The organism is Pseudomonas inefficax (genome assembly GCF_900277125.1).
Lineage (GTDB): Bacteria > Pseudomonadota > Gammaproteobacteria > Pseudomonadales > Pseudomonadaceae > Aquipseudomonas > Aquipseudomonas inefficax.
Map to the genome: position 1 here is coordinate 1 of NZ_OPYN01000019.1, position 45,189 is coordinate 45,189.

The 45,189-nt window shown below is 63.7% G+C and carries 42 protein-coding genes and 1 tRNA gene; 23 read left to right on the forward strand and 20 right to left on the reverse strand.

All coding sequences use genetic code 11. The features are described 5' to 3' along the window. On the forward strand, positions 1 to 812 hold an 812-nt coding region (locus tag JV551A3_RS02090; RefSeq protein WP_133978291.1), incomplete at its 5' end, for a transcriptional regulator. On the opposite strand, the gene JV551A3_RS02095 is transcribed toward JV551A3_RS02090, so the two are convergent. Then, complete coding sequence (locus JV551A3_RS02095) at positions 788 to 1,270, reverse strand: TIGR02444 family protein (protein ID WP_133969894.1); 483 nt, start codon at positions 1,268 to 1,270, stop codon at positions 788 to 790. The genes JV551A3_RS02090 and JV551A3_RS02095 overlap by 25 nt on opposite strands. Positions 1,271 to 1,320: 50 nt before the next feature. Between JV551A3_RS02095 and JV551A3_RS02100 the strand changes: the two genes are divergently transcribed. From JV551A3_RS02100 to JV551A3_RS02110, 3 genes are all read left to right on the forward strand, one after another. Then, on the forward strand, positions 1,321 to 3,231 hold the full coding sequence (locus JV551A3_RS02100; RefSeq protein WP_133969895.1) for an ATP-binding cassette domain-containing protein: 1,911 nt from the start codon (positions 1,321 to 1,323) through the stop codon (positions 3,229 to 3,231). Beyond that, positions 3,231 to 3,818, forward strand: a complete 588-nt coding sequence (locus tag JV551A3_RS02105) for a mechanosensitive ion channel family protein (protein ID WP_133969896.1) — start codon at positions 3,231 to 3,233, stop codon at positions 3,816 to 3,818. The genes JV551A3_RS02100 and JV551A3_RS02105 overlap by 1 nt, the downstream gene beginning before the upstream one ends. Before the next feature lie 203 nt (positions 3,819 to 4,021). Continuing rightward, complete coding sequence (locus tag JV551A3_RS02110) at positions 4,022 to 4,654, forward strand: LysE family transporter (protein ID WP_133969897.1); 633 nt, start codon at positions 4,022 to 4,024, stop codon at positions 4,652 to 4,654. Positions 4,655 to 4,726: 72 nt separating this feature from the next. Here JV551A3_RS02110 and JV551A3_RS02115 read toward each other — a convergent pair whose 3' ends face one another. After that, positions 4,727 to 5,479, reverse strand: a complete 753-nt coding sequence (locus JV551A3_RS02115) for a slipin family protein (RefSeq protein ID WP_025337287.1) — start codon at positions 5,477 to 5,479, stop codon at positions 4,727 to 4,729. Positions 5,480 to 5,481: 2 nt separating this feature from the next. After that, entirely contained in the window at positions 5,482 to 6,828 is a 1,347-nt protein-coding gene (locus JV551A3_RS02120) for an NfeD family protein (protein ID WP_133969898.1), read from the reverse strand. A gap of 98 nt (positions 6,829 to 6,926) precedes the next feature. On the opposite strand from JV551A3_RS02120, the gene JV551A3_RS02125 reads away from it, so the two are divergent. From JV551A3_RS02125 to JV551A3_RS02135, 3 genes are all read left to right on the forward strand, one after another. Then, on the forward strand, positions 6,927 to 7,385 hold the full coding sequence (locus JV551A3_RS02125) for an aminoacyl-tRNA deacylase (RefSeq protein WP_003260230.1): 459 nt from the start codon (positions 6,927 to 6,929) through the stop codon (positions 7,383 to 7,385). Between the two features lie 60 nt (positions 7,386 to 7,445). Then, positions 7,446 to 7,688 carry a DUF2789 domain-containing protein gene (locus tag JV551A3_RS02130; RefSeq protein WP_112251210.1) on the forward strand — a complete coding sequence of 81 codons (243 nt, stop codon included), beginning with the start codon at positions 7,446 to 7,448 and terminating at the stop codon, positions 7,686 to 7,688. Between the two features lie 69 nt (positions 7,689 to 7,757). Next, a complete protein-coding gene (locus JV551A3_RS02135) occupies positions 7,758 to 8,396 on the forward strand; it encodes an NADH:ubiquinone oxidoreductase subunit N (protein WP_112251212.1) in 639 nt (212 codons plus the stop codon). 6 nt (positions 8,397 to 8,402) lie between these two features. On the opposite strand, the gene JV551A3_RS02140 is transcribed toward JV551A3_RS02135, so the two are convergent. The 6 genes from JV551A3_RS02140 to JV551A3_RS02165 all read right to left on the reverse strand — a co-directional run bounded on the left by JV551A3_RS02140 (position 8,403) and on the right by JV551A3_RS02165 (position 12,698). Beyond that, positions 8,403 to 8,840: a CBS domain-containing protein gene (locus JV551A3_RS02140; protein ID WP_112251214.1), complete on the reverse strand. Its 438-nt coding sequence runs from the start codon at positions 8,838 to 8,840 to the stop codon at positions 8,403 to 8,405. A 233-nt stretch (positions 8,841 to 9,073) separates the two neighbouring features. Then, entirely contained in the window at positions 9,074 to 10,804 is a 1,731-nt protein-coding gene (locus JV551A3_RS02145; RefSeq protein WP_133969899.1) for a dipeptidase, read from the reverse strand. Positions 10,805 to 10,978: 174 nt separating this feature from the next. Further along, on the reverse strand, positions 10,979 to 11,302 hold the full coding sequence (locus JV551A3_RS02150; protein WP_015268559.1) for a hypothetical protein: 324 nt from the start codon (positions 11,300 to 11,302) through the stop codon (positions 10,979 to 10,981). Between the two features lie 57 nt (positions 11,303 to 11,359). Continuing rightward, positions 11,360 to 11,890: a DUF5384 family protein gene (locus tag JV551A3_RS02155; RefSeq protein WP_133969900.1), complete on the reverse strand. Its 531-nt coding sequence runs from the start codon at positions 11,888 to 11,890 to the stop codon at positions 11,360 to 11,362. A gap of 11 nt (positions 11,891 to 11,901) precedes the next feature. After that, on the reverse strand, positions 11,902 to 12,411 hold the full coding sequence (locus JV551A3_RS02160; RefSeq protein ID WP_133969901.1) for a hypothetical protein: 510 nt from the start codon (positions 12,409 to 12,411) through the stop codon (positions 11,902 to 11,904). A 210-nt stretch (positions 12,412 to 12,621) separates the two neighbouring features. Further along, positions 12,622 to 12,698, reverse strand: a tRNA-Arg gene (locus JV551A3_RS02165). A 208-nt stretch (positions 12,699 to 12,906) separates the two neighbouring features. On the opposite strand from JV551A3_RS02165, the gene JV551A3_RS02170 reads away from it, so the two are divergent. The 8 genes from JV551A3_RS02170 to JV551A3_RS02205 all read left to right on the forward strand — a co-directional run bounded on the left by JV551A3_RS02170 (position 12,907) and on the right by JV551A3_RS02205 (position 20,200). Then, on the forward strand, positions 12,907 to 13,656 hold the full coding sequence (locus JV551A3_RS02170; protein ID WP_133969902.1) for a GntR family transcriptional regulator: 750 nt from the start codon (positions 12,907 to 12,909) through the stop codon (positions 13,654 to 13,656). After that, complete coding sequence (locus JV551A3_RS02175; RefSeq protein WP_133969903.1) at positions 13,653 to 15,377, forward strand: fumarate reductase/succinate dehydrogenase flavoprotein subunit; 1,725 nt, start codon at positions 13,653 to 13,655, stop codon at positions 15,375 to 15,377. Before JV551A3_RS02170 ends, JV551A3_RS02175 begins: the two co-directional genes overlap by 4 nt. A 159-nt stretch (positions 15,378 to 15,536) precedes the next feature. Further along, positions 15,537 to 15,782, forward strand: a complete 246-nt coding sequence (locus JV551A3_RS02180; protein WP_046616397.1) for a 4Fe-4S dicluster domain-containing protein — start codon at positions 15,537 to 15,539, stop codon at positions 15,780 to 15,782. A gap of 118 nt (positions 15,783 to 15,900) precedes the next feature. Next, on the forward strand, positions 15,901 to 17,307 hold the full coding sequence (locus JV551A3_RS02185; RefSeq protein ID WP_133969904.1) for an ABC transporter substrate-binding protein: 1,407 nt from the start codon (positions 15,901 to 15,903) through the stop codon (positions 17,305 to 17,307). Positions 17,308 to 17,323: 16 nt separating this feature from the next. Next, positions 17,324 to 18,106 (forward strand): ABC transporter permease, encoded by a 783-nt coding sequence (locus JV551A3_RS02190; protein WP_133969905.1) that lies wholly within the window; start codon positions 17,324 to 17,326, stop codon positions 18,104 to 18,106. Further along, a complete protein-coding gene (locus JV551A3_RS02195) occupies positions 18,106 to 18,957 on the forward strand; it encodes an ABC transporter ATP-binding protein (RefSeq protein WP_133969906.1) in 852 nt (283 codons plus the stop codon). Before JV551A3_RS02190 ends, JV551A3_RS02195 begins: the two co-directional genes overlap by 1 nt. Further along, positions 18,954 to 19,919, forward strand: coding sequence for a HEAT repeat domain-containing protein (locus JV551A3_RS02200; protein WP_133969907.1), 966 nt, complete (start codon positions 18,954 to 18,956; stop codon positions 19,917 to 19,919). The genes JV551A3_RS02195 and JV551A3_RS02200 overlap by 4 nt, the downstream gene beginning before the upstream one ends. Beyond that, positions 19,919 to 20,200 carry a DUF971 domain-containing protein gene (locus JV551A3_RS02205; protein WP_133969908.1) on the forward strand — a complete coding sequence of 94 codons (282 nt, stop codon included), beginning with the start codon at positions 19,919 to 19,921 and terminating at the stop codon, positions 20,198 to 20,200. The genes JV551A3_RS02200 and JV551A3_RS02205 overlap by 1 nt, the downstream gene beginning before the upstream one ends. A gap of 212 nt (positions 20,201 to 20,412) precedes the next feature. On the opposite strand, the gene JV551A3_RS02210 is transcribed toward JV551A3_RS02205, so the two are convergent. Further along, positions 20,413 to 21,276: an ABC transporter ATP-binding protein gene (locus tag JV551A3_RS02210; RefSeq protein WP_133969909.1), complete on the reverse strand. Its 864-nt coding sequence runs from the start codon at positions 21,274 to 21,276 to the stop codon at positions 20,413 to 20,415. Beyond that, a complete protein-coding gene (locus JV551A3_RS02215) occupies positions 21,273 to 22,874 on the reverse strand; it encodes an ABC transporter permease (RefSeq protein WP_256660760.1) in 1,602 nt (533 codons plus the stop codon). The genes JV551A3_RS02210 and JV551A3_RS02215 overlap by 4 nt, the downstream gene beginning before the upstream one ends. Positions 22,875 to 23,171: 297 nt before the next feature. Here JV551A3_RS02215 and JV551A3_RS02220 point away from each other — a divergent pair, with 297 nt between their 5' ends. Continuing rightward, positions 23,172 to 24,209, forward strand: coding sequence for an ABC transporter substrate-binding protein (locus JV551A3_RS02220; protein ID WP_133969911.1), 1,038 nt, complete (start codon positions 23,172 to 23,174; stop codon positions 24,207 to 24,209). 37 nt (positions 24,210 to 24,246) lie between these two features. Then, positions 24,247 to 25,152 (forward strand): TauD/TfdA dioxygenase family protein, encoded by a 906-nt coding sequence (locus JV551A3_RS02225; protein WP_133969912.1) that lies wholly within the window; start codon positions 24,247 to 24,249, stop codon positions 25,150 to 25,152. Positions 25,153 to 25,256: 104 nt separating this feature from the next. On the opposite strand, the gene JV551A3_RS02230 is transcribed toward JV551A3_RS02225, so the two are convergent. Beyond that, positions 25,257 to 26,171: a LysR family transcriptional regulator gene (locus JV551A3_RS02230; protein WP_133969913.1), complete on the reverse strand. Its 915-nt coding sequence runs from the start codon at positions 26,169 to 26,171 to the stop codon at positions 25,257 to 25,259. A 156-nt stretch (positions 26,172 to 26,327) separates the two neighbouring features. Between JV551A3_RS02230 and JV551A3_RS02235 the strand changes: the two genes are divergently transcribed. The 5 genes from JV551A3_RS02235 to JV551A3_RS02255 all read left to right on the forward strand — a co-directional run bounded on the left by JV551A3_RS02235 (position 26,328) and on the right by JV551A3_RS02255 (position 35,033). Continuing rightward, the gene (locus JV551A3_RS02235; protein WP_372239041.1) at positions 26,328 to 28,700 is read left to right on the forward strand and encodes a TonB-dependent receptor; all 2,373 of its coding nucleotides are present in this window, start codon (positions 26,328 to 26,330) and stop codon (positions 28,698 to 28,700) included. 17 nt (positions 28,701 to 28,717) lie between these two features. Further along, the gene (locus tag JV551A3_RS02240; RefSeq protein ID WP_133969915.1) at positions 28,718 to 30,394 is read left to right on the forward strand and encodes an aryl-sulfate sulfotransferase; all 1,677 of its coding nucleotides are present in this window, start codon (positions 28,718 to 28,720) and stop codon (positions 30,392 to 30,394) included. A 338-nt stretch (positions 30,395 to 30,732) separates the two neighbouring features. Further along, positions 30,733 to 32,175 (forward strand): NADP-dependent succinate-semialdehyde dehydrogenase, encoded by a 1,443-nt coding sequence (gene gabD / locus JV551A3_RS02245; RefSeq protein WP_015268576.1) that lies wholly within the window; start codon positions 30,733 to 30,735, stop codon positions 32,173 to 32,175. 183 nt (positions 32,176 to 32,358) lie between these two features. Continuing rightward, a complete protein-coding gene (gene gabT / locus JV551A3_RS02250) occupies positions 32,359 to 33,636 on the forward strand; it encodes a 4-aminobutyrate--2-oxoglutarate transaminase (protein WP_133969916.1) in 1,278 nt (425 codons plus the stop codon). A 137-nt stretch (positions 33,637 to 33,773) separates the two neighbouring features. Then, positions 33,774 to 35,033 (forward strand): response regulator, encoded by a 1,260-nt coding sequence (locus JV551A3_RS02255; protein WP_133969917.1) that lies wholly within the window; start codon positions 33,774 to 33,776, stop codon positions 35,031 to 35,033. Positions 35,034 to 35,221: 188 nt separating this feature from the next. On the opposite strand, the gene JV551A3_RS02260 is transcribed toward JV551A3_RS02255, so the two are convergent. Then, positions 35,222 to 36,250: a GGDEF domain-containing protein gene (locus JV551A3_RS02260; protein WP_133969918.1), complete on the reverse strand. Its 1,029-nt coding sequence runs from the start codon at positions 36,248 to 36,250 to the stop codon at positions 35,222 to 35,224. A gap of 100 nt (positions 36,251 to 36,350) precedes the next feature. After that, positions 36,351 to 37,535, reverse strand: a complete 1,185-nt coding sequence (desA, locus tag JV551A3_RS02265; RefSeq protein ID WP_133969919.1) for a delta-9 fatty acid desaturase DesA — start codon at positions 37,533 to 37,535, stop codon at positions 36,351 to 36,353. Between the two features lie 146 nt (positions 37,536 to 37,681). On the opposite strand from desA, the gene dibA reads away from it, so the two are divergent. Next, positions 37,682 to 39,577 carry a phosphodiesterase DibA gene (gene dibA, locus JV551A3_RS02270; protein WP_133969920.1) on the forward strand — a complete coding sequence of 632 codons (1,896 nt, stop codon included), beginning with the start codon at positions 37,682 to 37,684 and terminating at the stop codon, positions 39,575 to 39,577. A 93-nt stretch (positions 39,578 to 39,670) separates the two neighbouring features. On the opposite strand, the gene JV551A3_RS02275 is transcribed toward dibA, so the two are convergent. The 6 genes from JV551A3_RS02275 to JV551A3_RS02300 all read right to left on the reverse strand — a co-directional run. After that, positions 39,671 to 40,315 (reverse strand): methionine ABC transporter permease, encoded by a 645-nt coding sequence (locus tag JV551A3_RS02275; protein ID WP_008096606.1) that lies wholly within the window; start codon positions 40,313 to 40,315, stop codon positions 39,671 to 39,673. Continuing rightward, positions 40,305 to 41,414, reverse strand: coding sequence for a methionine ABC transporter ATP-binding protein (locus tag JV551A3_RS02280; protein ID WP_133969921.1), 1,110 nt, complete (start codon positions 41,412 to 41,414; stop codon positions 40,305 to 40,307). Before JV551A3_RS02280 ends, JV551A3_RS02275 begins: the two co-directional genes overlap by 11 nt. Position 41,415: 1 nt before the next feature. Next, the gene (locus tag JV551A3_RS02285; RefSeq protein WP_133969922.1) at positions 41,416 to 42,216 is read right to left on the reverse strand and encodes a MetQ/NlpA family ABC transporter substrate-binding protein; all 801 of its coding nucleotides are present in this window, start codon (positions 42,214 to 42,216) and stop codon (positions 41,416 to 41,418) included. Continuing rightward, entirely contained in the window at positions 42,209 to 43,600 is a 1,392-nt protein-coding gene (locus JV551A3_RS02290) for an LLM class flavin-dependent oxidoreductase (protein WP_133969923.1), read from the reverse strand. Before JV551A3_RS02290 ends, JV551A3_RS02285 begins: the two co-directional genes overlap by 8 nt. Further along, positions 43,600 to 44,781: an SfnB family sulfur acquisition oxidoreductase gene (locus JV551A3_RS02295; RefSeq protein ID WP_133978293.1), complete on the reverse strand. Its 1,182-nt coding sequence runs from the start codon at positions 44,779 to 44,781 to the stop codon at positions 43,600 to 43,602. The genes JV551A3_RS02290 and JV551A3_RS02295 overlap by 1 nt, the downstream gene beginning before the upstream one ends. A gap of 141 nt (positions 44,782 to 44,922) precedes the next feature. Further along, positions 44,923 to 45,189 (reverse strand): acyl-CoA dehydrogenase family protein (locus tag JV551A3_RS02300; RefSeq protein WP_268939124.1); only part of this gene is annotated, 267 nt, incomplete at its 5' end.

The window sequence follows — 45,189 nt, forward strand, 5'->3', positions numbered from 1 at the left end:
AACTCAAGCGCGATGCCCAGGACAGCCTCAAGCTGGCCCAAGGTGTAGGCAAGGTTCGCGAAGCTGCAGCCAAGGCGCTTGACCAGCGTGCTGCCAAGACCTCCAAACCGGCAGCCGCCAAACTCGTCACCAAGGCTGCTGCAGCCAAGCCAGTTGCCAAGGCCACTGCCGCTGCCAAACCTGCGGCCAAACCAGCTGCCAAAGCCACTGCTGCTGCCAAGCCTGCGGCCAAACCAGCTGCCAGAGCCACTGCTGCTGCCAAACCTGCGGCCAAGCCAGCTGCCAAGGCCACTGCTGCTGCCAAGCCTGCGGCCAAACCAGCTGCCAAAGCCACCGCTGCTGCCAAGCCTGCGGCCAAACCAGCTGCCAAAGCCACTGCTGCTAAACCTGCAGCCAAGCCAGCCGCCAAGGCCACTGCTGCTGCCAAGCCTGCAGCCAAGCCAGCTGCCAAAGCCACTGCTGCGGCTAAACCTGCAGCCAAGCCAGCTGCCAAGGCCAATGCTGCAGCCAAACCAGCCGCCGAGGCCACTGCCGCTGCCAAACCTGCAGCCAAGCCAGCCGCCAAGGCCACTACCGCTGCCAAGCCTGCAGCCAAACCAGCTGCCGCCAAGGCTCCAGCACGCGCGGCCGCCAAACCCGCCGCCAAGCCAGCAGCTGCCAAGCCTGTTGCCAGCAAGCCAGCCGAAGCCAAACCGGCTACGCCAGCCGCCAGCACTCCGGCCGCCGCGACCAACTCGGCCACCCCGGCAGCTTCGGTAGCATCATCGGCACCTGCCAGCACCCCGGCTCAGGCACCGTCTTCGGCGTCCTGAAGCGCTGCCGCCGCGACGCGCAACTCAACCAGCGCGTCGTGGTGGCGGGCCTGGTCCGGCGCCAGCCGGTCCAGCCAATCGTCCATGGGCTCATGGGCGCCCGCCGGCCACTGCCGCGAACGCTCCTGCAAGCGCTCCAGCAAGGCCTTCTCGGCCTGCAACTCCAATCCCTTCACTTGCTCACGCAACGCCGCCAGCTGCGCATCACCTTGCGCTGCTGATCGCCACTGTTGGCGCAAGCTGCGCAACGGGTTGACCACGTCGCGCTGCCAGGGCTCGGCAATCTCGCGCAATGCTGTTACGCGTCCGTCTCGTACGGCCACGCCACGCGCCTGCAGCCAGGTTGCGCACAGCAGCAGACAGACATCGCCACCCAGTGTCTGCAGGTCAAGGCAGGCAGCTTCCACGCCGGGCCTGGCGTACAGGGCCAGGGCGTGATTCCACAGGTCGGTGTGCATGGTTCCACTCGCGCTATGGGCCGAGGAAGCTGGTAGACTCCGCGACCATCATGATCAGACTATCCAACCTCACTTTACAGCGTGGTCCGCAGCGCTTGCTAGAAGGCGCCGAGATGACCCTGCACACCGGTCACAAGGCCGGCCTGATCGGCGCCAACGGCGCCGGAAAATCCAGCCTGTTCGCCTTGCTGCGCGGTGAGCTGTCGCCCGATGCCGGCGATTGTCAGTTGCCCGGTGACTGGCGCATCGCCCACATGCGCCAGGAGGTCGACACCCTTGACCGCCTGGCCGTGGACTATGTGCTCGACGGTGACGTGCGCCTGCGCAAGGTCCAGGCCGAACTGGCCGCGGCCGAGCAGGCTCACGACGGTACCGCCCTGGCGCGCCTGCACATTGAGCTGGATAGCGCCGACGGCTATACCGCCGACGCCCGCGCACGCAAGTTGCTGGCCGGCCTTGGCTTCACCAACGAACAGATGGGCCGTCGCGTCGGCGACTTCTCCGGTGGCTGGCGGATGCGCCTGAACCTGGCGCAGGCCCTGATGTGCCCGTCCGACCTGTTGCTGCTCGACGAGCCCACCAACCACCTGGACCTGGACGCTATCCTGTGGCTGGAGGACTGGCTCAAGGGCTACCCCGGCACGCTGTTGCTGATCTCCCACGACCGCGACTTCCTCGATGCCGTGGTCGACCATGTGCTGCATGTCGAGCAACGCAAGCTGAACCTGTACAAGGGCGGTTACACCGCCTTCGAGCGCACCCGTGCCGAGCGCCTGGCGCAACAGCAGCAGGCCTACGAGAAACAGCAGGCCCAGCGTGCGCACATGGAAAAGTACATCGCCCGCTTCAAGGCCCAGGCCACCAAGGCCCGCCAGGCACAGAGCCGGATCAAGGCCCTGGAGCGCATGGAAGAACTGTCGGCGGCGCATGTCGATTCGCCGTTCGACTTCGTCTTCCGAGAGTCGCAGAAAATCTCCAGCCCGCTTCTGAGCCTGTCCGAAGGCCGCCTGGGCTATGGTGACAAGGCGATCCTCGACAAGGTCAAGCTGCAGCTCACCCCCGGTGCGCGCATTGGCCTGCTCGGCCCCAACGGTGCCGGCAAGTCGACCCTGATCAAGAACCTCGCAGGCGAGCTTGAGCCACTGTCGGGCCGTCTGGTACGGGGTGAGAACCTGGCCGTGGGCTACTTTGCCCAGCACCAGTTGGACTCGCTGGACGACAAGGCCAGCCCGCTGCTGCATCTGCAGCGCATTGCCCCCACCGAGCGTGAGCAGACCCTGCGCGACTTCCTGGGTGGTTTCGACTTCCATGGCGACCGCGTCGACGAGCCGGTGGTGAACTTCTCTGGTGGTGAAAAGGCTCGCCTGGCGCTGGCCCTGATTGCCTGGGAGCGACCGAACCTGCTGCTGCTCGACGAACCGACCAACCACCTCGACCTGGAAATGCGCCTGGCGCTGACCATGGCCCTGCAGGAGTTTGCCGGTGCCGTGGTGGTGGTGTCGCACGACCGCCACCTGCTCAAGAGCACGACCGACGACTTCTTGTTGGTGGCCGACGGCAAGGTCGACATCTTCGATGGTGACCTGGACGACTACAGCCGCTGGCTGGTCGAGTACCGCCAGCGCAGCGCGCCGGCCAGTACCGCCCCGGTCAACCCGGACAAGACCGACAAGAAGGCCCAGCGCCAGGCCGCCGCAGCCTTGCGCCAGCAATTGGCCCCGCACAAGAAGGCTGCCGACAAGTTGGAAGCCGACCTCAACCAGGTGCACGCGCAACTGGCCGAGATCGAGACCGCGCTGGGTGATGGTGGCCTCTACGACGCGTCGCGCAAAGACGAGTTGCGTGACCTGCTGGCGCGCCAGACCAAGCTGAAGCAGCGCGAAGGGGAACTGGAAGAGGCCTGGATGGAAGCGCTGGAAACTCTTGAAAGCATGCAGGCCGAGCTCGAGGCGCTGTCCTGATGGAGGAACTGCGTTCGCTGCTGCCAGGGCAATGGATGGACACCTTCTGGCTGGGCTTGCAGATCCTGTTAATCCTGGTCGCGGCCTTCGTCCTGCAGCGCATCGTTGCGCGCGGGTTGAGCCGCCTGGGCCAGCGTTACCCGTTGCCAGCGGAGCTGCTGGTGCCGGTGCGTGGCGGCCTGCGCTGGCTGATCATGGGCAGCGCGTTGCTGTTCGTGCTGGAGCGCCTGGGGGTGTCGGCGACAGTGCTGTGGACGGCACTGTCTGGCTTCGTCGCGGTGGCGGCGGTGGCCTTCTTCGCCATGTGGAGCGTGCTGTCCAACCTGCTGTGCGCGGTGCTGATCTTCACCGTCGGGCCGTTTCGCATCGGTGACGTGGTCGAACTGGTCGACACCCTGGACAAGCCGGGCGTGAAAGGCCGGGTGATTGCCATCAACCTGCTGTTCACCACCTTGATGGAAATGCCCGAGACGGGCGGGGCGCTGGTGCAGGTGCCCAATAGCCAGTTCTTCCAGAAGTCGGTGCGACGCTGGCGCGGGGCTGAGGTGCAGTCCATGCACAAAGAGTCGCCTGTCGAGATGGATTGATCAATCCTGTACTGGCCTCTTCGCGGGCTTGCCCGCTCCCACAGGAAACCCGCAGCCTTTGAGGGCGGCGCAATACCTGTGGGAGCGGGCAAGCCCGCGAAGAGGCCAGTACAGACAGAGTGAATCCTGCAAAAATTACTGGTTATTTTTTCACCAACACCTTAGCTTAACGTTTTGCAACATATGTTCGAGCGAGGTGTGTGATGTCGATGGAAGTGTGGCTGGGCTTCTTTGCCGCCTGTTGGGTGATCAGCCTTTCACCCGGTGCCGGGGCGATTGCCTCGATGTCCAGCGGCCTGCAATACGGCTTCTGGCGTGGCTACTGGAACGCCCTGGGCCTGCAACTGGGTCTGATCCTGCAGATCGCCATCATCGCCGCCGGCGTCGGCGCCGTCCTGGCCGCCTCGGCCACGGCCTTCCAGGTCATCAAATGGTTCGGCGTCGCCTACCTTGTCTACCTGGCCTACAAGCAATGGCGCGCCTTGCCGATGGACATGAGCGACGAGTCCGCCGTGCGCCCGATTGGCAAACCGCTGAGCCTGGTGTTCCGTGGCTTCCTGGTCAACGTCAGCAACCCCAAGGCGCTGGTGTTCATGCTGGCGGTGCTGCCGCAGTTCATCAACCCGCATGAACCGCTGTTGCCGCAGTATGTGGCGATCACCGTGACCATGGTCACCGTGGACATGCTGGTAATGGCGGGGTACACCGGGTTGGCGGCGCGGGTTTTGCGCTTGCTGCGTACGCCCAAGCAGCAGAAGCGTTTGAACCGGACGTTCGCCGGGTTGTTCATTGGTGCGGCTACTTTCCTGGCGACTCTGCGCCGCGCGCCTGTCTGATAGGTCCGGGGGCTGCTTTGCAGCCCATCGCGACACAAGGCCGCTCCTACAGGGATTGCGTAGCGGCCCTTGCTATTTTTGCTTGTCCACCAGCCCCTTGAGCAAATCCACCGGCAGCGGAAAGACGATGGTCGAGCTCTTGTCCCCGGCAATCGTCCCCAGCGTCTGCATATAACGCAACTGCATCGCCCCCGGCTCCTTGCTCAGCATCTGCGCCGCCTGCATCAGCTTCTCCGACGCCTGCAACTCACCCTCGGCATGGATCACCTTGGCCCGCCGTTCACGCTCGGCCTCGGCCTGGCGGGCAATGGCGCGCACCATCGATTCGTTGAGGTCGACGTGCTTGATCTCGACGTTGGCCACCTTGATGCCCCAGGCATCGGTCTGTGCATCCAGCACTTGGCGAATGTCCGAGTTCAGCTGCTCGCGTTCGGCCAACAGTTCATCCAGTTCGTGCTTGCCGAGCACCGCGCGCAGCGTGGTCTGGGCCAGCTGGCTGGTCGCCACGAGGAAATCCTCGACCTGGATGATCGCCTTCTGCGGGTCGAGCACGCGGAAGTAGACCACGGCGTTGACCTTGACCGAGACGTTGTCGCGGGTGATCACATCCTGTGGTGGTACATCCAGCACCACGGTGCGCAGGTCGACCCGCACCATTTGCTGGATCACCGGGATCAACAGGATCAGCCCCGGCCCCTTCACCTGCCAGAAGCGCCCCAACTGGAACACCACGCCGCGCTCGTATTCACGCAGGATGCGGAACGCCGACAGCAACAGCATCGCCAGCACGATCAGTACCGCGCCGAAGCCCAATTGCATGAACATGGTCATTCTCCTTGCGCCGCGGGCGCGGCGGCGCTCACTTCCAGCATGACGCCATGGCGCGCGGTCACCCGCACGTTCTGGCCCGCTTGCAGTGGCGTTGCGCACTGCGCCTGCCATTGCTCGCCCTGGGCCAGTACAAAGCCACAGAGCGGGTTGCCCGCCATCACCTGGGTCACGGTGACCAGGCTGCCGACCAGGCCGGCGTCACCGCTGACCAACGCCCGTCGGCGGGCCTTGAGGGCCATGCCCAGCACACCGCCGATCAGCAGCGCCGAGAGCAGCGCCAGGGTGCCGATCAGGGCCAGCGGGATGCCGAAACCGGGGGCATCGGTGTCGATCAGGATCAGCGCGCCAACCACAAAAGCGACGATGCCGCCAAAGCCGACCACGCCGAAACTGGGCAGGAAGGCTTCGGCGATCATGAAGGCGATGCCAAGCAATATCAGCGCCACCCCGGCGAAGCTCACCGGCAACAGCTGCAGGGCATACAGCGCCAGCAGCAGGCAGATGCCGCCGACCACGCCGCCTACCGTCGAGCCGGGGTTCATGAACTCGAACAGCAGGCCGTACACACCGATCATGATCAGGATCAGCGCTACGCTGGGGTTGGTGATGACCGCCAGCACCCGGGTGCGCCAGTCCGGCAGGTGCTCGACCAGGCTGGCACCGGCAGTCTGCAGCTGCCGGGGCTGGCCAGCGACAGTGAGCGTTTTGCCATCGAGCTTGTGCAACAGGTCGGGTACGTTATCGGCCACCAGGTCGATCACGCCAAGCCGCAAGGCCTCGCTGGCGGACAGGCTGACCGCCTCGCGCACGGCCTTTTCCGCCCAGTCGGCATTGCGCCCGCGCAGCTGCGCCAGGCCACGTATGTAGGCCGCGGCATCGTTTACCTGCTTGCGCGCAAGGGTTTCGTCATCGCTGCCTTCGGCCTTGTCGTCCTTGGGCGTGCCTGGCGGGGCACCTATCTGCACGGGGGTGGCGGCACCCAGGTTGGTACCGGGCGCCATGGCCGCGACATGGCTGGCGTAGAGGATATAAGTGCCGGTGCTGGCGGCGCGGGCACCACTGGGGGCGACGAAGGTGGCGACCGGCACGGGGCTGGCGAGAATCGCCTTGATCATCTGGCGCATGGCGCTGTCCAGCCCGCCCGGGGTGTCCATGCGGATCACCACAAGTTGCGCGCCCTGCGCCTGGGCCTGGCCGAGGCTGCGCACCAGGTAGTCGGCGCTGGCAGGGCCGATGGCATCATCGATGCCCAGCACCCACACTGCACCGGGCGCTGCCTGACCGCCCGGTGTGATACCAAGCAGCAACAGCAGCAACAGCCAGCGCCAGCAGCGGGCGATCACCTGTCGTCACCTCGTTTGCCTCTATTGCACAAGTTTAGCCCTGCCTGCTGGTACCCGGCCTAAAATTGGAAATTGGGGGACGAAACCGGAGGTGCATCATGCGTATGGCAAAGACCCTGCAGGATCGCCTGGACAAGGCCAACTGCGACTACGACATCATTCCCCATCCACATTCGGCCACCAGCCTGGAGTCGGCCCGCACGGCCGGCGTGCCCGCCGAGCGGGTTGCCAAGTCGGTGATGCTCGATGACCGTCATGGCAACTACATCATGGCCGTGCTACCGGCCAACCGGCATCTGGACATGACCAAGGTGCGCATGTCCGGGGCATGGCAACTGACCCGTGAAAGCGGCCTGCCGAGCCTGTTCGGCGACTGCGAGCGCGGTGCCGTACCGGCGCTGGGTGATGCCTACCAGATAAAGATGCTGCTTGATTCGAGTCTTACCCGCCAAGGCGATGTCTATCTGGAGGCGGGTGATCACGATCATCTGATTCACATGAGCATGGAGCAATACCTGAAGCTGGTGCCGCGCGCCGAAGTGCGTGAGCTCAGCTGATGCTCTCAACCCATGCCGGGCCGGCATCGTCGACGACCGGTCTGGCGACGAGGAGGAACCATGGATAAGCCGATTCATCCTTTGTCCGAGATTTTCCAACAGCTGGGGTTGCCAGACGATCCGGTCGAAATCGACCGTTTCATCACCACCCATTCGCCGCTCGACGACGATATAAAGCTGGTTGATGCACCTTTCTGGAACGATTCCCAGCGTGCCTTCCTGAAAGAGAAGTACATCGCCGATGACGACTGGATTCCGATGATCGACCAACTGAACGAGGCGCTGCACCCACGCAAAAAATAAAGCGCCGAGTGGTGCCTGACGAGTGATTGGCCGTTGCTATGCTCAGGAAAACAACAAGGGGATAGCGCGATGAAAGATCCCTACGCACCGGGTTTCTGGTGCTCCGTGACGATCCTGGGCACGTTGACGGCCAGTTATTTCTACGGCATTCGGCAAACGCAACAGATGAACCAGGCAGTGCACTTCCTGTATGCCGCTGCCGCCGTCACTGTGGCAGTTGCACTGGTGGCGCTGACCTGGATCGCCTGGCAGCAGCTGCACCTGAACAAGCGTGAGGTGGTGCAGGGGCGAACGTTGCTGACCATCTGGAACACCAAGGTTGCGCTACGCCGCGTCGAGACGGTGTTCGACCGCTATTTCTGGGGCAGTTACTGGCATTCGGGGCGCACCTTCGAAGAGGTCATGGGCGAACTCAAGGGCACGCCGCTGGAGCAGAGCCTGGATGCGCTGAAACGCCAGTGCCGCTTGCTCGACCGCGAAATTCATGACCACCATCACCACTGGCTGGCCAATGCCCGCGACCTGTCCAGCGTGGCCCAGGCCATGGCTCGTGAACGCTACCAGCTGGACCTGGGTGAGCCGACCCGCAGCGGCCATGGCAACACCGCCGTGCTCAACCGGGACCTGGAAGTGCTGGTGTACACCTGGTCGGCGCGCCTGCGCAGCTTTGACCATCAGCTGGACGAACTGGAGCGCGCCTACCATTGAGGCGCTTCATTCACCGCGGATGTATTGCTCCAGTTTCAGGATCAGGTTTGCCTGTTCTGCGATGGTTTCCTTGACCAGGTCACCGATCGACAGCAGGCCAAGCAGTTCGCCATTGCTGACCACCGGCAGGTGGCGCAGGTGGCGGTTGGTCATAAGGTTCATGCAGTACTCGAGGTTCTGCTTTGGTTCCACGGTAACCACCGGCGCACTCATGATGTCGCGCACGGGGGTAGCGGCGGACGAGCGGCCCTTGAGCACCAGTTTGCGCGCATAGTCCCGTTCGCTGACGATACCCACCACCTGGTTGCCCTCGACCACCGGTAGCGCACCGACGTTTTTCTCCGCCAGCAGCTTCAGTGCGTCGAGTACCGAGTCATCCGGGCCGATGGTGTACACGGTCTGGTGCTGGGACTTGGTCTTGAGAATTTGTTCGACGGTCTTCATACGGGCCTCTGCGGGTGGAAAAAGCGATGTCTCGGAGTAAATAAAGCATCCGGCACGGCGCTCTGCACGGCAATGCAGGAAACGGCATCGAGTCGATTGAAAAACGTCATGAGTGGTCGCCTGTGCCGGCCTCTTCGCGGCTGAAGCCGCTCCCACAGGGATCGCACAGTTTTCAAAGGCGGTGCAGTCCTTGTGGGAGCGGCTTTAGCCGCGAAGAGGCCGGCAGAGTTGGCTCAGAGCTTCGGCATCTGCCCGATCCGCGCCACCATCTCGCTCACAACCTGCAAGTCCAGCATGAACTGCTCCACGGTCTTGAACTCGTTGTCGTTGTGCCCGGTGTACTTCACATCCGGCATGGCCAGGCCGAACTGCACGCCGTTAGGCAGGTCATGTACCGAGGTCGCACCCGCCGAGGTACCGAACTCGTGCTTCATGCCCAGGTTCTCGGTGGCCACGTCAAGCAAGGCCTTGACCCATTCGCCCTCGGGGTTGCGGTACATTGGCTCGTCCAGGCTGTAGTCGAAGGCCACCGAGGTATGGCTCTGCCGGGTCCATTTGCCCAGCTTGTCGGCCAGGTCGTCCTTGATCGTGGCAATTGGCTTGCCTTTCGGAATGCGCAGGTTCACCGCCAGCTTCAGGCCTTTTTCATCCACTCCGACAAAGGTCGGCGAGGCGGTCAGCGGGCCCATGAACGGGTCCTTGAAGGCCACGCCGAGCTTGTTGCCCAGGTAGTCCAGGCCCCAGTTGTCGGCGGCGTAGCGGGCGGCATCGGTGAAGTGGTTGTGCTTGAGCGGCACATCCTGGCCCAGGCCGTTGATGAAACCGAGCATTCGCGCGACCGGGTTCACCCCGGACTCCGGCTCCGAAGAGTGGGCGGACACGCCGGTCACGGTGAGCAACACCTGCTTGCCATCGGCTTTGGCCGCGATGCTGAAGTCACCGCCATTGCGCTTCACGTAATCGGCACCGGCTTTTTCCAGCTGGCTGGCCAGCTTCGCCGGGTTGTCGGTGACCAGGGTCGCAACCGAGGTAGTCGGGATCTGGTTGGTGGCCAAGCCGCCAGTCAGGTTGACGATCTCGGCACCCTTGCCACTGGCCGGGCGCTTGCTGAAGCTTGCCATGATCGTGCCGTAGCCTTTCTCGGCGATGACCACCGGGTAGCCGCCATCGAGGGCCAGGTTGTAGTCGGGCGTGGGGTTGCGCTCGAAGTAGTAGGGGATGGCATCGCCGCTGGTTTCTTCAGTGGTGTCGATCAGCAGCTTGAACTGGCGGGCCAGCGGCAGGTTCTCGTCCTTGGCCACTTTCAGCGCGTACATCGCCACGACAATGCCGTTCTTGTCGTCTTCGGTGCCGCGGCCATACATGCGGTCACCAACCAGGGTGACCTTGAACGGGTCCAGGCGCGTGCCATCGGCCAGCTTCCAGTTGTCCGGGTTGACCGGCACCACGTCGGCGTGGGCATGGATGCCGACCACTTCCTTGCCGCTGCCCAGCGAAATCTCGTACACCCGGTTGTCGATATTGCGGAAAGCCAGGCCGAAGCTGTCGGCCAAGGCCTTGATCTTGTCGGCGATCCTGAGGAACTCGGGGTTTTCGTGCTGCGGCGTACCCTCGACGTTGAAGGTGGGGATGGCCACCAGTTCACGCAGGGTTTCGCTGGCAGCCTTGCCGTACTTGATGCGGGTATACAGGCCGAGCAGGCGGTTGATCTCGTTCTGCTGCTCGGCTGCTAATGGCTTGCCGGCCAGATAGGCATCGAGGGTTGCCGCGAGGTTGTCGGCCTTGGCCAGGTCGCTGCCTTTGAGCTTGCCGAGGAACTGTTTGAAGTCGCTTGGGTCGCTGCCGTCGAAGGCTTTGACGATGGCTGCGGACTGCTGCTGGGTAAGGTTGGCCTGGGCCGGCAGGGTGAACAGGCCGACGCTGGCCAGCAGCAGGGTGGTGGCGGTAAGTTTTTTCAGGTGCATGGTTGTGCGCATTCCTTCGCCAATCATTGTTGTGGGTTACCCGTCGGAAAACGGGAAGACGCCCACGCTAACACCAATGACCCGTGGCACGGGAGTGCCAGAAACGCGACATGTCGCACAAACGAAAAAGCCCCGGGCGAGTTGCCGGGGCCTTTACGGTGCTTCGAACGGTGATTACAGGCCGTTGGGCAGGAACCTCGTGGCACCGCTGACATCATCGATCTTCTTGATGCGGAAGGCCTTGATGCAGGTTTCGTTGCGGGTGTTGCTGTCCGGGCAGTACTGCTGGACGAAATCGTTGAAGGCCATGTCCTGGCCATTCACGCTGAGGACGCGCTTGAAGTACTCGCCCTGTATGCCCTGCGCCTGACGCGAGGCGGTCATTTCCTGATCGACGACCAGGCGACCGTGCAGGTCGACGGTGGGGAACTTGGCTTCTTCCTGCAGGCAGCCGCTCAGCAGCAGGCCGGCCGTGGCCAGCATGATCAGACGTAGCATGATGTTGTCTCTGCAACGGGCGGCCCCGGCCGGCGGGCCGGGACTGCACCTGGATGGTTACTCGCCGAACAGGCTGCCGGCGCGTTTCACTTCTGCCTTGCCGGCATCTTCGAGCAGCGACTTGGCGCCCGAGGTGACGTTGCGTGCGGAGTCGGCATTGGACTGGATCACATCGGTGCGTGCTGCGCTGTCGCGCAGTTCGGCATCGATGTAGTCGTTGGCGCGGGCGACTTTTGCCTTTTTCGCTTGCAGGGCCAGGCGACGCTCTTCCAGTTCCAGCGCGCGAAGGTCGTCCTCGTAGGCTTCTTCACGGGTTTGCACGCGCTTGCGCTCGGCTGCTTGCGCCTGTTGTTTCTCGGCGGCACGCTGCGCGGAGGCACGTTGGGCCGCTGCGCGCTGCTGGCGGGCAGCAGCTTCACGGGCTTCGGCGCGCTGCTCGGCGGCGGCGGCCTGGCGCAGGCGTTCGGCTTCCAGTGCCGCTTCGGATTGCTTGGTCTGCTGTTCGATCTGGTAGAGCTGATCGAACTGGCCCGCAGTGGCAGTGGCCGCAGACAATGCGAGGGCGGTGCCCAGAACAAAGTGTTTCATGTGCTCAGGCCTCAGCTCTTTTTCGGATCTGGGCAGGTCGCATTTGGCTGGATGCGTGTTTCGTTGGAGATGGTCATGACCATCAGCGAGATGCCACCCACTTCGAAATCGCACGGGCGGCCAACCTGGGCGGAGGTGTAGATCTTGCCGTTTTCCGAGTAGCCGATCAGCACACCGGGCACCAGCGAGGTATCGCTGACCAGGGAACCGGCCAGGGCGCCGGCGCCACCGCCTGCCACGCCGCCGATGATCGCGGTGTCCTTGTTGTGGCCTGCACCCAGCGCCGCGCCACCCAGGGCACCCAGTACACCGCCTACCATCATTGCGGCTTTCTGGTTCTTCTCGTTGCTGACCTTGATCTTGGTCGGCGAGACCGTGATGATTTTCACGGTCTTGGCTTCCTGCTGGGTGTTTACCTGGCTGGCATCGAACACATCGGATTGGTATTGCTCACCGGTCGCCTGGCAACCCACGAGGGTGGCGGCGATAGTCAAGGCCAGACAGTGTTTCAGCGTTTTCATTCCTGATTCCCTGGAGGGTATGGTTAACCTTGCGACGATCCATCTGAAGGATGAGGCATAATGCCACTATTCTAGGCAGATGGATCCAATCAGGTAAAGCCATCAGGACTAAAGCAGGTTGCGATAAGCACCAAACGAAATAATGCGGGCAGGCCGCCACTGGCTTGCAGAAACGACAAAGCCCGCGCAAGGCGGGCTTTGTAAGAGGTATGGCGCACTCGGCGGGATTCGAACCCACGACCCCTGCCTTCGGAGGGCAGTACTCTATCCAGCTGAGCTACGAGTGCAACGCGCACGCATGATACCCATCTGATCCGATGGCGTCCATCGCCTTGATCTGTAGCCGTTTTTACTCCTCTGCAGGGGAGGCGGGCAGAGACAATCACAAAACGCATCTATTCATATGCGATATCGATATTTCCATGGCAGTTATTATGCCCTCTATCCTCTGGTCACAACTTGTTATAACAAGTGCTCGATCAGCGAAGAGATCCCATGGCCGAACTGCTCCCCCTGTCCCCGGTACCGCTTTACACCCAGCTCAAGGAATTGCTGCGCGAGCGCATCCTTGACGGCACTTATCCATCGCATAGCCGCATGCCCTCGGAAAGCGAACTGGGCAAGGCTTTCGAAGTCAGCCGCATCACCGTGCGCCAGGCGCTGGGCGACCTGCAGAAGGAAGGGCTGATTTTCAAGATCCATGGCAAGGGCACCTTCGTCGCCAAGCCCAAGGCGTTCCAGAACGTCACCACCCTGCAAGGGTTGGGAGAGTCGATGACGCAAATGGGTTACGAGGTGATCAACCGCCTGCGCAGCTTCCGCCATGTACCGGCCAATGCACTGGTGGCCGCGCGGCTGCAGGTCGGGGAAGGCAGCCTGGTCACCGAGATCCGCCGGGTGCGGTTGATCAACCGCGAGCCGGTGTCGCTGGAGCTGACCTGGTTGCCCAAGGCCGTCGGCGAGAAGCTGGAAAAGGCCGACCTCGTCACCCGCGACATCTTCCTGCTCCTGGAAAACGACTGCGGCATTGCCCTTGGTCACGCCGACCTGGCCATCGATGCCGTGCTGGCCGACAGCGACCTGACCCAGGCCCTGGATGTTGAAGAAGGCTCGCCGATCATGCGCATCGAGCGCCTGACCCATGCCGCTGACGGTACGCCACTGGACTTCGAACACCTTTACTACCGCGGCGATGCTTTCCAGTACCGCCTGCGCATCGACCGCCAGAAGGGGAGCAAGGCATGAGCATCCAGACTCAGGACTACGACATCATCGTTATCGGTGGCGGTACCGCCGGGCCGATGGCTGCCATCAAGGCCAAGGAGCAGGACAAAAGCCTGCGCGTGCTGTTGCTGGACAAGGCCAACGTCAAGCGCAGCGGTGCCATCAGCATGGGCATGGATGGCCTGAACAACGCGATCATCCCAGGCCACGCCACCCCCGAGCAGTACACCAAGGAAATCACCGTTGCCAATGACGGCATCGTCAACCAGGCCACGGTGCATGCCTACGCTACCCACAGCTTCGAAACCATCGAGCAGCTTGACCGCTGGGGCGTGAAGTTCGAGAAGGACGAGACCGGCGACTACGCGGTGAAAAAGGTTCACCACATGGGCGCCTACGTGCTGCCCATGCCCGAAGGCCACGACATCAAGAAGGTGCTGTACCGCCAGCTCAAGCGTGCGCGGGTCGAGATCAGCAACCGTATGGTCTGCACCCGTGTGCTGCTCGATGGTGAAGGCGCGGCCGCTGGCGTGCTGGGTTTCGACTGCCGTAGCGGCGAGTTTCGGGTGGTGCGGGCCAAGGCCGTGATTCTTGCTTGCGGCGCGGCCGGGCGCCTGGGCTTGCCGTCGTCGGGTTACTTGATGGGCACCTACGAGAACCCGACCAACGCCGGTGATGGATACGCCATGGCCTACCATGCCGGTGCCGAGCTGGCCAACCTCGAGTGCTTCCAGATCAACCCGCTGATCAAGGACTACAACGGCCCGGCCTGCGCCTACGTCACCGGCCCACTGGGTGGATATACCGCCAACAGCAAGGGTGAGCGCTTTATCGAGTGCGACTACTGGAGCGGTCAGATGATGTGGGAGTTCCACCAGGAACTCGAGGGCGGCAATGGCCCGGTGTTCCTCAAGCTCGATCACTTGGCCGAGGAGACCATCCAGAACATCGAAGAGATCTTGCACAGCAACGAACGCCCCAGTCGTGGCCAGTTCCACGCCGGGCGTGGCACGGATTATCGCCAGCACATGGTCGAGATGCATATCTCGGAGATCGGTTTCTGCTCGGGGCATTCGGCGTCGGGGGTGTGGGTCAATGAAAAGGCCGAGACCAGCGTCAAAGGGCTGTATGCCGCTGGCGATATGGCAGCGGTGCCGCACAACTACATGTTGGGGGCCTTCACCTATGGCTGGTTTGCCGGGGTGAACGCTGCGCATTACGTGAACGGGCGCGAATTCGCCGAGGTCGATGCCGAACAGGTCGAGCGCGAGCGTGCGCGGGTGTTTGCACCGCTGCAGCGTCAGCATGGCCTGCCGCCGGCGCAGGTCGAGTACAAGCTCAGACGCATGGTCAACGATTACCTGCAGCCGCCGAAGGTGACCAGGAAAATGGAAATCGGCCTGGAGCGCTTTGCCGAGATCGAACGTGACCTGGACCAGATGAAAGCCAGCAACCCTCATGAACTGATGCGTGCGATGGAAGTTTCGGTGATTCGCGATTGCGCCGAGATGGCGGCGCGGGCCTCGCTGTTCCGCGAGGAAAGCCGTTGGGGGCTGTACCACCACCGAGTGGACTTCCCCGAGCGCAACGATGGCGAGTGGTTCTGCCATTGCCATCTGAAAAAGGGCGAGAACGGTGAAATGACCAGCTTCAAGAAGGCCGTCGAACCCTACCTGATCGCCCTGGATACAGAAGAGCAGACCGCTTATGACCGGTTGCGTGTCAAAGCCGATGCCGCCTAAGCGACACCCCACCTTGTGGGAGCGGGTTTACCCGCGAACACCGGCGAAGCCGGTGCCATCCACCGTGTTGGATTCTTCGCGGGTAAACCCGCTCCCACAGGGAAACGTGCAAGCCTCTAGATAGAAGGGAGCCAATGAAGGCCCCAAGGACTCCGTGAAATGGCCTACCAGCCGCAAGAAATCTTTTTCCGCAGCAGTGCCCCGGTCACCATCGACGAAGACAAGTGCATCGCCGACAAAGGCTGCACCGTATGCGTCGAGGTTTGCCCCATGGACCTGCTGGCGATCAACCCGGCCACGCAAAAGGCCTACATGGCCTTCGACGAATGCTGGTACTGCATGCCCTGTGAAAAGGACTGCCCCACGGGTGCGGTGAAGGTCGATATCCCGTACCTGCTGCGCTGATTCATCCCGCCATCCGGCGCACAACCGGACGCCCTCCTGCTTTGCCCCTCGTTTCCCACCACCCAAGCCGGGCGGCGGAGACGACCCAATTCTTATAACGACTCGAGGGGAAACACCCATGCGCCTTGTTGCAACCGTGGCCGGCCTCGCGCTGGCGCTCACTGGCCTGAATGTCAGTGCCGAAACCATCCGCATCGCCATCGGCACCCAGGACACCACCATCAACTGCGCCACCGGCGGCCTGCTGATACGCGAGCTTGGCCTGTTGGACAAGTACCTGCCGCATGACGGCAAATACAAAGATGCCAAGTATCAGGTTGAGTGGAAGAACTTCACCAGCGGTGCGCCACTGACCAACGAAATGGTCGCTGGCAAGCTCGACTTCGGCGCCATGGCCGACTTCCCCGGCTCGTTCAACGGCGTTGCTCATCTGGATGCTGGCAAGCGCAGCCTGTTCGTAAGCGTGCTGTCGGGCAGCGTGCACGGCAGCGGCAATGGCATCGTCGTACCTGCGGCGTCTAGCGTGCAATCGCTGGCTGAACTCAAGGGCAAGACCATTTCCGTGCCGTTCGCCTCCACCGCCCACGGCATGCTGCTACGTGCCGTGGCAGCGCAGGGCTGGGACCCGCAGAAGGATGTGCGAATCATCGCCCAGGCACCGGAAATCGCCGGCTCCGCCCTGCGTAGCAACCGCATCGAAGCCCATGCCGACTTTGTGCCGTTCGCCGAACTGTTCCCCAACCGCGGCTTCGCCCGCAAGATCTATGACGGCGCCCAGGCCAACGCACCGACCTTCCATGGCGCCTTGGTCGATGCCGAGTATGCAAAGAGGTACCCGGAAGTGGTCACCGCCTACCTGCGCGCCAGCCTCGAAGCCGATCGGCTGATCGCTGCGGAACCTGAGAAGTACAGCGAGTTGATCGAGAAAGTCACCGGCATCGAAGCCGAGGTCAATTACCTGTTCCACGGTCCGCTCGGCCTGCAGACCCGCGACCTGACCTGGAAGCCTGAATACCGTCAGGCAGTCGCAACCTCCATCGATACGCTCAAGCTGCTTAAAAAGACCGACCGCGGGCTCGACACCGACAAGTTCATCGACGACCAGTATATCCGTGCAGCCTTCAGGGAGGCTGGCCTGGATTACGACAAGGCGCTGAAAGACTACGACCCGCAGCCACTCAAGGCTAATGACGCGTTGACAGGCAAACCGATTACCGACTTCAGCCGCCTGGCACAGATCTGGGTGCGCGGGGAAGGCAAGGTCCGCCACTACGCTTCGCCGGAGGCCGCGCTTGGCGCCTTGGCCCAGCTGGAGCAGGAGGGCAAGGACATCCGCGCCATCTACGCCCAGGCCGCCGACAGCGGAATCAAGTTGCTGGCGAACCAGGCCTGGTTCGTGCGCAACGCCAAGGGTGAACTCGCGGCGTTCCTGCTCAAGGACCAGGCCGAGCAGTATGCCAAGGCCCATGGCGGTGAAGCGCTGGACTTTGTCAGCGCCAACCAGAAGCTGGTCGCCCAGCGCTGACCGGAGAGGAACCGACATGACCCGCAACCTCAAGCGCTGGCCGGTGCGCCTGGCTTCGCTGCTGGCCTGCCTGCTGTTCTGGCAGGTCGCGGCGAGCGTGAAGCTGGACCTCGGGCTGCTGACGTTCACCTATGTCCCCACACCGAAGGCGGTGCTGGAAGCTGCCTGGCAACTGCTGACCTCCAGCGCCCTGCTGGCGCACCTGGGCAGCAGCCTGTCGCGGGTGTTTGCCGGTTATGCCGCAGCAGCGCTGATTGGCGTGGCCCTGGGGTTGTTGATCGGCCGCTCGAAATGGGCCGAGGACACCCTGCTGCCGCCACTGGAAGTACTGCGGCCGATTCCGGCGGTGGCGTGGATCCCGCTGGCGATCCTGATGTTCCCGTCGTCGGAGCTGTCGATGGTGTTCATAACGTTCACTGGCGCGTTGTTCCCGATCCTGCTGAACACCGTGCACGGCGTCGAGGCCGTCGACCCGCGCCTGGTTGCATCGGCGCGCAGCCTCGGGGCAGAGCGGTGGTCGATTCTGCGTGAAGTGGTGTTGCCTGGAGCGTTGCCGAGCATCGTCACGGGCCTGGCCATCGGCATGGGTACTTCATGGTTCTGCCTGGTCACCGCCGAGATGATTTCCGGGCAGTTCGGTATCGGCTACTACACCTGGGAGTCGTACACCTTGCAAAACTACCCCGACATCATCGTCGGCATGCTGCTGATCGGCGTGCTGGGCATGGGTAGCAGCGCCCTGGTCAAGCGCCTTGGGGAGTTGGCCACGCCTTGGTACCGCACGCGGAGGGCCACCTGATGAACAGTTACCAACCAGCGCCAGGGCGTATCGACGGGCGTGGCCTGTCGATACGCCTGGGGCACGGCAGCGAAGCATTCGAGGCGGTGCAGCGGCTGGACTTTGCCGTAGAGCCTGGCGAGTTCGTCTGCATCCTTGGCCCTTCCGGTTGTGGCAAGTCGACGTTGCTTGGCGCCCTGGCCGGGCACCTGGTGCCCAGCAGCGGCCAGTTGAGCGTGGATGGCCAGGCCGTTGCCGGGCCGTCACCGCAGCGCGGCATGGTGTTTCAGCACCATACCTTGCTGCCCTGGCGTAGCGTGCTCGACAACGTGGCCTTCGGCCTGAAGATGCAGGGCCAGGGCCGCACCGAACGTCGCCGGCAGGCTCGCGAAATGCTGCAACTGGTGGGGCTGGATGAATTTGCCGGGCGCTGGCCCAGCCAGCTTTCCGGCGGTATGCAGCAACGGGCCGAGATTGCCCGGGTGCTGATCAACCGCCCGCGCCTTTTGCTGATGGACGAACCTTTCGGTGCCCTGGATGCGCAAACCCGCGCACGCATGCAGGAGCTGTTGCTCGATATCTGGGCAAGCATCCGCACCACCGTGGTGTTCGTCACCCACGATATCGACGAGGCGCTGTTCCTGGCCGACCGTATCCTGGTGATGAGCCCGCGACCTGGCCGCTTTATTGAAGACCTGCACCTGGACTTTCCGCGCCCACGCCGCGCCAGCCTGCTGACCAGCCCTGAATTCACTCACCTCAAGCGTCACTGTCTGGCCTTGCTCCGTCACGAGGAGGGCCGCGAACTTCCGCGCCTGACCCCGCTGGGCCTGCCGGACACTGAGCACCCACCGCTACGGATCGCGCTATGACTGAACGAACGACTGACAACCCCGACATCCTTGCTCTCCTGCCTCGCCTTGGTGCCGCTGACGCGGGGGTACGCCGTATCGGCCTGATCGAACTGGCCGACCTGGAAGACCCCGATGGCTTGCCGTGGCTCACCGATGCACTGCTGGTGGATGCCGCCGACGAGGTGCGTGCCGAAGCCGCGCGCCTGCTCGAGGCCTGGGAAGAACCCGAAGTTGTGCAGGCCCTGTGCGCTGCGCTGGCCGATACTGCCGAGCCGGTACGGCTGGCTGCTGCCCAGAGCCTCAGCGAGCTCAAGAGCCTGGAAGCCGGCCAGCTGATCCTGCCATGGGTCAAGCATGCTGATGCCTTCGTCCGCGCCAGCGCCCTGCGTGCCCTGCGCGAGCTGCGCCTGGAAGATGCTGCGGAGCCTGCACTGCTTGCCTTGGCCGATGATGACGCCGCGGTCCGGCGTGAGGCAGTGGGTATTCTTGGCTGGCTCAAGCACCAGCCGGCGTTGCCAGCTTTGGCAAAGCTTGCCGAAGATGAGCCGGACACCGAGGTGCGCCGCGCGGCCATCGGTGCGCTGGGTCTCGCGCGCGACAGCGCGGTGGTGCCAGCATTGGTGGCTGCATTGACTGACAAGGCCTGGCAAGTGCGCGAAGAAGCCGCCACCACGCTAGGCAAGGTGGGCCTGGCCCCTGCAGGCCCGGCACTGGTAAATGCCCTTGCCGATGACTTCTGGCAAGTACGTCTGCGTGCGGCGCGGTCTCTGGGGCGGCTACGTCATGCTGCGGCACTGGACGCGCTTGGCGAGTTGCTTGGCCACAGCATTGCCAACCTGCGCAAGGAGGCCGCTCTGGCCCTGGGGGAGCTGGGCCAGGCGCGTGCCTTGCCGGTGCTGCAGGCTGCCGAGGCCGATAGCGACCCCGAGGTGCGCAAGGCTGTGCGGATTGCCATGGCACAACTGCGCGGGGCCTCCTGATGAACGCCCCGCAAGCTCTTCGCAACATGCGCGGCCCTGGGCAACTGGTGCTGCAATGGCAAGACGGCGAACATAGCCTCAGCCATGCCCGCCTGCGCGGTGCTTGCCCCTGCTCGCAATGCCGAGCGGCACGGCTGCAGGGGAACATCAGCCTGGTTCGCGATGATGTGCGCGTGGTGCACATCCAGCCGCAAGGATATGGCGTGCAACTGGTGTTCAGCGATGGGCATGAGCGGGGTATCTACCCTTGGGTTTACCTGCGTGACCTGAGTGCCCGGTGAGTCTTCTTCGCGGGCATTCGCTGTCGCATGGAGACCTGAATTCGCAAGCGGTCCGCGTACCCTGTGGGAGCGGCTTTAGCCGCGAAGAATCCAACGCGGTGCATGGCACCGGCTGCGCCGGTGTTCGCGGCTGAAGCCGCTCCCACAGGGTTCCTGTTAATTCAAAAGTTATGTGCAGTCCTATGAGAGCGGGCATGCCCGCTCCCACAGGCTCAGAGCGCAATCAGCTCCGGCCTCAGCCCTTCGACCCGTCGCACCGGCGGTGTCAGGTAGCCGCCATCCCCAGTGATCTGGTGCAGTACCTTCTCCCGCAGCCCGTGAAGTGCTACGCCCGTACGCAACCGTGGGTGTGGCAGGTCGATCTCCACCACCGACTTGATCCGCCCCGGGCGTGGCTCCAGAACCACCACCCGGTCGGCCAGGTAGGTGGCCTCTTCGGCGTCATGGGTGACCAGTAGTGTGGTGATGCCGGCACGTTCGCGAATGGCCAGCAGCTCGTCCTGCAGTTGCTGGCGGGTCAGCGCATCCAGCGCGCCGAACGGCTCGTCGAGCAGCAGGATACGCGGGCTGGCTACCAGGCCTCGGGCGATCGCCACGCGCTGGGCCATGCCGCCGGACAGTTGGTGTGGGTAGGCCGACTCGAAACCGACCAGCCCCACCAGTTGCACGAACTCGTGTACCCGTCGCGCGCGTTCACCCTGGGTGAGCGGTTCGTTGACCAGGCCCAAGGCGATGTTCTGCTCCACGCTCAGCCAGGGGAACAGCCGGTGCTCCTGAAACACGATGCCGCGCTCGCTACCAATACCGCTAACAGTGTGGCCGTCGACGCGGATACTGCCGCTGTAGTCGGTATCCAACCCTACCAGCAGGCGCAGCAGGGTGGATTTGCCACAGCCGGAAGCACCGACGATGGCGATGAATTCGCCTTGGTTGATCGACAGGTTGAAGTTGCGGATGGCTTCCAGCGGCTGGCCATCGACGCTGAACACTTTGCCGACCCCCTCGAAGCTGACCAGGGGCGGGGTGACATCGGGCTGGTTGGCCGCGTGCAGGTGCGAGGTGTTGAAGGCGTTCATGCGGTTCTCCAGCGCGTGGCGCGCGATTCGAGGCGTTGTCCAAGGGTGCCGAGCAGGGCGCCGACCAGGCCGATCAACAGCATGGCGGCCATTACCTGGTCCATGCGGAACAGTTGCTGCGCGCCGATCATCAGGCTGGCGATGCCGCCGTCCGAGGGCATGAAGTACTCGGCACCAATGGTGCCCAGCCAGGCGTAGATCAGCGACAGGCGCAGGCCGGCGAAAATGGCCGGGGCTGCGCCGGGCAGCACCAGCAGGCGCAGGCGTTGCCACAGGTTCAGGCGCAGGGTGCGCGCCGCTTCGCCCAGCTGCGGCGACAGGCTGGCGATACCGCGCTGGGTGGCGATCAACAACGGGAAGAAAGCGGCCATGCCGACGAATACCTGCTTGGCCCCTTCACCAAGGCCGAACCAGGCTGTGAGCAGCGGCACCCAGGCAAACAGCGCCACCTGACGCAAGGCCGACAGGCTTGGCCCGAAGATACGTTCGGCATTGGCCGAAAGCCCCAACAGCAAACCGACCAGCAGGCCAGCGCCACCGCCCAGCAGCAAACCGGTCAGTGCGCGCTGCAGGCTCAGCAGCAAGGCCTGAGCCAACGAACCATCGGCCAGGCCGGTCAGCAGGGTGCGCAACACTTCGAGTGGCGAGGTCAGGATGTTGCTGTCGACCCAGCCAAAGCTGCTGCTGGCCTGCCACAGTGCCAACAGTGCCAGTGGTAGCAGCAGACTTTGCCAACCCCGCGGCACGGGGTCACGGTGCTGCTCCCCTGTGGCCGCTTGCGGCCAATACAGCAGGCGCTTTTCCAGGGCCGAAAAGCCGCGCTCCAGCAGTGCACCGACCAGGCCGATCACCAGAATGCACAGCAGCACCAGGTCGAGCATGAACAGTTGCCGCCCCCACACCATCAGGTAGCCAATCCCTTCGCTGGAGGCCAGCAGTTCGACCGCCAGCAGCGAGGTCCAGCCGGTGGCCAGGGCCAGGCGTACGCCAGTTAGAAAGGCGGGCAGTGCAGCCGGCAGCAGCAGGCGCAGAAAAAGCAGATGGCGAGGCAGGCGCAGCACTGCAGCGGCCTCTCGCAGCTTGGGCTGGGCATCACGTACACCGACCAGCGTGTGCAAGGTAACGGGGACCACCACGGCTTTTACCAGCACCACCAGCTTGAGCAATTCGCCGATCCCGAAGAACAACATGAACAACGGGATCCAGGCCAGGGTAGGAATCTGTGCCAGCGCCACGAAGGTAGGCAGCACCAGCGTCTGCGCCCGCCGCGAAGCACCCAGCCAGACTCCCAGCAGCAAGCCGCTGCCGATGCCGACCGCCAACCCCCAGAACAACCGCTGCAAGCTTATCCACAGGTGCCCCCACAGCTCGCCGGAGCCAAACTCCACCGCGCTCTGCCACACCAATGCTGGCGCTGGCAGGATCTGCTCGCTCATCCAGTGCTCCCGGCTGGCCACTACCCACAGCAGCGCAATAACCACAGGCACCAACCATGGCAGCAAGCTGGCGCGATCTTTGTGGGAGCGGCCTTGCGTCGCGAATGGGCCGCGCAGCGGCCCCCGAAACCAATCTCGACCTCTGCTCAGAATTCCATTCATCGGCCATCTCTCGAAGCATTGTTAGATTATTCATTTATGGAATTAAAAATTCTCAAAAATGACTTTCAAGAGATAAGAACATGCACTTCCTGCATACGGAAGCCCCTCGCCGTTGCGTTTTCCTCATATTTTCCATGCGTTTTCCGCAAGCCAGCCGCAGACCCGCATGCCGCCTGATTTATGCTTTCCAGTTACTGAAGAATGAAGTTTTGATCTTTGTAGGTTCTAACAAGACCTGCCTAGCTTCTGGCCAAAGCGCCGGCCATCGCCGGTGGCAGCCTGCCAAGGAGCCTTGCCATGAAAACCCCGCTGCGTCACCTGATCACCGCCCTTGGGCTGGCCTTCACCCTCAGCGCCCACGCAGCTGAACCGGCCAAGCCAGCAAGCATCCGCATCGCGGTACCCGACCTCAGCGCGGGCAGCAAGCCCAGCGCCGGTGGCGTGGTCGACGTGCTGCGTGACCAGCAACTGCTGGAAAGGGAGTTCGCCAAGGACAACATTCGCATCGACTGGCACTTCTTCAAGGGCGCCGGGCCGGTGGTGAACGAAGCGTTGGCCAACGGCCAGGCCGATTTCGCCTACCTCGGCGACCTGGCCGCCATCGTCGGCAAGGCCAATGGCCTGGACACCCGCGTGTTGTCGGCGGGCGTACGTGGGGTGAAGAGCTACCTGGGCGTGGTGCCCGGTTCCGGCATAAAGACCCTGCACGACCTCAAGGGCAAGCGCGTGGCGGTGTTCCGTGGCACCGCCAACCAGTTGTCGTTCGCCAGCGCCCTGGCCAGCCAGGGGCTGAGCGAGCGCGATCTGAAGGTGATCAACCTGGACTTCAACGCCGCCAATGCCGCATTGGCCGCCAAGCAGATCGACGCCACCTGGGGCCTGTCCAACCTGCTGTCGCTGCGCGAGCGCGGGCTGGTCGAACTACCGGTCAACTCACGTGACCTGGAAGGCGCCGGCAGTACCCAGGCGGTGCTGCTGGGCACTGGCGATTTCATCCGCAAATACCCCGAGCTGGTGCAGCGCCTGGTCAATGCCCAGCAACAGGCCAGCGCCTGGCTGCGCGACGAACACAACCGCGAGGCCTACGTCGAGCTGGTGGCCAGCAATGCCAACTGGCCGCGCAGCATCCTCAGCGACGACCTGGCCAAGGAAGACCTGGCTCATTACTTCGATCCACGGCTGGACGCCGAGTTTGTCGGCCAGCTGCAGCAGGGCGTGGACCTGGCTGCCAAGGAGCGCCTGATCCGCCGTGGCTTCCAGGTGGCCGACTGGATCGAACCACGCTTCCTCGAAGCGGCCCTGCAACAGAAACAGGCCGTGCAGGCCGCCCGCTGAACCCCGAAAACCCGACAATGACCGCAAGGACACGACCATGAGCAACGCCGCCCTGGCCACTGCGCCACAAACCCTCGAACTCGACATACACCCGGTTGCCGGCCGCATCGGCGCCGAAATTCGCGGTGTGCAATTGTCCGCCGACCTTGATGCCGCCACCCTCGACGCCATCCAGGCCGCGCTGGTGAAGCACAAGGTGATCTTCTTCCGTGGCCAGACCCACCTGGATGACCAAAGCCAGGAAGCCTTCGCCAAGTTGCTCGGCGAGCCGGTCGCTCACCCCACCGTGCCAGTGGTGGATGGCACCAGCTACCTGTTGCAGCTCGATGGCGCCGAAGGCCAGCGGGCCAACTCCTGGCACACCGATGTGACCTTCGTCGACGCCTACCCAAAGGCCTCGATCCTGCGCAGCGTGGTGGCGCCGGCATCCGGTGGGGATACCGTTTGGGCCAACACTGCGGCGGCTTATCAGGAATTGCCTGAGCCGTTGCGCGAGCTGGCCGACAAGTTGTGGGCGGTGCACAGCAACGAATATGACTACGCGAGCCTCAAGCCCGATGTCGACCCAGCGAAGCTTGAGCGTTACCGCAAGGTGTTCACCTCCACCGTATACGAGACCGAGCACCCAGTGGTGCGCGTGCACCCTATCAGTGGCGAGCGGGTGTTGCAGTTAGGGCATTTCGTGAAGCGCATCAAAGGTTATTCGCTGGCGGATTCGCAACACCTGTTCGCAGTGCTGCAAGGGCATGTGACACGCCTGGAGAACACCGTTCGCTGGCGCTGGCAGGCGGGGGATGTGGCGATCTGGGACAACCGCGCGACGCAGCATTATGCAGTGGATGATTACGGGACCCAGCCGCGGGTGGTACGGCGGGTGACCCTGGCGGGTGAGGTGCCGGTCGGGGTGGATGGCCAGTTGAGCCGGACAACCCGCAAAGGTTGAGGGATGTAGACGACCCTGTGGGAGCGGGTTTACCCGCGAATGCGTAAATGAATTCACCATCGTATTCGCGGGTAAACCCGCTCCCACAGGGGGCGCCCCATCGGTCACAACTCGGTATCACAGGCAATCAGTTGCCTGACCAGCCCCTGAGCAAGCGGCGATAGCCCATACCCCACCCGGCTCACCACACCATAACGGGTATAGAACGCTTCCTCCTGCTCCACCGTCAGGTCGGCCAGCTGCAATGCCACCAACCCCCCGTCACGCTGATACGGCCGCAAGTTGGCATTGCAGGCAATGCCGATGGTGTCCGAGTGCATCACCACATTCAGCAGCGCATAGCCATGCTCGCACTCCACCGTCGGCAGAAAATCCTGCCGCCCGCTGAGGTCGCTGAGGATCTTGCGGATATTCGGCGGGCGGAAGGTGGTGGCCAGGGGGAAATCGAACAGGTCACGCGCCCGCACGCTCTCGCGCTCGGTCAAAGGGTGCCCGACGCGGCAGCAGAAATGCCAGCGCTGCGGCGCCAGCTTGTGCACCTGGTAGTCCGGATCAGACTCGAACTGGCGGGTGTCGGCGACGAAGAACTCGATCTCCTCGGCAACCAGCTTGCGGTTCAGCGCCTGCCAGTTATCTACCTGGAAGCAGGTACGTGCCGCGGGGTATTCGGCGACGAAGCGTGCCACCGCACGCGGTACCAAACCCCCTGCCGGCGCGGGGCCGGAGCCAAAGCGCACCACGCCGGTAGTAGCACCGTTGAACTGGTGGATCTCGTTGACCAGGTTATGTGCCCCGTGCACCAGCCGCCGCGAATGCTCCAGCACCAACAGGCCCTGGCGAGTCGGCGCCAGCTCCTTGCTGGCGCGGTCCACCAGGCGGCAGCCGATGTTGTGTTCGAGGGTCTGGATGCTGCGGCTGAATGCTGATTGCGACAGGTTCACCGCAGCCGCCGCAGCAACGAAGCTGCGGTGCTCGACAAGGGCAATGTAGTGGCGCAGCTGACGGAGATCGATATGCATTTTTTACATTGAAACTTTCGGTCGAATGCAATTGCTGACAAGGGTTAGCCCCCTTATAAAGGGTGTCACTTATTCCACAAAATATGAATTGCAAATATTTATATCACTTAAAAGAATATAAGCCCGACTGACCGCGATTCGGTTCCGCCAACGGAAATGCTCGCCAGGGCCCATGCCTCAAGGAGCATTTGCATGTCCGGAGTTTCCCGTTGGCCTGCGCGCGCGTCGCGTTTCACCTTGCAACCCTTGGCTGCTGGCGTGCTGCTGGCCGCATCCTCTGCCAGCTTCGCCGAAGAGCCAGTCAACGCCACCCCGGCGGTGGAGCAGGAAGCCAAGCTCGGTACCGTCACGGTCAATGCACGCCGCCGCGAAGAAACCGCGCAAAGCGTGCCCACGCCTATCAGCGTGCTCGACAGCGAAACCCTGGAAAGCCAACGCATCTACCGCGTGCAGGACCTGCAGCAACTGGTGCCAAGCACCAACGTCGCCTACGTTCATGCCCGCCAGTCGAGCATTTCGATCCGTGGCCTGGGCAACAACCCGGCCAGCGATGGCCTGGAAGGCAGCGTCGGCATCTACCTCGACAACGTCTACCTCGGCCGCCCCGGCATGGCCGTGTTCGACCTGCTGGACGTGGAGCAGCTGGAGGTGCTGCGCGGCCCGCAGGGTACGCTGTTCGGCAAGAACACTACCGCCGGCGTGCTCAACATCACCACGCGCAAGCCCACCTTCCACCGTGAGGGCAGCATTCAGCAGTCGATCGGTGAAGACGGCTACCTGCAGACCCAAGGCAGCTTCTCGGGGCCGATCAGCGATACGCTGGCCGGGCGCATCAGCGCCTACCGCACCGAGGACGACGGCTATGTGAAGAACATCCACAACGGCGACGACCTCAATGGCGGCAAGCGCCAAGGCTTTCGTACCCAGCTGCTGTTCAAGCCGAGCGAAACCTTCAACCTGCGCTGGATCGGCGAATACAACGAAGAAGACTCCGACAACGGTATTCTCAGCCTGTACAGCACCGGCCCGACCATCAATGGCGTCAACCGCTACGAAAGCTTGGCCGCGCAGGCCGGCGCGACGTTGGTGTCGGGCAAGGACCGCAAGGTCAACTTCGACGCCGACCAGCAAGTGACGGTGTTCCAGGGCGGTACCTCGGTGGAGGCCAACTGGACCCTGCCCAACGACTTCACCCTGACCTCGATCACCGCCTACCGCTGGTGGGACTTCACCCCGCGCAATGACGACGGCCTCAACGTGCCAGTGTTCTACAGCGCCGGGGTATCGGTGCGCGACAAGCAGTACTCGCAGGAAATCCGCCTGGCTTCGCCCACCGGTGGTGCCTTCGACTACGTGCTTGGCGCGTACTACTTCAAGCAGGACCTGGACAACAAATCCTTCACTTACTACGGTCCGCAGGCGGATATCTGGAACCTCACCCCGGCTGGCGCCCTGGCCAACGTCGACACCATTGGCAACGGGCACATCGACACGGACAGCTACGCGCTGTTCGCCCAGGGTACCTGGCACATCACCGACCGCCTGGACTTCACCGCCGGCGTTCGCGGCACCTATGAAGAAAAGAGCGCCTGGGTGACCCGCGACGCACCAACCGGCGGCGCAGCAGTAACCGGGGCCGCCGCAGCAGCGCGCCAGGCTCGGGTAGGCGCCTACGATTCAGGCGACCTCAACCAGTACAGCTTCAGCCCCTCTGGTCTGCTGGGCCTGAGCTACCGCTTCAACGAGCAGTTGCTGGGCTACGCCACCCTGACCCACGGCGAGAAGTCTGGCGGCATCAACCTTACCGTTGGCGCTGCGCCTCGGTTGGGCACCGACTCCCTGCTGGTTGGCACCGAGCGGGTCAATAACGCCGAAGTCGGCTTGAAAAGCTCGCTGTTCGACGACCGCTTGCAGCTCAATACCAACCTGTTCTGGGCTGAAGTGCATGGCTACCAGGCCAACGTCTACGACCAGGTCAACCGCGTGCAGTACCTGGCCAACGCCGGCAAGGTGCGATCGCGTGGCCTGGAGTTCGAAGCCACGGCGCTGCCGCTGCGCGGCCTCACGGTCAACTTCAACGGCTCGTGGAACGACGTGCGCTACACCGAGTACAAGGACGCCCCATGCCCGCCGGAGGTGAGCCTGGCCAACGCCACCGCCACTTGCGACTTGTCTGGCCACCAGGTGGTAGGCGCCTCCAAGTACATCGCCAACCTCAACACCCAGTACAAGTGGCAGGCCAGCGAGCACATCGAACCCTATGTCACCGCCAGCTACGCCTTCCGCTCCAAGGCGGTGGGCACCATCGACGACTCCGATTTCGGCCAGATCCCCAGCTACGCGCTGGTCAACCTTTCCGCCGGTGTACGCCTGGACCAGGGCGACGGCGTGGTCGACCTGTCGCTGTGGGTGAAGAACGCCGGCGACAAGACCTACTTCACCAGCCTTTGGAACTCCGCCAACGGTGGCTATGCCGGCGTGCTCGGCACCCCGCGCACCGTTGGCGCCACAGCCCGTTACGACTTCTGAGCACAAGGAGCTTTGCCATGAATGCCAAGACCGAAACCCCTGCATTGCCTGAAGGCGCCTGCCTGACCGCCAAGGTCCCCGAACCTGACGGGGCGCTGCTCGGCGATGTGGTGGTCAACCCGTATCGCCTGGCGCCGCTGACCGCGATCATTCGCGACGGTGGGCGCAGCCTGAGTGCCGCGCACGTGCGCGTGCTGGGGCGGGGCGAGCGCGGTGTGGACATCGCCTACGAGGTATCCGACCGTTCGTTGTGGACCTACGGCGGCATCCCGGTATTCGGCCTGTACCCGGATCACGTCAACCAGGTGGAAGTGACCTACAAGCTCGACGGCGAGCGCATCCGCGAGCAGTACCAGATCTACGCCTCGGCCGTGCGCTTGCCGGTGGTGGCCAAGCAGACCGCTGCCTTGCCTGAGGTACAGCCGGTCAAGGTAGCGCCAGGTTTTGAAAAGCGCCTGTACCTGTTCAACCACCTGCAGGGTGACATCCCGGGCGGGCGCGCCTTCAAGTGGAATGCCTTGGGCGGCGCGGCAGAATGGGACCAGGTGGGCAACAACTGGATCGCCGACAGCAATGGTGACGTGCGCTGGTACCTGGACATCGAGCAGATCCACGACTCCAACCGCCGCGATGGCCTGGGCGGCACCATGGGCTTCCAGCAGACCCGCGACGGCAAGCTTATCTGGGGCCAGGGCCAGACCTACTCCAAGTACGACCTGCTGGGCCGGCGCATCTGGCAGCGCAGCCTGCCAGACAAGTTCGCCGACTTCTCCCATGAAATCCGCGAAACCGCCAATGGCACTTACCTGCTGCGGGTGGGCACCAGCGACTATCGTCGCCCCGACGGCAAGCGCGTGCGCTCGATTCGCGACCACATCATCGAGGTCAACGAGGCCGGTGATGTGCTGGACTTCTGGGACCTCAACCAGATCCTCGACCCTTACCGTGGCGACCTGCTGGAAACCCTGGGCAAGGCAGCCATCCAGTTGCCGCCCGGGGTGCAGAAACAGGACGAGCGGCTGGCCAACGAACTGGCCGAGGGTGACCTGCCATTTGGCGACACCCCAGGGGTGGGCACCGGGCGTAACTGGGCACACGTCAATGCCATCGACTACGACGCCGAAGACGACAGCATCATCGTTTCAGCACGGCACCAGGGCGTGGTGAAGATAGGCCGCGACAAACAGGTGAAATGGATTCTCGCCTCGCCCCAAGGCTGGCCTGAGCGTCTACGCGAAAAAGTACTGAAGCCGGTGGCGAGCGAAGGCTTCGACTGGTCGTGGACCCAGCACACCGCCTGGCTGACCGGCAAAGGCACGCTGACCGTGTTCGACAACGGCTGGGGCCGCGACTTTGCGCCAACCAGGCTGACCGGCAACTACAGCCGGGCGGTGGAGTACCGCATCGACGAGGCCAAGGGCACGGTCGAGCAGGTGTGGGAATACGGCAAGGAGCGCGGCGACGAGTGGTACAGCCCGGTGACTTCAGTGGTGGCCTACCGGCCAGAGACCGACACCCAGTTCATCTACTCGGCGTCGGTGAACTTCCTGACCCCGGAGAAACTGACCACCACCGTGCTCAACGAGGTGCGGCGCGGGACCCAAGAGGTGCTGGTGGAGCTGAAGGTGCACAGCCGGCAGCCGGGCAGCGTGGGTTACCGGGCCCTGGTGATCGACCTGGCCAAGGCGTTCTGATCAATCCCTTCCGGGAGGGCCGTCGGTCCTCCCATCACATTTCCTTCAGCTCGTTCGTCTAACCTGTACTGGCCTCTTCGCGGGTAAACCCGCTCCCACAGGTACTGCACAATTTCTGGATGCTGTGCAGATCCTGTGGGAGCGGGTTAACCCGCGAAGAGGCCGGTTGCCATTATGCAAATCATGAAATTTCCGCCAGGGTGTTCAACCATTCGTTCTTTTTTTCGAACAGCCTATTGTCCAACACCCCAGCAGCCGCTTAGCATTCGTTTGAGATTTCAAACGCTCGATGCCCTGCCTTGGGCGCTTTTCAACAATCAACAATTCGGGAAGCCGACATGCAGCTCAAAGACGCTCAGTTGTTCCGCCAGCAAGCCTACATCAATGGTGAGTGGCTGGATGCGGACAACGGCCAGACCATCAAGGTCACCAACCCGGCCACTGGTGAAGTCATCGGTACCGTGCCGAAGATGGGCACCGCGGAAACCCGCCGCGCCATCGAAGCCGCCGACAAGGCCCTGCCGGCCTGGCGTGCCCTGACCGCCAAGGAGCGTTCGGCCAAGCTGCGTCGCTGGTTCGAACTGATGATCGAGAACCAGGACGACCTGGCTCGCCTGATGACCACCGAACAAGGCAAGCCGCTGGCTGAAGCCAAGGGCGAAATCGCCTACGCTGCCTCGTTCATCGAGTGGTTCGCCGAAGAAGCCAAGCGCGTCTATGGCGACACCATCCCGGGCCACCAGCCAGACAAGCGCCTGATCGTCATCAAGCAGCCAATCGGCGTTACCGCGGCCATCACCCCGTGGAACTTCCCGGCCGCCATGATCACCCGTAAAGCCGGCCCGGCCCTGGCAGCTGGCTGCACCATGGTGCTCAAGCCTGCCTCGCAGACCCCTTACTCCGCCCTGGCCCTGGTCGAACTGGCCCACCGTGCTGGCATCCCGGCTGGCGTGCTGAGCGTGGTTACCGGCAGCGCTGGCGAAGTTGGCGGCGAACTGACCGGCAACTCCCTGGTTCGCAAGCTGTCCTTCACCGGCTCGACCGAAATCGGTCGCCAGCTGATGGAAGAATGCGCCAAGGACATCAAGAAGGTTTCCCTGGAGCTGGGTGGCAATGCCCCGTTCATCGTGTTCGACGATGCCGACCTGGACAAGGCGGTCGAGGGCGCGATCATCTCCAAGTACCGCAACAACGGCCAGACCTGCGTCTGCGCCAACCGTATCTACGTGCAGGACGGCGTTTACGACGCGTTCGCCCAGAAGCTGGCCGCCGCTGTTGCCAAGCTGAAGATCGGTAACGGCCTGGAAGAAGGCACCACCACTGGTCCGCTGATCGACGGCAAGGCTGTCGCCAAGGTCCAGGAACACATCGAAGACGCCGTTGGCAAAGGCGCCAAGGTACTGTCCGGTGGCAAGATCATCGAAGGCAACTTCTTCGAACCGACCATTCTGGTCGACGTACCGAAGACCGCTGCCGTCGCCAAGGAAGAGACCTTCGGCCCACTGGCGCCGCTGTTCCGCTTCAAGGACGAGGCCGAAGTCATCGCCATGTCCAACGACACCGAGTTCGGCCTGGCCTCGTACTTCTACGCCCGCGACATGAGCCGTGTGTTCCGTGTTGCCGAAGCCCTGGAATACGGCATGGTAGGTATCAACACCGGCCTGATCTCCAACGAAGTGGCACCGTTCGGTGGCATCAAGGCCTCGGGCCTGGGCCGCGAAGGTTCCAAGTACGGTATCGAGGACTACCTCGAAATCAAATACCTGTGCATCAGCGTCTGATCGCACGGTAGCGGTTTTACCTCTGCCAGCGGGGCGCGAGAGCGACGTCTCGCTGGCCTTTTTTACATCGCAGTACCTGGTGGCCAGGGCGTTCATGGCAGTCGATCAACGAATACTGTTCGCGAGCACTCCCAGCCACCCCCGAATAAAAGCGCCACTCCAGACCGGCGCAATGAGGGCATTATGAGCAAGACCAACGAATCCTTGATGCAACGTCGTGTAGCCGCCGTCCCACGTGGCGTTGGCCAGATCCACCCGATCTTCGTCGATACCGCGAAGAACTCGACCGTGATCGACGTTGAAGGCCGCGAACTGATCGACTTCGCCGGCGGCATCGCAGTACTGAACACCGGCCACCTGCACCCGAAAGTGGTTGCGGCCGTGCAAGATCAGCTGACCAAGGTCAGCCACACCTGCTTCCAGGTGCTGGCCTACGAGCCTTACGTAGAGCTGTGCGAGAAGATCAACAAGCTGGTCCCAGGCGACTTCGACAAGAAGACCCTGCTGGTCACCACCGGCTCCGAAGCCGTTGAAAACGCCGTCAAGATCGCCCGTGCCGCCACTGGCCGCGCTGGCGTCATCGCCTTCACCGGCGGCTACCACGGCCGTACCATGATGACCCTGGGCCTGACCGGCAAGGTCGTGCCGTACTCCGCTGGCATGGGTCTGATGCCAGGTGGCATCTTCCGCGCCCTGTTCCCGAGCGAACTGCACGGCATCAGCGTTGACGACGCCATCGCCTCGGTCGAGCGCATCTTCAAGAACGACGCCGAGCCGCGTGACATCGCCGCGATCATCCTCGAGCCGGTACAAGGCGAAGGCGGCTTCCTGCCAGCGCCGAAAGAGCTGATGCAGCGCCTGCGCGCCCTGTGCGACCAGCACGGCATCCTGCTGATCGCCGACGAAGTACAGACCGGCGCTGGCCGTACTGGCACCTTCTTCGCCATGGAGCAGATGGGCGTTGCGCCTGACCTGACCACCTTCGCCAAATCCATCGCTGGCGGCTTCCCGCTGGCCGGTGTGTGCGGCAAGGCCGAGTACATGGACGCCATCGCTCCTGGCGGCCTGGGCGGCACCTACGCCGGCTCGCCGATCGCTTGCGCCGCGGCCCTGGCCGTGATCAAAGTGTTCGAAGAAGAGAAACTGCTGGACCGCAGCAAAGCTGTGGGTGAGCGCCTGACCACTGGCCTGCGCGAAATTCAGAAGAAGCACCCGATCATCGGCGACGTCCGTGGTCTGGGCTCGATGATCGCTGTCGAAGTCTTCGAGAAAGGCACTCACACCCCGAACGCTGCTGCCGTTGGCCAGGTTGTCGCCAAGGCTCGCGAGAAGGGCCTGATCCTGCTGTCCTGCGGTACCTACGGCAACGTCCTGCGTATCCTGGTTCCGCTGACCGCCGAAGACGCTCTGCTGGACAAAGGCCTGGCTATCATCGAAGAGTGCTTTGCTGAACTCGCCTGATGTGACGCGCTTCAGAAAAAACCCGCTTCGGCGGGTTTTTTTTTGTGCCCAGGAAAGCCATGGGGCGCTATCGTTGTCGGAGGATTTGCTCAGGAAGCTGCGATGGACTGTGTGTCAGGGCTATTCAGGAGTTGGCGATGAACGCTGCAGACCCCACCCCACCAAGCGTACTGATTGTCGAGGGCGACCCCTGGGTACGCGACATGCTCAGCGAAATGCTGCTGAGCGTGCGCTGTGATGCCCGTCTGCAGGTCTGCGCCGACGGCTCGCAGGCTCTGAGCGCGCTGTCCAGCAAGCCCGACCTGATCATCGCCGCGCGCGAACTGGCTGGTGTCGATGGCCTCGACTTGTTGCGCAAGGTGCGCGCCAAAGGCTCGGGGTTGCCGTTCATCCTCATGAGCAACCGCAGCGACAGTGCCAGTGTGCGCGAAGCATTGCCCCTGCATCCCACGGCCTACCTGAGCAAGCCGCTGAACCTGGACACCCTGCGCAAGCGCCTGGAGGAGCTGCTGCTGGCGGTTGGCGAAGAAATTGCCTGCCCAGTGCCGGCCCTGCAGGCAGGTGCCAGCCTGCCTGCCTACCTCGAGCAGCGTCGCGCTACCGCCGATGGCGGGCCGCTGCTGGCCGATGTGCAGGTGGCGATCAAGCGCGCGCTCAACCCACATGGCCTGAACCTGAGAGTGCTTGAAGAGCAAGTGCAGGGCGACCCGCAGATCACCGCCGTGCTGATCGCTGCGGCCAACAGCGCAGCACTGCACCGCGAAGCACCGGTGCAGACGTTACTGCAGGCCCTGAACAAGCTTGGCAGCACCCAGAGCATGAACCTTATCCTGGGCATGACCCTCAAGCGCAGTGCGCGCCTCAGTGACCCGCTGCTGGCGGAGCATGCAGCCCGTTACTGGGATTTGTCGCTGCACGCTGCCGAATATGGCCGCACCTTGGCACGCATGCTCGAGCTGGATGAAGGGCTGTGTTATTGCGCGGGGTTGCTGCATTGCCTGGGCGACCTGGCGGTGCTGCGCTGCTTGCAGGAGTGGCGGCTGGCCGGCGGTGAGCTGGATGAAGACCAGGTGCAGCTGTCGCTCAATGAGTTCGGTGCGGCGTTCGGCTCGGCGCTGCGTACGCGCTGGCGGTTGCCGCTGGGGTTGCGCGAGCTGATCGCGGCGATCTACCAACTGGGCGGCGGGGTGTATTCGCGGGAGATCCTGGCAATGAACCTGGCCGGGCAGTTGTCGCGCCTGCCGGCCGAGCAGGGGCTGGAGAAGGTGGCCAGCAGCAAGACTGCGCGGCTGCTCAAGCTTGGCCTGCCGGAGCTGAGGCGGTTGCGGAAGGTGGAGAACCCGGAGGTAAAGCCGCAGGAAGAGCCGCCGGTAGCCGAGGCCGAGGTTTCCAGCTGAGATTTTGGGGCTAGGTTCGTTGAGCCCGGCGCAGATCCTGTGGGAGCGGCCTTGTGTCGCGAAAGGGCTGCGAAGCAGCCCCAGCAATTTGTGCATCTGCGCTGAGATTCAGGGGCTGCTTTGCAGCCCTTTCGCGACACAAGGCCGCTCCCACAGGGCCGTACAGGCCGGCAGGTGGTGAAAAACAGTCAGCCGCGGACGATCTGGTTCTTGCCCTGTCGCTTGGCCTGGTACATTGCCGCATCGGCCCGGGCATACAGGCTGTCCAGCGCCGCATCCTCGTCAGTCAGCCCGGTCACCCCCTGGCTCACCGTCACCCCGTAGGTCTGCTCCCCATGGCTGAAGCTCAGCCGCTGGATATGCCGCTGCAAGCGCTCGGCAATCTGTTCCGCTACCTGGGCAGTACAGCCCGGAAACACCGCCGCAAATTCCTCGCCACCAATACGCCCGAACAGATCCCCTCGGCGTAGCACGGCCTTGCCGCTGTCGGCGATCTGCTGCAACACCTGGTCGCCTTCCTGGTGGCCGTAGCTGTCGTTGATGCGCTTGAAGTCATCGATGTCCAGCAGCAGGAAGGCCAGTGGCGTACCGTCTTCGCGGGCGCTGTCGAAGGCTTGCTGGGCGCATTCGAAGAAGTGCCGGCGGTTGCTGCTCTGGGTCAGCACGTCGGTGGTGGCCAGGCGCTGCAGCTCGCCTTCGAGCTGCTTCTTCTCGGTGATGTCTTCGGCGATGCCAACGATGATCACCCGGTCGCCATCGCGTTGCTGGTTGATGTAGCACTTGTCGCTCAGCCAGCGTAGCTGGCCGTCGGCATTGAGGATGCGGTATTCGCGGTCTTCCACTGAGCCCTTGAGCAGTACTTGGGCCAGGCTGCGCTCGGCGAACTCCAGGTCGTCGGGGTAGATGCTGTCGCGCCACTCGTTGTAGTCGGCCAGCACCAGGCTGGCCGGGCGGCCGAAGATGCGCTCGTAGGCGGGGCTGACGTACAGCACCTGACGGGTTTCCCAGTCGAAGGCCCATAGCACCGCGTTGACGCTGTCGAGCAGCGAGCTGAACAGCTGCTCGCGCTCGCTCAGGCGGGCAACCTCACCTTGGGCGTGGAACAGCGCAAGCAAGGTCTGGGCGGCTTCGGGGGGCGGGGTGCCGGGCAGTGTCGTTGGAATGTTCTTGGCCATGTGCACGGAGCAGATCTCGGCGTGAAAGCGTGCGGCCAGCATCTGGCCCGCCACGCGGGCGATGTGCCAGATATGAGTGTAAACGAGAGGGCGAAGTTCCGGTCGGCACGCCCCGCCAGAGGGGCGTGCCGATCAACGGCGGTCAGGCGCTGGTCGGGCGCAGGGAGTAGGTCTTGAGCTGTGCCGCGAAGTCGCGCAGGGCCTGGATGCCGCTGGTTTCCGCGTCGTGTACCCAGTCTTTCATGGCGGCCAGCATGTCGTGGCCGTTGGCGCTGGTGCGCGCCCAGATCTGCTGCAGGGCCAGGCGTTTTTCGTAGATGGTCTTCAGCGCCTGGCTGTGGGCGAGCATCGACTCGATGCGCACGTGGTGGCGGTCTTCCAGCAGGCTGGTCTCGCGCGACAACAGGCGCTTGGCGCGGCGGAAGTGGTGGCGCAGCGAGGCATCGACGCGGGCCAGCTCCTGCGTGACCAGCGGGCCGATCACCAGCTTGCGGTACTGGGCCATGATCTGGAAGCGGTTGTTGAGAATGGCCATGGCGGTGTCCATGTCCAGGTTGCCTTTGCCTTCGACCCGGTGGGCGATCGGCGCCACGCGCTGCACCTTGGCCAGGCGCAGCAGGCAGAACAGGCGGATCCACGCCCAACCCATGTCGAACTCCCAGCGCCTGACCGACAGCTTGGCCGAGTTGGGGTAGGTATGGTGGTTGTTGTGCAGCTCTTCGCCACCGATGACGATGCCCCACGGCACCAGGTTGGTGGCGGCATCGCGGCATTCGAAGTTGCGGTAGCCGAGCGCGTGGCCCAGGCCGTTGACCACCCCGGCGGCCCAGAACGGAATCCACATCATCTGCACTGCCCAGATGGTGATGCCGATGGTGCCGAACAGCAGCAGGTCGATCACCGCCATCAGCGCGATGCCGCCCAGCTTGTAGCGGGAGTAGAGGTTGCGCTCGATCCAGTCATCCGGGCAGTTCTTGCCGTAGATGCGCAGGGTTTCGGGGTTGCGCGCCTCCTCACGATAGAGCTCGGCACCTTTGCGCAGCACTGTGCTCAGGCCCTTGTGTACGGGGCTGTGCGGGTCGTCGGGGGTTTCACACTTGGCGTGATGCTTGCGGTGGACGGCAGTCCACTCGCGCGTGTTCTGCGCCGTGGTCAGCCACAGCCAGAAACGGAAGAAGTGCTTGAGCGCGCCATTGAGCTCCAGGGCCCGGTGCGCGGAGTAGCGGTGCAGGTAGACCGTGACGCTGACAATGGTCACATGGGTCATCAACAAAGTGATGCCGACCAGTTGCCAGGCCGACAAGTCGAGCAGGCCGTTGTACCACATAGGTGTAGATACCCTCGAAATGCAGGGGGAAGGGCCGATTATCCCTTGACCGGGAAATAAAACCAGTCAACCGTTCAGATAGGAAGTCACGGCATGTTTCAGCCTTTATAATGCCCCATCATTTTCTATGGGCAATTGCACCCGACATGTCTGTTTCAGTTCGCGACGCCTTGCGCATGGCTGCGCTGTATGTGGTGCTCTCGGTCCTCTGCCTGACGCTGGCCGAGGTGGTGTTGCACGGCATGACCGACGACCCTCTTGCACTGAACGTGGGCCGGCAGATCAACCTGGTGGTCTGGGTGCTGCTCAGCGCTGTGCTGATCTATGTGTCGCGGGTACGGCTGCTCGACTTCATCGGGGTCGGCGCGCGTATGCGTGGCGAAGACCGTGAACGCCTGCGCATGGCCGCGGCGGTTTTCGACAGCACCCTTGAAGGCGTACTGGTGACCGATCGCGATGGCCTGATCGTGCATGTCAACCGTGCCTTCATGCGCATCACCGGCTACCAGCAGGACGAGGTCATCGGCCAGCGCCCGAACAAGTTCAAGTCGGGTCGCCATGGCCTGGCGTTCTACCAGCAGATCTTCGCCACCCTGGCGGAAAAGGGCGAGTGGAGCGGCGAAATCTGGAACCGGCGCAAGAGCGGTGAAATCTACCCGCAGTGGCAGACCATTTGCGCCATCCGTGACGATGAAGGCGAGCTCAGCCACTACGTGGCGGTGTTCAGCGACATCAGCGCGATCAAGCATTCGGAACAGGAACTGGCCTACCTGGCCCACCACGACCCACTGACCGGCCTGCCCAACCGCTTGCTGTTCAACGACCGGGCCGAGCAGGCCCTGGCCGCAGCCCAGGCCAACAAGCGCGGTTGCGCCTTGCTGCTGCTGGACCTGGATCACTTCCAGAGCATCAATGACGGCCTTGGCCACACCATCGGCGACCAGTTGCTGAAGCTGGTTGGCGAGCGTCTGGGCGAGGTGCTGGGCAGCGGCGTGACCCTGGCGCGCCTGGGGGGCGACGAATTCGGCGTGCTGGCGGAAAACTGCCATGAGGTCGGCCAGGCGGGCAAGCTGGCGCAGGGCATCATCGAGCGCATGCGCGAGCCGTTCGTGTTCGACGGCCACCGCCTGTTCATCAGCGTCAGCGTGGGCATCAGCCTGTTCCCCAGCGATGCCTTGAGTGCCGAGCAGTTGCTGCGCAATGCCGACTCGGCATTGTACAAGGCCAAGAGCAACGGGCGAGCCTGCTATGCGCTGTATACCGAAGAGCTGACCGCTCACGCCCAGCACAGGGTCGAAACCGCCGGCGAGCTGCGCCGGGCCCTGGAGCAGGACGAGCTGCGGGTGTTCTACCAGCCGGTGCACGACCTGGCGAGCGGCCGCCAGGTCGGCGTCGAAGCCCTGGTGCGTTGGCAGCATCCCCAGCGCGGCCTGGTGCCACCGGGTGAGTTCATCCCGATTGCCGAGCGCACCGGGCTGATTGCCGAGATTGACGCTTGGGTACTGCGCCAGGCATGTCGGCAGATGGTGCGATGGCAGGGTGAAGGGCGGCAGTTGGCGTTCGTGGCGGTGAACATCTCCAGCCGGCTGTTTGGCCAGCCCGAGCTGTACCAGCAGGTGGCCGAGGTGCTGCACGACACCGGCCTGGACCCGGCCGTGCTGGAGCTGGAGGTGACCGAGAGTGCGGTGATGGAGGACCCGGAGGTGGCGCTGGAGCAGCTGCACCGCTTGCGCGAGCTGGGGGTGACCCTGGCCATCGACGACTTCGGCACCGGTTATTCATCGCTGCTACGGTTGAAGCGCTTGCCGGTGCAGAAGCTGAAGATCGACCAGGGCTTCGTTGCCGGGTTGCCGCTGGATGAAGACGACATCGCGATTGTCCGGGTGATCATTGCTCTGGCGCGCAGCATGGGCATGCAGGTGCATGCCGAAGGTATCGAGCAGGCGGAGCAGGCCAGCTTCCTGCTGCAGGAGCTGTGTCAGCTTGGGCAGGGGTACTGGTTCGGGCGGCCGGTGCCTGCCGAGGATCTTCGCTGGGGTTGAGGGCCTCTTCGCGGGTAAACCCGCTCCCACAGGTACTGCACAGGGTTTGATGTCCGTGATATCCCTGTGGGAGCGGGTTTACCCGCGAAGAATTCAACGCTTGTTCAAGCCCTTGGCCAAGCGGTCCCCACCCAGCTGGATCAACGCCACCAACGCCACCAGCATGGCAATCACGGTCAGCATGATCTGGCTGTCGAAGCGCTGGTATCCATAGCGGTAGGCGATGTCCCCCAGTCCCCCGGCACCGATCGCTCCGGCCATGGCCGAGGAATTGATCAGGGTCACCAGGGTAATGGTGAAGCCCCCCACGATCCCCGGTAGCGCCTCTGGCAGCAGCACATGCCAGACGATATGCCAGCGCCGGCAGCCCATGGCCTGCGCAGCCTCCACCAGGCCGTGGTCGACTTCGCGCAGGCTGACCTCGGCAATCCTCGCGAAGAACGGCGTGGCGGCAATGGTCAGCGGCACCACCGCGGCCCACACGCCATAGGTGGTACCCACCACCAGGCGGGTGAAGGGGATCAGCGCGACCATCAGGATCAGGAACGGAATCGAGCGGAACAGGTTGACGAAGGCACCCAGCACCCGGTTCAACAGCGGCGCCTCGAAAATCCCGCCCTTGTCGCTGGTGACCAGCAGCACCGCCATCGGTACCCCAACCAGCAGCGCAATCAGCGACGACACGCCAACCATCAGCAGGGTATCGAGCAAGCCTTCCAGCAGGCGATCAAACCACATTGCCCAGTACCTCCACGTCCTCGGCCCAGCGGCGGGCGCGTTCCAGCAATTGATGGGTGTCGTGCGGCGAGTGCTGCACCGACAGGATCAACTGCCCCAGGGCATGCTCGCCAATGGTTTCCACACCTCCCTGCAGCAGGCGCACGCGGCCGCCAAGGTCGTTGAACAGGGCAGACAGTTCGGGCTCGCCGAGCAGGGTCAGCCTCAGCACCACGGCACTGTCGCGGCTTGCCGGGCTGGCCCGCAGGCTGGCTTGCAGCGCAGCTGGCAACCTGGCTTGCAACGGTGCCAGCAGGGTACGGGTTACCTCGTGGCGTGGTGAGCCAAACACCCGCCACACCTCACCCTGCTCGACCACTTCGCCACGCTCCAGCACCACCACCCGGTGGCAGATATCGCGAATTACCGCCATCTCGTGGGTGATCAGCACGATGGTCAGGCCCAGGCGCTGGTTGATGTCGCGCAGCAGTTCCAGAATGGAAGCGGTGGTTTCCGGGTCCAGCGCCGAGGTGGCCTCGTCGCACAGCAGGATCTCGGGGTCGTGCACCAGCGCCCGGGCAATGCCCACGCGCTGCTTCTGCCCGCCGGACAGCTGCGCCGGGTACACGTGGTGCTTTTCCTGCAGGCCGACCAGCTCCAGCAGTTCGCGCACCTTGCGCTGGCGTTCGGCCTTGGCCACGCCGGCCACCTTCAGGGGCAGCTCGACGTTCTGCCACACGGTCTTGGCCGACATCAGGTTGAAGTGCTGGAAGATCATACCGATGCGCCGACGCAGGGCTACCAGGTGGTCCTCGTCGAAGGGCGCGATGTCTACCTGGTCGATCAGCACCCGGCCCTGGCTGGGTTGCTCCAGACGGTTGATGGTGCGCAGCAGCGATGACTTGCCGGCGCCGCTGCGGCCGATGATGCCGAAGATTTCGCCATGGCGGATGTTCAGGTCGATGCCTTGCAAGGCCGGTTGCGTCTGGCCCGGGTAGGTCTTGCCCAGGCCGATGAAGCGCACGTGGGCTTCATTGACCTCCGGGCGCAGGGCCTGTTCCCTGGCCGTTGGCGGCAGTGGTTGTATGGTAGGCGCCCGGAGCGCGCTGGCCTGGCTCATGTCAGCCCTCCCAACCGGCCTGGTAGAGCTTGCCATGGGCTTTGTCCAAGGCTGCGCGCACCACCGGCGAGTGCTGGTAGATGTCGACGAACCTGGCCAGGCGAGGGTCATCCTTGCTTTGCGGGCGAATGACGAACTGGATCACGTATTCCTTGTTTTCCAGACCGTCGAACAGCAGTGCGGAGGCAGCGTCGAAGCTGTTGGCCAGGCGGATGTAGGCCGGGTAGCCCTGCACCAGGTCGGCGTCGTCATAGGCACGTACCAGCTGCACAGCCTCTACCTGAAGGATTTTCAGCTTTTTCGGGTTGGCGACGATGTCGTCCTCGGTGGCCTTGTAGCCGACCCCCGGCTTGAGGGTGATCAGCCCGGCCTTGGCCAGCAGCTGCAGGCCACGGCCGCTGTTGATCGGGTCGTTGGCGATGGCCACGCTGGCGCCTTCGGGCAGGTCGGCGAAGCTCTTGTACTTTTTCGAGTACAGGCCGACGTTGTTGATGATGCCGGGGGCGTAGGGCACCAGGTTGAAGCCTGCAGCCGCCTTGGCGTTCTCCAGGAACGGGATGTGCTGGAAGTAGTTCACGTCGATGTCGCCGCTGTTGAGGCTGACATTGGGGGCGATCCAGTCGCTGAACTCGACCAGCTTCACTTCCAGGCCTTGCTTGTGCGCTTCTTCCACTGCGGCTTCCAGCGGGATGGCAAAGGCCGAGGTGGTGCCGATCTTCAGCGGTTCGACAGCCAACGCGCTGGCGGACAGACCAAGGGTGAGGGCGATGGCCGCGACGGGCCGGAACAGTTTATCAAGCATGGTGCAGGGCTCCAGTCGGGGCAGGGGTAGAGGTAAAGCGGTAAGCCGAGCCAGGGTGGTCGGCGGGCAGGTGCGGGTGGTCGGCCTGGAACAGTTTTTCGCGCAGGGTGCCTTCGGCGTAGGCGGTCTTGTAGCGGCCACGCTGTTGCAACTGCGGGATGACCAGGTCGATGAAGTCCTCGAAGCTTTCCGGGGTTACGGTGCGGGTCAGGTTGAAACCGTCCAGGCCGGTTTCATCGATCCAGGCGATCAGCTCCTCGGCCACCTGCTCGGGCGCGCCGACCAAGGTCACGTAACGGCCACCCAGTGCGTGCTGCTGCAGCAGGCGCCGGCGGGTCCAGGCGTTTTCCTGCAACTGGCGCGTGGCGGACTGGATGGCGTTGCCCTGGCTGAAGGCAATTGGCTCGTCCAGGGCGTAGGCGGCGAAGTCGATGCCGGTGGACGCTGCGAAATGCGCGACCCCGGCCTCGGCGCTGGCATGGTGCAGGTACTCGGCATGCTTGGCCTGGGCCTGCTGCTCGGTGGCGGCGACGATCACCGTGATGCCCATGAACACCTTGACCGCCTGCGGGTCGCGGCCAGCGGCCTGGGCGGCGGCGCGCACCTTGTCGACCTGGGCGCGCGTGGCGGCCTTGTCCTGGCCACTGATGAACACGCATTCGGCATGGTTACCGGCGAAGGCCAGGCCACGCTGCGAGCTGCCGGCCTGGAACAGTACCGGTGTACGCTGTGGCGAGGGCTCGCACAGGTGGTAGCCGTCGACCTTGTAGAACTCGCCCTGGTGATCGACCTTGCGCACCTTTTCGGGCCTGGCATACACGCGCTGCTGGCGGTCGGCGACCACGGCATCGTCGGCCCAGCTGCCTTCCAGCAGTTTGTACAGCACTTGCAGGTATTCGTCGGCCTGGTCGTAGCGCCGGTCATGCTCAGGTTGCTGCGTCAGGCCCATGGCCCGAGCGGCGCTGTCGAGGTAGCCGGTGACGATGTTCCAGCCCACCCGGCCATTGCTCAGGTGGTCCAGGGTGGAAAGGCGCCGGGCGAACAGGTACGGCGCTTCGTAGGTGAGGTTGGCGGTAAGGCCGAAGCCCAGGTGGCGGGTGACGGCGGCCATGGCCGAGACCAGCAGCAACGGGTCGTTTACCGGCAGCTGGATGGACTCCTTGAGGGTGAGGTCCAGCGACTGACCGTAGATGTCGTAGGTGCCGACGATGTCGGCGATGAACAGCCCGTCGAACAGGCCGCGCTCCAGCAGGCGCGCCAGGCTGGTCCAGTAGTCGAGGGTCTTGTACTGGGTCGAGGTGTCCCGTGGGTGGGTCCACAGGCCGTGGTTGATGTGCCCGATGCAGTTCATGTTGAAGGCATTGAGCAGGATCTGCTTGGCCATCAGATGGTCCCCCGACGTGGTGGGTTGGCATCGTTCAGGTAGTAGTTACCGATGGCGTGGTACTTCCAGCGCACCGGGTCGTGCAGGGTGTGCACGCGGGCGTTGCGCCAGTGGCGGTCGAGGTTGTGTTCGGCCAGGGTGGCCTGGCTACCGCCCAGTTCGAACAGCGTGGTGCCGGCAGCGAGGGAAATCTCGGTGCTGATGGCGCGGGCCTCGGCCACCGCGATGGATGCGGCAGCCACGTTGTCGGCAGTGCTGTCGTCGCGGGCACGGTCCAGGTATTCGCCGGCACGCTCCAGCAAGGCTTCGGCGGCGTGCAGGCGGATCGCCAGGTGGCCGAAGCTCTTCAGCGTCAGCGGGTCATCGCTGGCCTTGTCCAGGCCAGAGTCGACCCAGGGGCGGCTGCGGGTGCGCACGAAGTGCAGGGCATCTTCGTAGGCGGCGCGAGCGATGCCGGTGTCGATGGCCGCATGAAGGATCTGCGCCAGCGGGCCGACCGGGGTGGGGCGTTCGAAGGCGCTCTGGAACGGCACCACATCGTCGGCACTGACATGAACGTTGTCGAACACCACCGAGCCGCTGCCTGTGGTGCGCTGGCCGAAACCGCTCCAGTCGTCGATAACCTTCAGGCCCTGGCTGTCGGCCGGGACGAAGGCCAGGTGCTGCACGCCCTGTTCATCGACCACCGAAGTGGGAATGCGCTGGGCGTAGATGGCGCCGGTTGAGTAGAACTTGCGGCCGTTGATGCGAAAGCCATTGCCGTAGCGGGTCAGGCGAGTGGTGCGCTCGTTGGCGGTCTTGGTGCCCAGTTCGGCCAGGGCGTTGCCGAAGCGCTTGCCCGCCAGTACTTCGGCGTACAGGCGTTGTTGCTGTTCAGGCGTGCCGTTTACCCGCAGCACTTCCAGTGCGTAGAAATGGTTTTGCGGGATCTGCCCGAGCGAGCCGTCGGCCTGAGCGATGCGGGCGATGACCTTGGCCAGGGTGATGTTGGACACGCCGGCGCCGCCAAAGGCCTTGGGCACGCTGATGGCCCACAGGCCGGAGCGGGTGAACAGTTCCAGTTCGGCGTGCGGCAGGCGGCGCTCGCGGTCGCGCAGGGCGCTGTCGCGGCGTAGCTGTTGGGCGACTTCTTCGGCGACGTTCAGGGCTTCGGTGTCGCTGGTGATGATGTTTGTAGTCATGGTGTTCTCCGGGGGCCGCTGCGCGGCCCTTCGCGGGCTCGCCCGCTCCCACAGGTAAAGTGATGCCTGTTCAGGCGCTGGTAATCCTGTGGGAGCGGGCGAGCCCGCGAAGGGCTGCGCAGCAGCCCCAAAGGCAGCAAGTCAGATCCAGGAATGCCGCGCAGGCAAGGTGCCGTTCAGGTAGTACGCGCCAACCGCGTGGTACTTCCAGCGCACCGGGTCGTGCAGGGTGTGCACCCGGGCATTGCGCCAGTGGCGGTCGAGGTTGAACTCGGCGAGGGTGGCGCGGCTGCCGGCCAGCTCGAACAGCTTTTCGCTGGCCTGCAGGGCAATTTCGGTCGTCAGTACCTTGGCCTCGGCCACCGCGATCGAGGCCCGCGCCGCGCTTGCTGTATCGATCGGCGCGGC

Bases quoted from the DNA above. Each gene is read 5' to 3' on its own strand.
- JV551A3_RS02095 (WP_133969894.1), bottom strand. From the start codon at position 1,270: ATGCACACCGACCTGTGGAATCACGCCCTGGCCCTGTACGCCAGGCCC.
- JV551A3_RS02100 (WP_133969895.1), top strand. From the start codon at position 1,321: ATGATCAGACTATCCAACCTCACTTTACAGCGTGGTCCGCAGCGCTTG.
- JV551A3_RS02105 (WP_133969896.1), top strand. From the start codon at position 3,231: ATGGAGGAACTGCGTTCGCTGCTGCCAGGGCAATGGATGGACACCTTC.
- JV551A3_RS02110 (WP_133969897.1), top strand. From the start codon at position 4,022: ATGTCGATGGAAGTGTGGCTGGGCTTCTTTGCCGCCTGTTGGGTGATC.
- JV551A3_RS02115 (WP_025337287.1), bottom strand. From the start codon at position 5,479: ATGTTCATGCAATTGGGCTTCGGCGCGGTACTGATCGTGCTGGCGATG.
- JV551A3_RS02125 (WP_003260230.1), top strand. From the start codon at position 6,927: ATGCGTATGGCAAAGACCCTGCAGGATCGCCTGGACAAGGCCAACTGC.
- JV551A3_RS02130 (WP_112251210.1), top strand. From the start codon at position 7,446: ATGGATAAGCCGATTCATCCTTTGTCCGAGATTTTCCAACAGCTGGGG.
- JV551A3_RS02135 (WP_112251212.1), top strand. From the start codon at position 7,758: ATGAAAGATCCCTACGCACCGGGTTTCTGGTGCTCCGTGACGATCCTG.
- JV551A3_RS02140 (WP_112251214.1), bottom strand. From the start codon at position 8,840: ATGAAGACCGTCGAACAAATTCTCAAGACCAAGTCCCAGCACCAGACC.
- JV551A3_RS02145 (WP_133969899.1), bottom strand. From the start codon at position 10,804: ATGCACCTGAAAAAACTTACCGCCACCACCCTGCTGCTGGCCAGCGTC.
- JV551A3_RS02150 (WP_015268559.1), bottom strand. From the start codon at position 11,302: ATGCTACGTCTGATCATGCTGGCCACGGCCGGCCTGCTGCTGAGCGGC.
- JV551A3_RS02155 (WP_133969900.1), bottom strand. From the start codon at position 11,890: ATGAAACACTTTGTTCTGGGCACCGCCCTCGCATTGTCTGCGGCCACT.
- JV551A3_RS02160 (WP_133969901.1), bottom strand. From the start codon at position 12,411: ATGAAAACGCTGAAACACTGTCTGGCCTTGACTATCGCCGCCACCCTC.
- JV551A3_RS02170 (WP_133969902.1), top strand. From the start codon at position 12,907: ATGGCCGAACTGCTCCCCCTGTCCCCGGTACCGCTTTACACCCAGCTC.
- JV551A3_RS02175 (WP_133969903.1), top strand. From the start codon at position 13,653: ATGAGCATCCAGACTCAGGACTACGACATCATCGTTATCGGTGGCGGT.
- JV551A3_RS02180 (WP_046616397.1), top strand. From the start codon at position 15,537: ATGGCCTACCAGCCGCAAGAAATCTTTTTCCGCAGCAGTGCCCCGGTC.
- JV551A3_RS02185 (WP_133969904.1), top strand. From the start codon at position 15,901: ATGCGCCTTGTTGCAACCGTGGCCGGCCTCGCGCTGGCGCTCACTGGC.
- JV551A3_RS02190 (WP_133969905.1), top strand. From the start codon at position 17,324: ATGACCCGCAACCTCAAGCGCTGGCCGGTGCGCCTGGCTTCGCTGCTG.
- JV551A3_RS02195 (WP_133969906.1), top strand. From the start codon at position 18,106: ATGAACAGTTACCAACCAGCGCCAGGGCGTATCGACGGGCGTGGCCTG.
- JV551A3_RS02200 (WP_133969907.1), top strand. From the start codon at position 18,954: ATGACTGAACGAACGACTGACAACCCCGACATCCTTGCTCTCCTGCCT.
- JV551A3_RS02205 (WP_133969908.1), top strand. From the start codon at position 19,919: ATGAACGCCCCGCAAGCTCTTCGCAACATGCGCGGCCCTGGGCAACTG.
- JV551A3_RS02210 (WP_133969909.1), bottom strand. From the start codon at position 21,276: ATGAACGCCTTCAACACCTCGCACCTGCACGCGGCCAACCAGCCCGAT.
- JV551A3_RS02215 (WP_256660760.1), bottom strand. From the start codon at position 22,874: ATGAATGGAATTCTGAGCAGAGGTCGAGATTGGTTTCGGGGGCCGCTG.
- JV551A3_RS02220 (WP_133969911.1), top strand. From the start codon at position 23,172: ATGAAAACCCCGCTGCGTCACCTGATCACCGCCCTTGGGCTGGCCTTC.
- JV551A3_RS02225 (WP_133969912.1), top strand. From the start codon at position 24,247: ATGAGCAACGCCGCCCTGGCCACTGCGCCACAAACCCTCGAACTCGAC.
- JV551A3_RS02230 (WP_133969913.1), bottom strand. From the start codon at position 26,171: ATGCATATCGATCTCCGTCAGCTGCGCCACTACATTGCCCTTGTCGAG.
- JV551A3_RS02235 (WP_372239041.1), top strand. From the start codon at position 26,328: ATGCTCGCCAGGGCCCATGCCTCAAGGAGCATTTGCATGTCCGGAGTT.
- JV551A3_RS02240 (WP_133969915.1), top strand. From the start codon at position 28,718: ATGAATGCCAAGACCGAAACCCCTGCATTGCCTGAAGGCGCCTGCCTG.
- gabD (WP_015268576.1), top strand. From the start codon at position 30,733: ATGCAGCTCAAAGACGCTCAGTTGTTCCGCCAGCAAGCCTACATCAAT.
- gabT (WP_133969916.1), top strand. From the start codon at position 32,359: ATGAGCAAGACCAACGAATCCTTGATGCAACGTCGTGTAGCCGCCGTC.
- JV551A3_RS02255 (WP_133969917.1), top strand. From the start codon at position 33,774: ATGAACGCTGCAGACCCCACCCCACCAAGCGTACTGATTGTCGAGGGC.
- JV551A3_RS02260 (WP_133969918.1), bottom strand. From the start codon at position 36,250: ATGCTGGCCGCACGCTTTCACGCCGAGATCTGCTCCGTGCACATGGCC.
- desA (WP_133969919.1), bottom strand. From the start codon at position 37,535: ATGTGGTACAACGGCCTGCTCGACTTGTCGGCCTGGCAACTGGTCGGC.
- dibA (WP_133969920.1), top strand. From the start codon at position 37,682: ATGTCTGTTTCAGTTCGCGACGCCTTGCGCATGGCTGCGCTGTATGTG.
- JV551A3_RS02275 (WP_008096606.1), bottom strand. From the start codon at position 40,315: ATGTGGTTTGATCGCCTGCTGGAAGGCTTGCTCGATACCCTGCTGATG.
- JV551A3_RS02280 (WP_133969921.1), bottom strand. From the start codon at position 41,414: ATGAGCCAGGCCAGCGCGCTCCGGGCGCCTACCATACAACCACTGCCG.
- JV551A3_RS02285 (WP_133969922.1), bottom strand. From the start codon at position 42,216: ATGCTTGATAAACTGTTCCGGCCCGTCGCGGCCATCGCCCTCACCCTT.
- JV551A3_RS02290 (WP_133969923.1), bottom strand. From the start codon at position 43,600: ATGGCCAAGCAGATCCTGCTCAATGCCTTCAACATGAACTGCATCGGG.
- JV551A3_RS02295 (WP_133978293.1), bottom strand. From the start codon at position 44,781: ATGACTACAAACATCATCACCAGCGACACCGAAGCCCTGAACGTCGCC.